Source organism: Nocardia sp. CA-129566 (assembly GCF_050956075.1).
GTDB lineage: Bacteria > Actinomycetota > Actinomycetes > Mycobacteriales > Mycobacteriaceae > Nocardia.
This window is the reverse complement of record NZ_CP192085.1, coordinates 8313092-8370762: the sequence shown is the minus strand read 5'-3', so window position 1 is coordinate 8370762 and position 57671 is coordinate 8313092. Positions and strand designations below refer to the sequence as shown.

General features: G+C 66.8%; 30 protein-coding genes and 1 pseudogene (2 of these 31 running past the window's edge). 16 read left to right on the top strand and 15 right to left on the bottom strand.

Annotation, left to right across the window (positions count from 1 at the left end):
* Positions 1 to 770: the 3' portion of an ESX secretion-associated protein EspG gene (locus tag ACQP0C_RS37265; protein ID WP_433727837.1), read on the top strand. The gene continues 19 nt to the left of window position 1, outside the view; the window shows 770 of its 789 coding nt (coding positions 20–789); its start codon lies beyond the left edge, outside the window; it ends in the stop codon at positions 768 to 770.
* 61 nt (positions 771 to 831) lie between these two features.
* Here ACQP0C_RS37265 and ACQP0C_RS37260 read toward each other — a convergent pair whose 3' ends face one another.
* The 3 genes from ACQP0C_RS37260 to ACQP0C_RS37250 form a co-directional block, all read right to left on the bottom strand.
* Complete coding sequence (locus tag ACQP0C_RS37260) at positions 832 to 2340, bottom strand: hypothetical protein (protein ID WP_433727835.1); 1509 nt, start codon at positions 2338 to 2340, stop codon at positions 832 to 834.
* A gap of 266 nt (positions 2341 to 2606) precedes the next feature.
* Positions 2607 to 3038, bottom strand: a complete 432-nt coding sequence (dtd, locus tag ACQP0C_RS37255) for a D-aminoacyl-tRNA deacylase (RefSeq protein WP_433727833.1) — start codon at positions 3036 to 3038, stop codon at positions 2607 to 2609.
* Between the two features lie 161 nt (positions 3039 to 3199).
* Positions 3200 to 3487: a hypothetical protein gene (locus ACQP0C_RS37250; protein ID WP_433727831.1), complete on the bottom strand. Its 288-nt coding sequence runs from the start codon at positions 3485 to 3487 to the stop codon at positions 3200 to 3202.
* 99 nt (positions 3488 to 3586) lie between these two features.
* Here ACQP0C_RS37250 and ACQP0C_RS37245 point away from each other — a divergent pair, with 99 nt between their 5' ends.
* From ACQP0C_RS37245 to ACQP0C_RS37235, 3 genes are read left to right on the top strand one after another with little or no spacing between them, the layout of a single operon-like run.
* Positions 3587 to 3901, top strand: coding sequence for a hypothetical protein (locus tag ACQP0C_RS37245; RefSeq protein ID WP_433727829.1), 315 nt, complete (start codon positions 3587 to 3589; stop codon positions 3899 to 3901).
* 15 nt (positions 3902 to 3916) lie between these two features.
* Positions 3917 to 4429 (top strand): YbaB/EbfC family nucleoid-associated protein, encoded by a 513-nt coding sequence (locus ACQP0C_RS37240; protein WP_433727827.1) that lies wholly within the window; start codon positions 3917 to 3919, stop codon positions 4427 to 4429.
* A gap of 17 nt (positions 4430 to 4446) precedes the next feature.
* Positions 4447 to 34578, top strand: a complete 30132-nt coding sequence (locus ACQP0C_RS37235; RefSeq protein ID WP_433727825.1) for a hypothetical protein — start codon at positions 4447 to 4449, stop codon at positions 34576 to 34578.
* A 17-nt stretch (positions 34579 to 34595) separates the two neighbouring features.
* On the opposite strand, the gene ACQP0C_RS37230 is transcribed toward ACQP0C_RS37235, so the two are convergent.
* From ACQP0C_RS37230 to ACQP0C_RS37210, 5 genes are all read right to left on the bottom strand, one after another.
* Positions 34596 to 34850 carry a hypothetical protein gene (locus ACQP0C_RS37230; RefSeq protein WP_433727823.1) on the bottom strand — a complete coding sequence of 85 codons (255 nt, stop codon included), beginning with the start codon at positions 34848 to 34850 and terminating at the stop codon, positions 34596 to 34598.
* Between the two features lie 17 nt (positions 34851 to 34867).
* Entirely contained in the window at positions 34868 to 35206 is a 339-nt protein-coding gene (locus ACQP0C_RS37225) for a hypothetical protein (RefSeq protein WP_433727821.1), read from the bottom strand.
* A gap of 423 nt (positions 35207 to 35629) precedes the next feature.
* On the bottom strand, positions 35630 to 36256 hold the full coding sequence (locus ACQP0C_RS37220) for an AAA family ATPase (protein ID WP_433727819.1): 627 nt from the start codon (positions 36254 to 36256) through the stop codon (positions 35630 to 35632).
* Complete coding sequence (locus tag ACQP0C_RS37215; protein WP_433727817.1) at positions 36253 to 36876, bottom strand: 3'-5' exonuclease; 624 nt, start codon at positions 36874 to 36876, stop codon at positions 36253 to 36255. Before ACQP0C_RS37215 ends, ACQP0C_RS37220 begins: the two co-directional genes overlap by 4 nt.
* A complete protein-coding gene (locus ACQP0C_RS37210) occupies positions 36873 to 38033 on the bottom strand; it encodes a radical SAM protein (RefSeq protein ID WP_433727815.1) in 1161 nt (386 codons plus the stop codon). Before ACQP0C_RS37210 ends, ACQP0C_RS37215 begins: the two co-directional genes overlap by 4 nt.
* A 150-nt stretch (positions 38034 to 38183) precedes the next feature.
* On the opposite strand from ACQP0C_RS37210, the gene ACQP0C_RS37205 reads away from it, so the two are divergent.
* From ACQP0C_RS37205 to ACQP0C_RS37195, 3 genes are all read left to right on the top strand, one after another.
* The gene (locus tag ACQP0C_RS37205; RefSeq protein WP_433727813.1) at positions 38184 to 39011 is read left to right on the top strand and encodes a helix-turn-helix domain-containing protein; all 828 of its coding nucleotides are present in this window, start codon (positions 38184 to 38186) and stop codon (positions 39009 to 39011) included.
* A 183-nt stretch (positions 39012 to 39194) separates the two neighbouring features.
* Positions 39195 to 39605 (top strand): hypothetical protein, encoded by a 411-nt coding sequence (locus tag ACQP0C_RS37200; RefSeq protein ID WP_433727811.1) that lies wholly within the window; start codon positions 39195 to 39197, stop codon positions 39603 to 39605.
* Positions 39605 to 40285 carry a 2'-5' RNA ligase family protein gene (locus ACQP0C_RS37195; protein WP_433727809.1) on the top strand — a complete coding sequence of 227 codons (681 nt, stop codon included), beginning with the start codon at positions 39605 to 39607 and terminating at the stop codon, positions 40283 to 40285. The genes ACQP0C_RS37200 and ACQP0C_RS37195 overlap by 1 nt, the downstream gene beginning before the upstream one ends.
* Before the next feature lie 10 nt (positions 40286 to 40295).
* On the opposite strand, the gene ACQP0C_RS37190 is transcribed toward ACQP0C_RS37195, so the two are convergent.
* Together ACQP0C_RS37190 and ACQP0C_RS37185 are read right to left on the bottom strand one after the other, a co-directional pair.
* The gene (locus ACQP0C_RS37190) at positions 40296 to 40574 is read right to left on the bottom strand and encodes a transposase (protein ID WP_433734762.1); all 279 of its coding nucleotides are present in this window, start codon (positions 40572 to 40574) and stop codon (positions 40296 to 40298) included.
* 124 nt (positions 40575 to 40698) lie between these two features.
* Positions 40699 to 40890, bottom strand: a pseudogene (locus ACQP0C_RS37185) (transposase); the annotation flags it as partial.
* A gap of 194 nt (positions 40891 to 41084) precedes the next feature.
* Between ACQP0C_RS37185 and ACQP0C_RS37180 the strand changes: the two are divergent.
* Together ACQP0C_RS37180 and ACQP0C_RS37175 are read left to right on the top strand one after the other, a co-directional pair.
* A complete protein-coding gene (locus tag ACQP0C_RS37180) occupies positions 41085 to 41711 on the top strand; it encodes a hypothetical protein (RefSeq protein ID WP_433727807.1) in 627 nt (208 codons plus the stop codon).
* A gap of 286 nt (positions 41712 to 41997) precedes the next feature.
* Complete coding sequence (locus ACQP0C_RS37175) at positions 41998 to 42168, top strand: hypothetical protein (RefSeq protein ID WP_433727805.1); 171 nt, start codon at positions 41998 to 42000, stop codon at positions 42166 to 42168.
* A 3-nt stretch (positions 42169 to 42171) separates the two neighbouring features.
* On the opposite strand, the gene ACQP0C_RS37170 is transcribed toward ACQP0C_RS37175, so the two are convergent.
* The 3 genes from ACQP0C_RS37170 to ACQP0C_RS37160 are packed head-to-tail and all read right to left on the bottom strand — an operon-like array spanning position 42172 to position 43824.
* Positions 42172 to 43005, bottom strand: a complete 834-nt coding sequence (locus tag ACQP0C_RS37170; RefSeq protein WP_433727802.1) for a helix-turn-helix domain-containing protein — start codon at positions 43003 to 43005, stop codon at positions 42172 to 42174.
* Positions 43002 to 43517, bottom strand: coding sequence for a DUF6879 family protein (locus ACQP0C_RS37165; RefSeq protein WP_433727800.1), 516 nt, complete (start codon positions 43515 to 43517; stop codon positions 43002 to 43004). Before ACQP0C_RS37165 ends, ACQP0C_RS37170 begins: the two co-directional genes overlap by 4 nt.
* A complete protein-coding gene (locus ACQP0C_RS37160; RefSeq protein WP_433727798.1) occupies positions 43498 to 43824 on the bottom strand; it encodes a hypothetical protein in 327 nt (108 codons plus the stop codon). Before ACQP0C_RS37160 ends, ACQP0C_RS37165 begins: the two co-directional genes overlap by 20 nt.
* Positions 43825 to 44044: 220 nt before the next feature.
* Between ACQP0C_RS37160 and ACQP0C_RS37155 the strand changes: the two genes are divergently transcribed.
* From ACQP0C_RS37155 to ACQP0C_RS37145, 3 genes are all read left to right on the top strand, one after another.
* Positions 44045 to 44785, top strand: a complete 741-nt coding sequence (locus ACQP0C_RS37155; RefSeq protein WP_433727796.1) for a nucleotidyltransferase family protein — start codon at positions 44045 to 44047, stop codon at positions 44783 to 44785.
* A gap of 60 nt (positions 44786 to 44845) precedes the next feature.
* Positions 44846 to 45295, top strand: a complete 450-nt coding sequence (locus ACQP0C_RS37150) for a hypothetical protein (RefSeq protein WP_433727794.1) — start codon at positions 44846 to 44848, stop codon at positions 45293 to 45295.
* Between the two features lie 160 nt (positions 45296 to 45455).
* Positions 45456 to 47081 carry a hypothetical protein gene (locus tag ACQP0C_RS37145; protein ID WP_433727792.1) on the top strand — a complete coding sequence of 542 codons (1626 nt, stop codon included), beginning with the start codon at positions 45456 to 45458 and terminating at the stop codon, positions 47079 to 47081.
* On the opposite strand, the gene ACQP0C_RS37140 is transcribed toward ACQP0C_RS37145, so the two are convergent.
* Positions 47072 to 47743, bottom strand: a complete 672-nt coding sequence (locus ACQP0C_RS37140) for a response regulator transcription factor (protein ID WP_433727790.1) — start codon at positions 47741 to 47743, stop codon at positions 47072 to 47074. The two genes, ACQP0C_RS37145 and ACQP0C_RS37140, sit on opposite strands and share 10 nt — an antisense overlap.
* A 56-nt stretch (positions 47744 to 47799) precedes the next feature.
* The gene (locus ACQP0C_RS37135; protein WP_433727788.1) at positions 47800 to 49116 is read right to left on the bottom strand and encodes an MFS transporter; all 1317 of its coding nucleotides are present in this window, start codon (positions 49114 to 49116) and stop codon (positions 47800 to 47802) included.
* A 343-nt stretch (positions 49117 to 49459) separates the two neighbouring features.
* Here ACQP0C_RS37135 and ACQP0C_RS37130 point away from each other — a divergent pair, with 343 nt between their 5' ends.
* The 4 genes from ACQP0C_RS37130 to ACQP0C_RS37115 form a co-directional block, all read left to right on the top strand.
* Complete coding sequence (locus tag ACQP0C_RS37130) at positions 49460 to 50722, top strand: hypothetical protein (RefSeq protein ID WP_433727786.1); 1263 nt, start codon at positions 49460 to 49462, stop codon at positions 50720 to 50722.
* Positions 50723 to 50746: 24 nt separating this feature from the next.
* Positions 50747 to 51067, top strand: a complete 321-nt coding sequence (locus ACQP0C_RS37125; protein ID WP_433680948.1) for a hypothetical protein — start codon at positions 50747 to 50749, stop codon at positions 51065 to 51067.
* A gap of 61 nt (positions 51068 to 51128) precedes the next feature.
* Positions 51129 to 51647, top strand: a complete 519-nt coding sequence (locus ACQP0C_RS37120) for a YbaB/EbfC family nucleoid-associated protein (RefSeq protein WP_433727784.1) — start codon at positions 51129 to 51131, stop codon at positions 51645 to 51647.
* Positions 51648 to 51679: 32 nt separating this feature from the next.
* On the top strand, positions 51680 to 57671 hold the 5' portion of the coding sequence (locus ACQP0C_RS37115) for a hypothetical protein (RefSeq protein ID WP_433727782.1). 3788 nt of this gene lie beyond the right edge of the window; only the first 5992 of its 9780 coding nucleotides appear in the window; the start codon lies at positions 51680 to 51682; the stop codon falls past the right edge of the window.

Below are 57671 nucleotides of genomic sequence, written 5' to 3'. Positions count from 1 at the left end.
TCACCGATCTGGAGTTCAAGGTGCTGTGGGAACGCCAGCTACAGCAGCGGATCCTGCCCGAGCCGCTCACCTATATGAGCCGCACGCCCTTGCGCGACGACTACGAACGCGAGAAGTTCCAGACCTGGGAGCGTTTGCGCGATAGCGTGGACGGCTCGATGCGCGAGGTGCTCGAGGTCATCTCGCGCCCCGAGGTCCTGGTGAAGGTGCTGGGGTGGAACGACGCGGACCAGGAAGATCCGCAGCAGTGGATCCGGGCGCGTGGCGTCCGGTCCGGCGCCCGCGGCTTTCTACTGGCTCAGCAGCCCGGTGAAACCCCCTGGCACAGTGGCGGTTACACGATCACCGAATGCGGTCCGTGGGGCGTGGCCGATGCGGTCGTCGGATTGCTGCCGAAGACGCGACCCGGCCGGATCGGCAGCATTCCGATCCTGACCGATCGGGTCGCCGATCATGAGCGGTTCGATTTCGGCGGCTCCCGGGTCACCGAGACCGCCGGCACGTCGACAGTGAGCCGCAGTGACCAATTCTTCGCCATTCCCGCGACCCGGACCGGTGTGATCACCATCCATCAGGGCCATTCGAAGTTCGGTCCGCGCGGCATCCTGGAGCGAATTCTGGTGTGGCGCGACCTGCCCGACGACGGCCGCTATGTGATCGAGCTCGACCAAGCTCCGGTCGCGGTCGGCATCGGCGACGGGCGGCTGGTGCAGAAGATCGACGACCTGATCGCCGGAATGCTCCAGCGGCTGGAAACCCATTGGGAGTGAACGGATCAATTGCCGAGGCGGCGGCGCGCGGTGGCCGCCGACCTCGCATGTCGGGTATCGCTCAGCTGGCCGACTTGCGGAAGAACAGCACGTTATCGCCGTAGTCGGCGAGCGGAATCGCGAGTGCGGCCTGCCGAATGCCGCTGGCGGGTAGCTGGGTGAGTTTGGCGAACATATCGGTATTGCCGAAGGCGGCCCGGACCTGGGTTTCGGATGCGTAGTCCGCGCCGTAGTCGGCCAGCGCGGCGAAGTCCAGCGGCGCCAGTGGGGTATCGAGCGGCGCCTGGCCGCTCGGGCGACCCAGTGCGGCGTACTGGGTGGCCACACCATTGTCGTACCGGCACAGCTCGTAGGACATCTTTTCGTTCGCGGTCACGCTGATCACCTGCCAGCGGTTGGAAAGATGCTGTGCCAGTGGATGTTTGCCGACCGGTGTCATCTCCCAGTTCAGACTCATGACAACCACCGAACCGCCGTAGGGCTGTTCGATGAGCACCACGTCATCGCCGAGGGATTCCGTGGAGTTCAGTTCGGGATCGAAGGTGTGCCAATGGGTTTCGTGCGCACCGCGCACCGCCGAGCGATCGACCTGGCCTGCGCTATCGGCGGCGTAGGCCGCGATAATGGCCGCGCGGACCTGGGCGACGGCGTCGCGGGAACTGCAGCGCACGCTCAGCGCGCCGAATGTCGCACCGATCTCCACCGGCCGCGAGGGCGGATCGGGTAGTGCGCCCGCGGCCAGCGGCTTCAAGCCGACCAGTGCGAGCTTCCAGTTGATCTCCTCGATGGTCGACAGGTCGCCCGAGGTTTGGTACAGGATCTGCTGCTGGGTCAGGTGTCCCGCGCGCTGCAGTGTCCGGCATTCGAGCTTGGTGAGCGCCGTGAAGGTCTTGTTGGTGAGGTCGATATCCTCGATCCGGGTTTCGCGCAGCCGCGCCGTCATCTCGGGCGAGGTGAAGGCCGCGTACCGCTCGCGGTACATCGCGACGGCCTGCTTGCGCTGTCTGCCGACCATCAGTGTGCGCAGCAGCATATTCAGACTCGCGAGGTACTTACCGGCCTGATCCGGATTCGTCGCGAACAGTGAACTGCGGATCCGCACCGCGTCCTCGCTGGCGGCGACGGCGGCACCCGGGTCGAGACGGCACAGCCACACGCCGCACTTCGACAGCCCGTCCGCGCAGACGGCGGCCACCTGCGGATGGGTGTGGGCCACTTGACGATATGTGTGGCAGGCATTGCGGATGGTGCTCGCGGCCAGCTCTCGGTGGCCGATATGGCGGGTGGCCTGCTCGAATACGCGCAGCGCCTCCTGCACTTCACCCGCGAACTGCGCGGTGACCCGTCCGGCGGCGAGCCAGTGCAGCCGAATGCCGACGGACTCCTGGGAGGGCGCCAATGCCTCGGCCGTGCGGTCACGTCCCTCGCCGTCCTTGGTGGCGACCAGCGCCTTGGCGAGGTCGCAGAGCGACGTGGCCAAACGCAACTCGTTCTCGACCGTTCGGTCGACGGCTGCCCGGCGATCCTCGGCCACCCGACGCTCGAGCGCACTCAGATCCCTCAGATCCATCGCGACCTCAACTCCCGCATTACCTTCCGCGCCACGGTCGTCGAGCGGCCGCATTCTGCTCGACCGAGTTTGCCATAGAAATGGCCGGAACGAGCAGGCAATCCACCGGCGACCGGCGCCGCCGCGATCGACCGGTTGACAGCGGGTGCACTCGGCTTCCGCGCGCTGGGGTCGTTCCGCGCGGACGACATGGTGTGTGGAGATGTGGTCGAGCTGATCAATGCCGCGCGCAGTTTGTCAGGGGTGGTTGCGCTCTGGGGTTGTGCTCAGCCCTCGAGCAGCAACGTCACCGGTCCGTCGTTGACGAGTTCGACGTGCATATGCGCGCCGAATCGGCCGGTGGCGACGGTCGCGCCGAGCTCGCGCAGCGCCTGGGCGAAGGTCTCGACCAGCGGTTCGGCGACGGAGCCCGGCGCGGCCGCGGACCAGGACGGCCGCCGTCCCTTGCCGGTATCGGCATAGAGCGTGAACTGGCTGACCACCAGAATCGGCGCGTCCAGATCGGCCGCCGACCGCTCATCCTCCAGAATCCGCAGCCGCCACAGCTTGTCCGCCAGCGCCTTCGCGGTCGCCTCGGTATCGTCATGCGTCACCCCGACCAGGGCGACCAGTCCCTGCGGGTTCGGCTCGATCCGGCCGACGGACCGACCGTCCACGGTCACCTGAGCGGCGGATACGCGCTGCACCAGTACTCGCATGCCCCGATCCTCGCATCCGGGTCGCCGGCTGCCGCCGGGTGCATCGGATCCGTCAGGGCGGTGGTCGAGCGCTGACACGATTCGAGCGATGGAGCTGAGCGCGGGTCGGCCGGTGGGCAATGGGCACGATCCGGTTGCCGAGGCGGCGGTCGGGGTCGGTGCTAGGGCTCCTCGTCCGGGTCGTTCGACGTCTCGACCGTTTCGGCGGCCTCGGCCTCAGCGATCGGCAGGGCATCCGCGATGTGTGCGGAGTTCAGTTCGTACAACGTGGACGGGTTGATCGCGAGGTCCATCGGGGATGCGAGAATCGGCGTATCTCGCACTGCCAGAAAGGAATCGAGGAGGGCGAGAGTGTCGGGGGTTACGTCGGAAGACATGGACGACAGTTCGTCCTGCAGGATTTCCAGTGCCGGAGCGGGTGTGTAACTGCCACGGCACCTTTCGTTCATTTTCGAGCTACTGACGAGTTGCCTCGCGCTGTCATCGTCGGATCAGAGGATCCGATGGTGATGGTGCGGGTGACCGCAGGAGCTCGAGGAGTTGGCGCGATGTCGGACAAGTTGACTCATGACGCGGAGCTGTTCGAGAAGGCCGCGGAGCGGACCAGCGCGGTCCGGGATCGGGTCAATGGCGTGCTGAGCGCGTTGGACGCGGCGCTCGCCGGACGTGGTGAGCCCTGGGGCAACGATAAGCTCGGCCGACAGTTCGCCGAAGGGCCCGATGGCTACAAGGTGGCGCGCACGAATATGACCGCCAATATCACCACCACCGCAACGAATTTCGACAACTTCTACACCGGTCAGACCAAGACCGCCAAGGAGTTGCGGCGGATGGACCAGTCCAACGGCGACGGTTTTCGGTAATCGGGGGCCGGGGGTATGACGAACGAATTCGCCAAGGCCGAGATGGCCGCGGTGCTCGATGAGGTCCAGCAGCAGTTTCGCGCGATCGCGAAAGTGCAGCAGCGGCGTTCCGAACTGACCGCCAGTGCGACAGTGCGCAAACGTATTACCGTCACCGTGAACGCCGACGGCACCATCATCGAAACCAAATTCGCGTCCGATATAGACGAATTGAGCTACACCGAGATCGCCAAGGCGGTGACGGAGGCCGCGCAGCAGGCCACCGCCGAGGTGATGCGCAAGGCGCAGGAGCTGATGATGCCCCTGCACGACCGTCGCGCGCGACTGCCGAAACTCTCCGATCTGATCGAGGGCATGCCCGATTTGAGCGCCGAAATGCCGAAGGCGCCAAAGGCTTCGCTCGCACCGCCGAATGCCGACGAGCGGCGCGCCGCCGACGATGACAGCGTCCCGATGGAATTCAGCAATGTCGAGGTCGTTTCTCGGCAGCCGGGCGCGGACCGCGGGGTCACCGATTCCAGCTGGTGATCCAGGGGTGAGCGCGGATGGCTGAGCTGCCCGGATATCTCAAATGGTTGGAGTGGGTCGCTGGCTCTGACTGGCCGGCGGGCGATCCGGATGGCATGTGGGGCCTGGCCGACGACTGGCGCGCAGCCGCGGCCGGATTGCGCGATATCCTGCCCGATATCAGGGATGCGAAAGCGGCGTCGCTGAAGGCGTATCAGGACGGCGACGGCATCGAGAAGATTCTCGAGAACTTCGACAGCTATCTCGAGGGGCCGCAGTCACTCGAGAATCTGGCCAAGGACTTCGAGAAGCTGGCCGATTCGGCGACCGGGGTCGGTACCGAGATCGAATACGGCCAGCTGATGCTGATCACCTCATTGGCATTGCTGGCGGCCGAGATCGCGATCGCATGGATCTTTCCACCGACCGCGCCTGCCGAAGAGGCAGCGGCGATCGTGGGCACTCGGGTGGCGATTCGGATGATCGCCAAACGGATCATGGACAAGATCGTCGATATCGTCGCCAAATTCCTCGGGAAGCGATTGGCGGAATTCCTGGTCCGTCACATTGCCATCGATACCGCACTCGGCACGGTCCAGGACTGGGGTATTCAGCAGTATCAGGTGAGTTCCGGACACCGCAAGGAGGTCAACTGGGAACAGGTCGCGGTCACCGGCGTCAGTTCGGCGGTGGGCGCTGGTGTGGCCAGTCCGCTGGGCGAGATGCTCGGCAAGAGACTGGCCGAGGCCGAGATGAAGGCCTGGCTGCGCGGGCTGATCACGGGCTCGGCGGCGGGCACTGTCGGCGCGCTCGCCGGGTTCGGCGGCAGTGTGGCCACGCAATTCGGCATTACCTGGGCCAAAGGTGGTGAACAGGGCGGCTGGGATAAGGCCGTCGAAGGCCTGAAAAGCACCGAGTTCGATCTGCGCATGTTGACGGCGGGCGCCACGAATGGCGCGATGTCCGGTGCGAATCGGGCGCTGGCCGAGCAGTTCTATCAGAGTCGGCATCCGGAGTGGTATCGGCCGAGCGGTTCGCCGGTCAATCCGGATAGCTTGACCCGCATCGGATTTCGGCCCGATGCGGGGCCGGTGGGTGCTGGTGACGGCGGTACCACTGTGGGTGCGGGTGACGGCTCGGGAAGCGGCCGGGTCGGCGAAGGTGCACCGAATGCGGGCCATTCGGGGGAGTCGGTCAATGGGCGGGCCGCCGGTGACGGGACGGCGGATGGTGCGGCCGGGGACGGGTCGACTGCGCATGTCGGCGATGACGGTTCGGGGGCAGCTGGTGCTGATGGGGCGAATAGTCATGGTGCGCGCGATGATGCGGCGCAGGCGCATGGTGCTGACGGCGGAATGTCGAAGGCGGGGGCCGCCGGTGATGGTTCGACCGCGCGTGCGGGTGACGGAGCGACTGCGCACGCTGGTAGCGATGGTTCGACGGCGCGTGCTGGTGATGGTGGTTCGGCGGCGCACGCTGGCGACGGTGGTTCGGCTGCGCGTGCTGGTGACGATGGTTCGACCGCACATGCTGGTGATGGTGGTTCGGCGGCGCACGCTGGCGACGGCGGTTCAGCTGCGCGTGCTGGTGATGATGGTTCGGCCGCACATGCTGGTGATGGTGGTTCGGCGGCGCGTGCTGGTGACGAAGGCTCGACCGCACATGCCGGTGATGGTGGTTCGGCGGCGCACGCTGGCGACGGCGGTTCAGCTGCGCGTGCGGGCGACGATGGTTCGGCGGCGCGCGCTGGAGATGATGGTTCGGCTGCGCGTGCCGGTGACAGCGGCTCTGCGAATACCCACAGTGCGGGCGATGCGACCGCGAATGGGCATGCGTCGGGAGATGGTGCGGTCCGACCTGCAGGTGCGGTGGATCACACTGCGGTGCAGCAGAATTCGTCGGCGGGTGCGTCGAATGGCGATTCGGGCGCACGTGCGGCGTCCGGCGACCACGGTGCCGGGGCGTCACCGGAAGCGAATCAGTCCTCGGCGGCTCGGGCCGATGCCGGAACGCGAGCCGATCTGGCTCCCGCAGGCGCGCACCCCGTTTCGACGGCCGACGGAACACATGTCTCCAGCGACAACGCATCCGCACCGGGTGCTCCCGCAGCAGCGTCGGGCCCAGCCCAGACCGGTGCCACCCCACCCCACCCCGCAACCTCCCCGACCCAATCCGGAGCCGATACCCGCGGCGGCGCAACGACATCCACGCCCCGCACGACCGCCGCCGAAATACGTCAGACCAGCACTACCTCCAGCACGGACGCCCAACGCGGCGAAACGACGCGTCCACAGTCGAGCCCCGAATCGCGCACCGGAGAACGCTCGCCAACGTCCAACCCGGACGCCCGCACCGCCGCCGACGCCCGCACCGGCACAGACCGATTCCGTACCGGCGAAAGCTCCGAAACCCGCTCCGGAACGAGCCGCGCACCAGCCGAAAACCGCGCGGGCACACCCGAATCCGCCCCCAACCTGAACGCCACCGAACCCGTTGCCGGCCCTCGAACAGAAGCCGCACCGCTCCACCCCGAGACCCACACCGACACCGGCGTCACCGCCCGAGCAGACACCGATTCCACAGCCCACCCCGATACCGATCCGGCCACGCGTCCCAGTGGCGAGGGTGCGACGCGGTCCGACAGCGACAGTGCTGCGCGCCCCGAGGGCGAGAGTTCAGTGCGCCCTGAGGGCGAGCCCGCCGCGCGTTCCGACGGTGAGCATGCGGTGCGCCCGGATGGCGAGCCCGCCGTGCGTTCCGACGGTGGCAGCGCCGCACGTTCTGACGGTGAGAGTCCAGTGCGCTCGGACAGCGAGCGGGTTGCGCGGCCCGACGGCGAAGGTGCGGTGCGCCCTGAAAGTGAGAGTCCGTTGGACTCGGAGGGCGAGCGGGTTGTGCGTCCGCATCGTGAGGATTCGGTGCGGTCGGAAAGCGAGCACGCTGCGCGGCTCGACGGTGATGGTCCAGTGCACCCCGAGGGTGAGAGTTCAGCGCGCTTGGAGGGCGAGCACGCGGCTCGGACTGATGGTGATCGGGCGGTGCGGTCCGACGGTGACCGTGCCGTACGCCCCGACGCTGAGGGTGCGGTGCGCCCTGACGGTGAGAGTCCGGTGCGGCCCGACGGCGAGCGTGCGCCTCGCCCGGGTGACGAGAGCGGCGTGCGGTCGGATGGCGAGAGCCCGGTGCGGTCGGATGGCGAGAGTGCGGTGGGTGCGGATCGTGACGGTGCCCGCCGACTCGACGGTGACGGTGTCGTTGGGGCTGACGGCGATACAAACGTGCGCCCGGACGGTGACGGTGTCGTTGGGGCTGGCCGCGATACAAGCGTGCGCCCGGACGGTGACGGTGTCGTTCGGGCTGACGGCGATACAGCGGTGCGCTCGGATGGTGACGGTTCTGTTCGGGCTGTGGAGGAAGGGGCAGCGCGGCACGAACCCGGCGGCGAACGGCGTGTGGCGGATTCCGCAGCGGGCGAGCATGGTCCGGCGCATCGGGCCGATGGCGATGCGGCGGATTCGGCCAAGCCGCATCGTGCGGACGGTGCTGATGCGGGGCAGAGGCGCGCCGAGGATGTCGAGGCCCGGCGTGCGGCGGCTCGCGAGCGCGCCGAATCCGTCGATCCCGCAGTCGCTTTCGTGCCGATCGTAGGGCCGGAAACGCCTCCGCACCGCACGGGCGACGCGTCCGGCGACAGAACCGCGCCGCGCGATAGCGCGGATACTCCGCATCGGCGGTCGAGTGATGATGCCCCGCTGCGTATTCCGGAGCGCAACCGCGGTCGGTGTGCCGAGCTGTCGCTGCGGCTGATCAAGGCGCTCACCGGCAGTTCGTCGATCAGGCTGCCGGAGCGGATTATCGGCATGGACGGTATGTCGGCCGGGGAGGTGCAGGACGCGGCGGGTGGGCAGCTGCGCGGATACGGCGATCACGGCGAGATCGCGCGGGTGTTGGCCACCATGCCGGAGGGTTCCTCGGCACTGGTCGTCGACGACTACAACGCCCCGGTCGACCAGTACCAGGTCGGCGCGCACGCATACGTACTCGTGCACGAGAACGGCGGCATCGTGGTGCGCGATCCGGGTGCGGGCCGGGTCGAGCGATTCCCACCGACCGTGCCGCGTGAAATCCGTGGCACCTACGCCATTGTGTTCGATGCCGAGGGAAAGCCGCTGCATCCGCTCGGCGCTGAACCGGGCGCCCAGCACTCGACCGATCCCGCGGTCCGCATCGGCCGATCCCTCGACGCGCAACCCGATCAGGTGCGGGAACTGCTGCGGCAGACCGAGATCGGCCGCCAGCTCATGGCCGAGTTCGATACCGGGCCGGTACGCGACAGATTCGAGTCCGACGCCGCCGACGGCCGCGCCGGTGAGTTCCGTCGCCGCGAGCTGAGCGCCATCGCCTACACCTCCGGCGCCGATCATGTGCAGCAGGCCCTCACCCTGGCACACGAATCCGTGCATGCCGAACGCTATGTCTCGGGCCGAACGGGCGATCTCCGGTCGATGACGCGCGAGGAATTCGTCCGGACCATGGTCGACGAGGAAGCGGCGGCGACCGGGCGACGATTCCAAATGGCGCAGGAGTTCCGGGATCTCGGCCACGACATCAAGGTGCACCCGCTCGAGCAGACCTACATCGACGCTCGCGATCGCGCCGCGGCCGACCTGGCGGCGAGCGATTCGACGCTGAGCCCGGCCGAGATCCGGCAGGCGGCACACGAGGTCGGCGTCGATGCCCTGCGCCAGCAGATCGCGACCCACGAGTGGCGAAACGGCAAGAACTACACCGATTTCTACGGCAGCACCTGGGACACCGCGCATGCGGCCATGGCCGAAACGCCACCGGGCACCCGCATGCACGAAATCGACTCGCCCGAACGGGTCGCGGAAATGCGCGCCGCGGCCATCGATCGCGAGGCGGCGCTGCGGCATCTCGGTGAGGTCTCGGAAGATCTGACCAAGCGAGCGGCGGCCCTCGGGATCGATCCGACGCTCGGTCGAGAGCCACTGCAGCGCCAGATCGCCGACCGGCTGCAGCGGATCACGAATGAGCTTGCCGGACAGGATGTCCCGCCGCAGCGTCAGGCGCGGCTGCGCACCGAAGCACACGACCTGCGCAGGCTCGCCGATCTCGCGGACCAGCGCCAGCACGCCCAGGCGACCTACGGTCACCGCGCCGATCAACTGGCCGCGACGGCCTTCGCGGAAGTGTTGGGCGAGCACCTGCGCAACACCGATGCCCGCATGCTCAACGAACACATCGTTCATATTCCCGGCGAGCCCGACCGGCTGATCATCGCCTCCGGTACCAATGACCATCAGCGGGTGCTGGCAGAGGCGCGGCGCAACCCCGAGATCCGGGACCTGCTGGCGCGACCGGATGTCGTGCGCGAGCATCTGAATGTCGATACCGACCGGACCGGCCGCATTCGGGTCGAGGCGATCGACGAGCCATCGCCGCGCCAGTTCGATCGCGTCAGCGACCTCACCCCCCTCGACCGGGCGGGCGAGGCCGAGCGCGAGCACATCGCGCGAATCCGGGAGCAGCTGGCGGACACCGAAATCGGCCGCTGGGCCGACGAGGTGCTCACCAGGCACGATGTCAAGATCGTGCACGAATCCGGTGCCGACGACCGCTACTACCCGAGTCGCCGGATTCTCGCGCTCGATGTCGGCGCCTCCGATGCGAAGCAGATGGTCGCGCTCGTGCACGGTGCCATCCATGCCGAATTGGCTCATGCCCGTGAGACGCCGGGCGGTGCGCAGGAGCGCATGCGACTGCCGCGCGAGGAATACGTCGCGCGGATGCTCAATGAGGAAACCAGGGCGCACGCCTTGGAAATCATTGCGGCAAAACAACTCCGGGCGGCCGGACACGATATCGCCGAGACTTCGCTCGAACGCACCTACACCAATGCCTTCGACGAGGCTCGCGCCCGCGCACACGACGAGCGTCCGGAGACCCCCGCCGCCGAATTGGATCGGATCGCCAACGAGGCTGGCCTGGACGCGATCCGGCCCGAAGTGGCCGCCCATCGTCTCGAACATTCGAACGAAACCCACGCCGAGTTCTACGGCAACGCATGGGATGACGCGCACGGTATTCGCTCGTTCGACGATATCGTCCGGGCGGCCATCGATTCCGGCGAGCGCGAGGTCACGGTGCTCAGCCAGGGCAGTACCGTCGATTCCGCCAGGAAGGTCGAGCTGGTCCGGTTCAACAATGGCACCGAGCTGATCCGCAAGACCGTTCTGAATCCGCGTCACGCCGTCGCCGAACGGCTGGCCTCGCTGCTCGGGCGCACCATCGGTGCGAATGTGCCGGAGGTGTTCCACGACAAAGCCAAGTCCAATGTCGTCTACATGGAGAAGCTCGCGGGACGCGTTGCGGCCGAACGGCATCCGCAGTTCATCGACGTGCACGAACTCGGCTATGCCGATACGGTCGCCGGTCGTGCGCTCGGTCTGCTGGACGCGCTGATCCGAATTCCGGACCGCGATGGCAATGGCTGGATGATCGGCCCGCAGCGCGAAGTGCTCGGCATCGATCACAGTCGCGGATTCGAAGACAGCGCGGCGGCACGAGATGCGTTGAGCCCGTTTGCCGAACACTTTATGCGCCGCAATGGCGACACCATCGAATTCATCGACCACCACCTGCCGCGCGCAGTGGTGGACGCGATCACCGAACGCGTCGCCGCACTGCGACCGGAGTTCGAGAAGCACGGTCGCGGCGCGTGGCACGACACGGTCATGTCCCGGCTCGCCGAAATCCGCGCGCACGCAAGTGAACTGCCGCCACAACACGGCGCGGGCGATATCGCGTTGCGTCCGGAGGATCCGAGCGGGCACGAGGCGGAAATCGATGACCGCCCGAATGCCTACACCAACCGGTACGGCGGTGATAACCAGCACGGCATCCACGGCCGAGTCGACGCCGATGGTGTCCTGCGCGCGACGGTCCGGGTCGGCGACGGCACCCCGACCGGGCGCGAGATGTTCCGGGACATGATGCGGGAGCTCGGTCATCAGGTGAGCGAGATCCGTGCCGAATGGAATGCCGACGACCGGGTCCGGGACAATCTCGACACCTTCAATGCCGGTATGCAGGAGCTGTTCCTCACCCCGGAAGAGGCGGCGCGCCAGACCTTTACCGGCAAGCTGGCCGTCGAACTCGGCTTCACCGAGGTCACCTTCGACAACGAGGCGATGCGCGGCCGACCGGGCGAATACGAGAAGGTCGTCGCGCACTTCAGCAGGCCGGAGACCCCCGAATCGGTGCACCGGCCCGAGGCGTCGGGCGACGGCACGAACTCGCCGGAGTTCCGGCCAGGAACCAATGACCCCGCCGACTCGACGGGTGCCTGGCAATCTCGACCCCGTGATCTGACCGGTGGTCCGGTGTGGCAAGTGTTGGAGCGCACCGAGGTGGGCCGGGAGGCGGCGGCCACGCTGCGTGCGGCGGGTGCGGGCGTGCGATTCGGCGAGGCGGGCGAATCCGGCATCCGGGATTCGTTCAACGGCCGCACCATGGATATCTCCGTCGACACCCGCGACCGCGGCCAACCCGAGCAGGCGCAGGCCCTGGTCCGCGCCGCGGTGCTCGCCGATGCCGCGATCTCGGGTCGGGTGCCGGTGGATCCGGCCGGTATTCGCGCCAGCGATCGCTCGGATTATGTCGCGGCACAGCTGCGCACCGAGGCCGAGGTACTGGGCAGGCAGGCCGAATTCGGTCGTGAGCTGCGCGCGGCCGGATATCCGGAGTCGAGCTCGATGCACGATCTCGCGGATGCGGCATACACCAGGGAGCTGCACAAGCAGTATCTGGATGCCTACGACGCCGCCGTGCGGGCCGCGGATCCGGCGCTGGGAGCCGAAGAACTGCGCCGACTCGGCCGCGAAGCGGGCATCGATGCGCTGCTGTCCGGCGATATGTTCGACTCGCCGATATATCCGAGCGAGGGCGCGAGCCTGCGCGATATCCACGGCGGCACCTGGGACGCCCATCAGCATCCGGATGGGGCACCGGAGCATGTGCCGTCGTCGCCGACGCAGGCACGGGAACTGCAGCGCCTTGTCCGCGAACACGCCGCGCTCACCAGGGAACTGCGCGCGTCCGCGCGCGAATGGGACCGTGCCGTCCGACGATTCGGCGGCTTCGATCCCGATACCAACAGAGCCGATCGCGAGCTCATGGAACGCGGTCGAGAGGCGGTGGCGGAGAGCAGGATCCGACCTCACGATCCCGATTCGGGCTGGACCCATCGCCACAACGCGCTCGCCGAGGCGACCCGGCGGCACGCCGAGCTCGAGGCGCGGCACAATCGACTCGTCGATGAGATCGCCGCACGCGTCGGTCGCGATGTCCTCACTGCGGAAGTTCGTGCGGGCGACGGCAATTGGCTGCACGATCGGGTCGCCGTGCTGCCGGGCGAGCCTCCGCGCGTGCTCGTGGTCGACGCTCGCGGCGATCACGGCGCGATATCCCGCGCGGCGGGCGACCCCGGCAGCGATCTGCACCGCGCGGTCCACTCTGGCGAGGCCGTCGCGGAACGACTGCGGGTCAGCGTCGACGATTCCGGGGCCGTGCGGGTGCGCCGGGAATCGGTCGATCTGCGTGCCGCGTGGGTCGAGGACGGCGCCGCGGCGGTCCGGCGGGAGGTTGCCGAGAGCATGGTCGCGCCGCGACCGCCGGACGAACCCACCGGAGCGTCGCCATATCTCGACCAATCGATGGCCGAACTCACGCAGGCGGCGCTGAAGCGGATGCAGCGCATCCTCGGCGGCAACGACCTCGGGCGTTGGGCGATGGAAGTCCTTGCACGGCACGAGGTTCAGATCCGCTTCAGTCTCGATTTCGATTCCGCACTGTACGACGGCAAGCAGCACCGTGGTCTCGATACCGGCTACGACCCGGCCTCGAATACCCTGCTGCTGGCCCTCGCCCCGACATCCCATGCGCACGCCGAGGCGGCGATCCGGACGGCCTTCCTTGCCGAACAGCTGGGCGCGCCGCACGGTCCGCTCGAGCGGCTCACCCTGGGCCGCGACGAGTACGTCAACTTGATGCTGGACCGGCAGGCCGTGGCGCACGCCAGAGCATTCGAATTCGACCGGTGGCGGCTATTCGGCGCCGAAGGCGTCGTGCCCCTGGACACTTTGCTGTCCAAGGCCTACAAAGACGCGTTCAAACAGGCGCAGCAACAAGCCGAGCGGGCCTACCGCGACAATCGCGCGATCGCAAGCACCATGATCGATGCCGCCGCCCATCAGGCCGCCGCACGCGAGGTCCGCAACCGACTTGTCGAATTGGGTCCGCACCTCGACGGCGGTGACCTGGCCGCGTTCTATCGCGCGCAGTGGGACAGTGCGCACGGGATCGCACCTCAGCACGGCGAAGCGCCACCGGTGCGGCACACCGATACCCCGGCCATTCGGGACCAGCGCGCCCGTCAGTACGCGGCTGAGATCGAATCCCTTCGCCTGCTGCGTGATTCGGGCCGGTTCGTTCCGGTCGGTCCCGCCGAACGCGCCTACACCGACGCCTACGACCGGGCCTATCGGCGTGCTGAGCGTGCCGCGGCCCGCTCCAACGACCCCACCGCGATCCGGCCGGAGCGGGCGGGCTACGAAGCCGGGCGCGACGCACTGCGCAAATACCTCGACAAGACCGGACTGGAGGAGGCCGAGGTCGCGTTCGATGTCGCGCGCCACGCCGACGACAATGTCGACAACTATCGTCCCTGGGATACCGACGTCGCCGACCCGGCGACCGGACACCACGCCGATACGGATGCGCCAACGCGCCAGCTCTCCGACAAAGAGTCGGCCGACCTGGTGCGCCGCGCGCTCGATCACGAACTCGCCAAGGATCCAGGTGGTACGCGCCTGACCCCTCGAGTCGCCGAGTTCCCGGGCCACGAGCCGGTGGGGCGTCGACGACTGGTGGTCGTCGCGGCGGAGGGCCAGCACATGGATGCGCTGCGTGAGCTGGCCGCGACGCGGCCGGAGTACTCCACCGTGTTGTGGGACGGTACGCAGCGGATCGAATATCTGCAGGTAGGGCCCGGTTCCGATGGTCTGCACGACGTCAGTTCCATACCGGATGCGGTGGCCGAGGGGCCATATCGTCGCCCGACCGAAGACGAGGCCGCGGCCGAGATGCTCGCGCATTACCTGCGTTTCCGCGCCGCCGGGCAAACCGCTCTCGGTTTCGACGCCTGGGTGCGGCAACTCGGCCCGGACTGCTTCAACACCCGCGACAACGCGTCCGCGGCTCTCGAAGGCCGACTGCGGCTCGACTTCATGGCCCGCGGCTATGCGATGGCCGAGGCCGACCCGTCGGTGGCGGAGCCACATCCCGCCGAGGTGACCCGCCGACTCATGACCCGTCAGGTACCGATGCCGGTAGGTACCGACCCGACCGGCGAGGTGCGTGCCCGGCGCTGGCCGCAGTTCACACAGGTTGCGGTCAACACGCGCACGTGGGGTTTCCCGATCACACTGCAATCGGACGGCAATGGTGGTTGGCGGGTCGCGGCGCCGGGCGGGGAGGGCCACGCCGCGGATGTGCTGGCCCGGCAGTTCCAGGGCATGTCGGATACCGATTCGGCGCGGCTGGCCGACCGGATCAGCAAGATCCTGCTCGACGGTAAAGCGGATCTGAACGAGCACGGTGCCCCGAAGGGTCTGCTGCGCAGGATCACCGACCGGCTGTCCTTCGGATCCCGCTCGGACCAGGGCGATTCCGGTAGCCGACCGGTCGATCGGCCACGGCCAGCAGATGATTCGTTCGACGCGCCGGAGTTCCCGCACGGTGATCCGGACGAGGGTGCGCAGGATCGGGAGGCCACGCAGCACCGCCGGGACGAGCTGAATCGGCTGGCGGCCGAGAACGCGCAGGCCGTGCGTGAACGCGACGAGGCAAGGCTGGCCGGGGATTCCGAGCGGATCACGGCGGCCGAGGCCCGCGTCGAGCGGCTCGATGCCGAGTTGGCGGCGGCACAGCATCGCGATGCGCTCTTGCGCGCGGGTGCGATTCCGGTGACCGATCGGGTCGGTGTGGTGCCGGGCGAACCCGCGCGGATCTACTTGGTCGGCCGGGGCCATGACGACCCGTTCCGGGTGCTGGACGCGGCGGCGGCCGACCATCCGCAGTTGGCCGAATTGCGGCGGACACCGGGCACCGTCGTGCGCGAACTGCGGATCGGACCCAATGGCGAGACACGGGTGCTGCGCATCGATGGGGAAGTGGCGCAACGGGAATCGACCGAATCGCGGCCGGGTGCGCAGGTCGCGCGTCGGCCCGATGCGCAAGTCGAACAGCAGCCCGTCGCCGAGGCCGGTGGCGGCGGGAAGAAGCCGCCGTCCCAGCCGCCGGTGTCGCTCGGATCGCCGGACGATCCGGGCGCCGATCCGGCACGGAACTCGAACTCCGACAATGGATCCGTCGACCCGGATGCGCCCCGCCGCGTGGTCATCGATGCCAACGGCGATGCGGTACCGCTGCGGCTCACACCGGAAGGCGACCACTGGCGCGTCGAAGCACCCGAGGAAAGCGGCCCACCGGCGCGATCGTCGGAGTCCGAACCGCCGGAACGGAAGTCGCCGCTGCGTCGGGCCTGGGAACGCATTCGGGAGAAGCTGCGGGTGCGCGGCTACGTCGGCGACTATCCCAAGTATCCGTCGGGATCGGGTGAGGACCGCAAGGGGCAGACGGCGCTGAAGGATGCCGTCGAGCATGCGCCGGAGCTGTTCGAACACCACCCCGCCCAGCCGAGTCCGCATCCGCCGCAGACATCGGGGCACGACGTCGTGGCTCGCCCCGCGCCGGAGCATTCGGACCAAGCCCTCAATTTCGCCCGGATCGCGAAGGAGGGCTGGACCGCGTGGCGCAACCGTGAGCATCTTCCGATCCTGAACAAGCTCTCCGGCCGAATCCGAGACGTGGCAGGCGATTTCGTGGCTCCGCGCACTCCCGACGGCGAGGAATACCGGTTCTGGGTCAGCGATGCCGACCCGGATCTGGTGCGTCAGACCGTCACCGAACTGCTCGAGGTCGAAGCGATCGCACCGGAGGAGGCCAAGGCCGTTCTCGAGGAGGCGCTCGCCGTCGCCGATCCGGAACAGCGGCAACGCATCATCGACGATCTGGAGAACTTCGACCTCATCTCCCACGACGAGGCCAGGGCGCTGGAGGCGCAACCGCCACCCGCACCACCGGATCCGGGTGCCGAACTCGACGGCCCGCCGCCATCGGACGAATCGCTGACCGATACCGCGCACCGGCTCGGCATCGATCTGCCCGATGAGAGCCCGGAAACCATCCAGCGGGTGCTCGCCGAGCAGGAATTCCGGGCCATGCGCGAGGCGGCCGCGATCGCCGGACTCGCCGAGGCGGCGGACCGCTTCAACGAGGAGGTCACGCGTCCCTACGTTCGGGAGGATCTGGGCGGTTCGGGGCCCGAGTTGGACGGCCCGAGGCCTCCGGCGGGCGAACTCGACGATCCCGACGCCCGCGCTCGAATCGACGAGGACGACGACTACTTCGATGAGGACGACGAGGCGGCCGAGCAGCCGAAAGCGCGCTGGGGCGTGCAAGATGCCGAGGGCCGTCCGGTGCCGCTGGCCGACCGGGTCAGCATTTTCGACGACAACCCGATGGGCCGCTTCCTCAAGGAGCTGATCAGCGCCTTCGACGGGCACCCCGGCCTACAGAATTACATGCCCGTCGGCAATGGCTCCGACCCGCTGCGCGAATGGGGCGATATCGGGTCGGGCCAAGAACTGGGCCGCGACCAGGGCCCCCGGGTGTTCTTCGAACACGCGCTGCGCCGCGACCAACTGCGCGATGAGGTATCGACCTGGGCGCAGATGTTCGGTCTCGACCTGAACGATGTGAACACCAGGAACGTCGATCCCACGCTGCGCCGACTCTGGGCCGAGCACGATGCGCGCGTCGCCAGGGTCGCCGAATTCGCCACGGCCGCCGAACCGCATCTGCACGCCGAATCGCAGGAGCCCGTCGGCGAGGTCCACGGTGATCAGGTCGCCCGGGTTCCGGTCGGTGATGGCGCGCCGGACCGGCTCGTGGTCATCGACGGACCATTGGACCGGGCGGACGCACTGGCCAAGGCGCTCGCCGATGATCCGGCGCTGGCCGAAGCGCTGAATCGCGGCGAGGTCGAACTGGACTACCGAGCCGCCCGTGAGGACCGGCTGGGACAGATCCACCTCGACCCGGTGGAAACGCCCGAGGTGTATCACCATCGGGAGACCATCGATGGCCGGGAGCTGGTCGTGACGATGGTGCGCGATAACGACGGTCACTGGCGTGCGGTCCAGGCGCCGGTCGACGCGCCGACCGCCCACGATCCGGCCGATGCCGCCACGCCGCCGCGCACGCGACTCGAGATCGTCCGCGAACTCGTCAATGTGGCAAGGGAACTCCGTCTCATACCGGAGGATCTGCACCCGGATCAGGTAGCGCAGACGATCGCGGAACTGAAGCTGGCCAATGCGCTGCGGGCCGGGCAGGTCGAGGCGCTGGCCGATTTCGCGCGCACGATGGATCAGATCTCCAACTTCAACGATATCGGCGATGCGCGCGGCCAACTCGCGCACCGACTCGATATCCCCGAGGCCGAGCTGACACCGGAACGTGCCGGGGCCGCACTAGCCGATGAGTCGTGGCGAAATGCCCGGCGCGATCAGCAATTCAAGGATCTGGTCGACTATGCCAAGCGGCTGCGCGAAATCGACCTCGACGCGGTCAATGCCGCGCGGGATCGGTTGGCTTCCCGTCTCGGACTGGTGGATTCGAAGCCGATACAGCCGCCGAAGGTCAAGGTGGCCGATGACGGCGAGATCATTCGCTCGTTGGACGCGAACGGTTTGGATCCGGCCAAGCTGCGCAAGGTGATCGCCGGGCTGGAGGCCGCCGGTAAGCACGATCGGGTGGTCGATGCGCTCACCGAATACCTGCGAGAGCTGATCGATATCGATCCGTACTCCGATGTGCCGCGCGGTGATCTCAGCGCCGATCCGCGCGCCGCTGGGGAACCGCCGATCCATGAGCTGGGCGCTGTCCGGGCATTGCGCGAAATCATCGCCGAGGCAATGCAATCCGGGAATGTCCTCGATCTCGGACGGGTGCTCGCCGAACATCCGGGCCGCGACGGCAACCACCACCTGCCGGGCCAGGAGAGCTCCAACCGGCACGGGCGACCGGAGCCCAGTCGCGATTGGGCTCGGCTGGTCGGTGTCGATATCGCGGATGCGGACGACGCGACCTTCCGCAAGGTCTACGAGGCATATCGCGACGGCAAGATCGAGAAGCACGAAGGGCTGAGCCCCGCCGATCTGACCAAGGAAATCGCCAGCATCCGTGCCGAGATCCGCGCGCGGGCCGAGCGGATTCGGGAGCTGGCCGCGCTGTACGACGAGTACTCGTCGGCGCCTGAGGAGTTGGCGTCGGGTGGTTCGGATCCGGGGGTCGGTACAACGTCGAAGTTGGGTGGGCCGGATGGTGGGCCTGCCGCGACGCCGCCGGGTGGTTCCGAGTCCGGATCGGGTGGTTCGCCGAAGGTTGGTGGATCGGATGATGGTGGGTCCGGTGCGCCGCCGCCGTCGGGTGGTTCCGAGCCCGGGGTCGGTGGATCGCCAAAGGTGGGCGGACCTGGCGATGGTGGGTCTGCTGGCCCGCCCCCGGTTGGTCGCGAGCCCGGATCTGGTGGATCGGATGAAGATGGATCCGCTGCGACGTCGCTGCAGTCGGATGGTTCGGCGGGATCGGGTGGATCGCCGAGGGTTGGTGGATCGGATGACGGTGGGTCTGCTGGCACGCCACGGCCGGGTGGTTCCGATCCCGGATCGGGCCAGACGCCGAAATCGGGTGGGCCAGAGGGCGGTAGGGCCGCACGTCATACCCCAAGTGGTGAAGACCCTGCCTCGCAACCGGATTCGGCCGAGATCCCGGACACTCGGTCGGAGTGGAAGCGGCGGATGGATGCCGAGCAGGCCGAGTGGAATGCGCGGATGCACGCGGAACTCGATGCGTGGGTCGCCCAGATGCGTGGCGGCGAGGAGGTGCCGCCGAGCAATGCGACCGATCCGCGCTCCAGGATCGATGAGGCGCTGCGGCGCGAATCCGAGGCCGCCGAGGAAAGTTTCCGGCGTCGCGCCGAGGAGCGCGAGGCTGAGCATCAGGAGCTGATGGATCACCTCGATGAGTTGGCTCGTCGGCTGGAGGAGGGATCCGGCGAACCCGACTCGCGCGAAGAGGCTGTGCCGGAACACAATTCGGGGCGGATCGATGCGGCACTGGAGCGTGAAACTGCGGCAGCGGAAGAAGCGTTCCGGCTTCGCGATGAGGAAGGTGAGGCCAAGCATCAGGAGCTGATGGATCACCTCGACGAGTTGGCACGTCGACTCGAGGAGCGGTTCGCCGATCTGGAAGAGATCGCCCCGGATCCGCATTCGGCGGAACCGGAGTCTCGGATCGATGCGGCGTTGGCACGTGAGTCGGCGGCGGCGGAGGAAAGTTTCCGGCGTCGGGACGAGGAGGGCGAGGCCGAGCATCAGGAGCTGATGGATCGCCTCGACGAGTTGGAGCGTCGGCTCGAGGACCTTCGCCAGTCGGATGAGGGTCCGGAAGAGGATGGACCCGAGCCCGCCGCACCGTCATCCGGACCGCCGCACGACCCGTCGAGCAGCCCGGAGGCCGGTGCGAAAGCGGTTCCGGTTTCGGACGAGGGCGATGGTTCGCGGCCGCGTGATCCGTCGGTGAGCCGGGAGTCGCGCGTGAAGCCGGTTTCGGGTGAGGGTTCGCGACCGGGCGATCCGTCGGTGAGCCGGGAGTTGGGTGCGAGGCCGGTTGCGGTTTCGGGTGAGGGTGAGGGTTCGCGGCCGGGCGATCCGGCGGAGGGTCGGGAGTTGGGTGCGAGGCCGGTTGCGGTTTCGGGTGAGGGTGAGGGTTCGCGGCCGGGCGATCCGGCGGAGGGTCGGGAGTTGGGTGCGAGGCCGGTTCCGGTTTCGGGTGAGGGTGAGGGTTCGCGGCCGCGTGATCCGGCGGAGGGCTCGGAGTCGGGCGTGAGGCCGGTTGCGGTTTCGGGTGAGGGTTCGCGGCCGCGTGATCCGGCGCACAGCCCGGAGTCGGGCACGAAACCGATCCCGGGCTCGGACGAAGGCGACGGTTCGCGGCCGAACGACCCGAATGTGGATGGGGCAGCGGAGAAGTCGACGCCACGTGCGCCGGAACATCCGCCGCTGCAGGAGCAATCGCGTCCGATCATCGACGAATGGTCCAAGCGCAGCCCCAGAAAGATTGCCAAGGTCCTCGCGCGGCGGCATGGGATCGAGGTGGAGGGCTTCCGCCGCAAGGGCGTCGATCCGGAGGTGGTGCGGGAAATCGCGCGCGCCGTGGACGAGATGCTGACCAAGCATCCGCAGATGAAGCTCGCGGGCATTCGTATCGAACCCCGTAGCGCGAGCCACCCCGAGGGCGGTGTCGCCTACACGAGCACCAGTCCCCGCGTCGGCCCGGATGCGCCGCTGTCCGAACGCCTCCGGCAGGTGACCCCGTCGATCATCGTCCTCGAGGAGTCCGCGCGCGGACAGTCGTGGGGCAACGACCCGGACACGCTGGCGTCGAAGACCAGCCGCGACGGAATGCGGATCATCGGCGCGGACCGCCCCACATACGGCGTGGTCGTGCACGAACTCGGCCATGTACTGGATTACGCCGGGCAGGGCCGCGCACAGCAGCGCGCGCTGGACGCGCTGCGCGACCACTACCTCGCCACCCGAGCCAACCCCACCGAGGCCGATTTCCGTGCCTGGGTCGACCAACTCACCCGCTACAGTTTCGACGGCGACAACCTGGACCCCGGCGAAGCCCTCGCCGACGCCTTCCGCGAGGTCGAGCGCTACGGCGACAACGCATCCGAACCCGCCCAAGTCCTCCACCGCCTCTTGGTCGACGAGGCCCGAGCGGGCGCATCGAGTTCGGTCAAATATGTCAACCGAGCCCTCCCGGTCCCGGTCGAATTGTGGCCCGTCGGCTCCGATATCGGACAGCACCACCACAATTCGCAACGATCGTCGGACCCGCAGTCCACTCCGGCCCACCCGGAACAGCCCGGTCCCGGCGACCCACCCGAACAGCCTGGTCGCGGCGACCACCCGGAACAGCCCGGTCCAGCCGACCAACCGGAGACCGCGAACTCGCGTCCGGAACAGTCGGGTGTCGGCGACCAATCGGATTCCGCGAACTCGCGTCCGGAACAGTCGGGTGTCGGCGACCAATCGGATTCCGCGAACTCGCGTCCGGAACAGTCCGGTGTCGGCGACCAATCGGATTCCGCGAACTCGCGTCCGGCGCGCCCGGAACAGTCCGGTGTCGGCAACCAACCCGAGACCGCGAACTCGCGCACCGACAAGCCAGTTGCACAACAGCCGCCCGCTTCCGACCCACAGCTCGTCCCGGCCGCCCCAGCACCCGGCGACCGTCCGGAAGCGGCGACACCGCACTCCGATAACGCGCCAGTGGCCGAAGCCGGTGGCGGCTCCAAGAAGCCCCCCGCCGAACCTCCCGCCCCACCGTCATCCAACCCGGACGAACCCCCACCATCCGATCGAAACGAGCCGGATGCCTCCGAGTCGAACGCCCCCTCGGCCTCCGACCCGATCGAGCCGGAGCCCGTCGGGCGCAATGAGCAGGAAGCGCCCGAGCGCGAAGCTGAGCAGTACAAGCCGGAATCGGCCGAGCAGAGCGCACCGGAAGCCGCCCGCCGGAGCGAGCCGGATGCCTCCGGGCCGAATCAACCCCTGGTGTCCGGCCGGGACGAGCCAGAGGCTGGCAATCGGAGCGAGCGAGAAGCGCCCGAGCAAGAAGCTGAGCAGAACGAGCCGGAATCGATCGAGCAGAGCGGACCGGAAGCCGCCCGCCGGAGCGCGCCGGAGGCATCCGAGCCAGAAGCCGAGCAAAACCAGGCGGAAGCAGCCGGACCGGGTCGGCACGAGGCGGTTGGGCGGAATCAGCCCGAGGCAGCCGGGCAGAACAAACCGAAGGCGGCTGAGCGCAGCGCATCCGAGTCCGATGAATCCGGGGCTTCTGGTCGGGATGAGCCGGAGGTGTCCGGTCGGAACCAGCGGGAGTTGTCCGAGCCGGAAGCGGCTGAGCGGAACGAGCTGGAAGGGCCTGAGCAGGACGGGCCGGAATCGAGTGGACAGAGCGAGCCGGAGGCGTCGAGTCGGAATGAGCCTGAGGCAGCCGGGCAGCGCGAGCCTGAGACGGCCGATCGGAGCGAGGCGGGAGAAGCGGGTAAGAGCGAGCCGGAAGCGGCTGGGCGCAAGGAGGTTCCGGGCGGGGACGAGGAGCGGGCGACGGGGGATGGAAGTCGGGCGGCCGGGGATGCGCATGATGAGGCCGTGCGGGCGCATGCGGATGCGGTTGCGCGGCGGGATGCGCTCGCGGCTCGGGTGCGCGAGCTCGCGGATCAATTGCCGCCGCAGGAGGATCCGGATGCGTGGACGCCGCGGCGGATTCGGGCGACCATTGCCGAATTCGCGGGCAGGCGTTTGATTTCGGATGCGGATCGCGCCGTCATCGGTGAAATCGCGCGGCTCGCACCCGAGTTCGTGCGGGTGGATGCCGAGGTGGGTGAGCTCGCGGCGCGGATCGGGTTGATCGACGAGTACGACCGGTTGCTGCAGGAGCGGCAGGATCTGGTGCGCGAACGAGAGTTCGTGCGGGCCAAGGCCAATGAGCGTGCCGCCAATATGGGGCTCGACGATTCGACCGAATGGGTGCGGCGGGATCCGGATTCGCGCGACGAGGCGATCCAGGGGCTGCACACCCGCGCGCGCACCGATGTCGTCGAGGTGGAGGGTGGCCTCGAGGAGGCGAACCGTCAGGTACGCAGTCCGGTCGAAGGCGATGAGCAGGGGCGTCGCGAGGAGGCGCTGCGCAAGCTGATCGCGGCGACCGAGGATTTCGAATCCCTCGACGACCAGATCCGCGGGATCGACCAGCGGCTGTCCGAACTCGAGGACCAGGGCGTCGCCCGGCACCGGCCACCTTCGGAGGAGGGCGCCGCCGAAATCGACCGGATGGCACGCGAACGCGCCGAGGAACTGCGCCAGATCAAACCCCGCCGCGGCATGCGCGACGACCTCGCCGTCCGCCTCGGCGTCATCGACGAATCGGGACATCCGGATGAGGCGGCGCTGCAGCCGGATCGGCTGCCCGACACCATCGCCGAACTGCGCGATCGGGCCGCGGAAACCACGCTGTACGGGGACGAATACCGCGCCCGGATGCGCGAGATCGACGCCTTGGCCGACGCCGCTGACGATGTGCACCAGGCGCACAATCGCATCGGCCGCCTGCAGGACGAAATGGCAAGGGCCGCGGGCGTATGGCGTCAGCAGGTCGAGGCCGAGGGCGGCCGCATGGTAACCGACCGGGTCGGCATCGTGGAGGGTGAGCGGCCGCGCATCATCGTGTTCGGTCCGCGCAGCGACCCCGCGTCGCCGCGCGCGGATCATGATCACGCGCTCGCCGATGCGCTGCGCCGTGACCCCGCTGTCGCGCAGGCGATGGTGCGTCCCGAGACCCGCGTCGAATACCGTCAGGTGCTCGCCGATCGCGAGGGCAATACCCGCACGGTGCATCTGGCGCCGCCGGATATCCGCCGCCTGAGCACCGGCTGGCACAACGGCAGGCGCATGGACATGACGTCCTGGGTCGATGCCGAAGGTGTTGTGCACCACGTCGATCCGACCCGACCGGACTGGGTGGGCAATCGCGACGGCGGCACGGTGCCCAAGAAGTTCACCCCGAAGGATCCACCGGACGGGGTGAGCGGCTGGGCGATGGAGGATGTCGTCAACGACATCACCTTGCCCACCGATGACGTCCCGCCGGGCGAGATCGCGGAAAGCACGCTGCCCGTGAATATGCCGCAGGCACCGGAGCGCTACGACACCTCCGGTGTGCCGCCGGGAACGGGCATATTCGAACAGCATTGGGGCGGTGACGCTTACAACATCACCCGGTTGATCCTGATGGCCGCGCAGACGCCGAAGCATCCCGCGGTGCAGGCGTGGATTCAGCGCCATCCGGAGATCGGTGAGTGGGTGCAGGCGCGGCCGTGGCTGCAGAAGATTCCGCCGTTCGGCACCGTCTTCCGCAACTACGAGTGGTTCGCGGGGCCGGAACGCAATATTCAGCCGATGCACCGGCCCTGGGATCCGGCCGAACACGGCAACCCGGCCGATCGGGTGGAGATTTCCGAAGGGCTGCAACGCGAATGGGATCGTGACGCCGCCAACTGGCGTCGAGTGCAGGACTGGGCCGATGCCGAATACGACCGGTTCCTCGCCGATGACAGCGATATCGACCGGATCGTCGACGGCCTGGATGCCCATCGGCGCGCCCAACAGCAGGCCGCGGCGCGCGATGTGGTCGGCGCCGTAGCGGACCGGCTGGTCACCGGTGATCGGGGCATCGATCCGACGCGCGATGTCGAGGCGCAGCTGCGGCGCATCGATGCCGAAACCGACCGCGTCGCAGCCGATGTCGCCGAGCGCTTCGCTACCGACGACCCGGTCGCGGTGCGCGACACCATCGCTGACATTCGTGAACTGTTGAGTGCCGGTGCCGATCCGGATGCCATTGCCGCGATCCTGGCCCAGCACATGCGCCACGACGTACCGGATTTCACCCGTGCCGAAATCGCGCAGATCAAGAACCACCTGATGGTGGACGAACATCTGGTGCGCGACTACACCGATCCCAATGGCGCCTATGTCCGTCGCCCGATGGATCGCCTCGCCGACGTCGCCGAGGCATGGCACCGCCTGATGGCGGGCGAACCGCTGCCCGCCGATCTCGTCCTGCTCCAGGACGCCCGCGCCGAATCGAACTTCCTGCGCGCCAATCCCGGCGCCACCTGGCGGGCCGCCAATACCCACGCCATCGGCCTCGGCTTCCACTGGGACGCGAACCGTCCGCCGCTCACCGACTGGCGCGCCGAGATCCCCTATGCGGTGAACACCCTGGCCCCGGACCCGGCCTGGTCGCCGCCCGCCGATCGCGGGCCGGAACTGCCGCCGGATGAGCCGCCGTTGGGTGCTGTTGCGCCGAAGCCGGATACCCCGGGCTCCGGTGGCGACGCGCGTCGCCCCGAATCCCCCGGTTCGGACGCCGACCCGGGGGCGGATCCACGCCCGGACGGACAGGCCGAATCGCCTCGCAACCCAGCGTCGGAGGGCGATCCCCAGCCGGAAGGCGCTGCGCCGGAGCGGATTCCCGATGCAGCGGTGCGGCAGGCCGAGATCGAACGCATCGCTGACGAATGGGCGAAAGCCTTCGTCGCCCGCGAAGAAGCACGAGCGGCACGTGACGAGACGGCATCGGCCACCAGTGCGGAACCGACCGATGAACAGCATTCGGCGACAGCGCGATTCGATGCAGCCGATGCCGAACTGACCCGCCTGAACGAAGAGTTGAGCCGTGCGGTCGCCGACGACATGGCGCATTCCGCAGCGGAAGGTGCCTCGGATCCGTCGACGCCGCACAACGCAGAGAACCCGTCGACACCGCCTACCAACGAACCAGGCGATCCGGTGCAACGTATCGAGGAGGCCCGCCAGCGCGCCGAGGCCGGGTTCGACGAATTGCAGCGTCGGATCGACGAGTGGCACGAGGAGGCGTTGCGGGACAACGAGCGCCGCCATGAGCAAGCCCTTCAGGCGTTGCAAGAGCCGGAACCGTCCGTCTGGCAGGCCACCGCGTCCGCAGCGGATGCGCCGATGCCGCATGCCGACGAGCCGAGCGACCCGCTGCAGCGCATCGAGCAGGCGCGACAGCGGGCGGAGGCCGGGTTCGATGAGTTGCAGCGTCGGATCGACGAGTGGCACGAGGAGGCGCTGCGGGCGAACGAACGCCGCTATCAGCAGGCGCTGGAGTCGCTGAGTGAGCCGGACCCGCGAGGCACTGAGAGTGCGGCGCGTACCGACGCGGACGGCGAGCAGCATCCGCCGCCTGCCGACGATCCGCTGCAGCGTATCGAAGAGGCGTGGCAGCGTGCCGAGGCTGGATTCGATGCGTTGGAGCAGCGGATCGATGCCTGGCATGAGGAGGCCTTGCGGGCAAATGAGCGTCGCTACCAGGAGGCTCTCGATTCGCTGACCGACCCGGGACCGCTAGGCACCGAGAGCAGGGACCCTTCCGACGCGGGCGGCGAGGAGCAGGTACCGCGTGCGGGTGAGCCCGGCGATCCGCTGCAACGTCTCGAGGAGACTTGGCGGCGTGCCGAGGCCGGGTTCGATGCGTTGGAGGATCGGATCGATGCCTGGCATGAGGAGGCGTTGCGGGAGAACGAGCGTCGTCATCAGGAAGCTCTCCAAGCGCTGAGCGAGCAGGGGCCGCCGCGCGGTGAAGGCCGGGCCGGCGCGGGCGGCGAAGAGCATGCCCCGCGTGCGGGCGTGCCCAGCGATCCGGTACGTCGTATCGAGGAGACTGGGCGGCGTGCGGAGGCCGGGTTCGATGCGTTGGAGGATCGGATCGAGGCTTGGCATGAGGAGGCGTTGCGGGAGAACGAGCGTCGTCACCAGGAAGCTCTCCAAGCGCTGAACGAGTCGGAACCGCCTGTGTGGCAGGGTGCGGCGCGGCCGACTGCTGAGGTGATCTCGGATTCCGGTGCGGCGCACGATGACCCGATGCGCGTCAGCGCTGATGACCAGGCCGGCGAGCCTGGGGACGTGCGAGTGTGGCCGCTCGATGCACCCGAAGAGGAGCACCGGCCGCAGCCGTCCGAGGCGGGTGATGGGGGATCGCAGCATCCGCCGCAGGAGCCGCCGAGTCCGGCGCAACCGGAGCCCAATGAGCCGGGCTCACACGGGTGGCCGCAGGACGGCCCGTCGTGGATACACGAACCTGTCACGCGGGAATTGCGTGATGCGCTGCCCGGCTTGGTCGCTCGGATCGTGGATACCACCGCCGCCCGCCAGGGGATGGAACCCGGCATTGCCGAGGGAGCCCGGCGGCTCGGACTGAATCCGGATGGGTTGAAGCCGCACGAAATACAAAGTGCCGTCAACGATTTGGTCGTGGCAGCGGAGGCCCGCGTCGCGGCGCTGCGGGACCGAGAAAACGTTCCGAGCGCCGAAATGGTGCAGCACTTCGACGATCTTCGTGCGGCCGAACGGGATGCCACCGCGATCAGGGCTGCCGCCAGCACATACCAGGATCAACTGCGCCGCTACATCGAGGCGATCACCGACGAGACCGTGGCCCGACAGGGCGCGGCCGTACTCGCGTCCCGGGACGTACTGACCGGCGAGCGCTGCCATATGGTCGCCGAGGGCGTCGGAATCGCGCCCGACGGTCAGCGGGTAGTCGGCGCGTCGCCATCGTCGGCACCCGAGCAGGTCATGCCCGCCGAGGTGCGCCGCCAGTTGGCCGATCAGGGCATTCATGTCGATTACCGCCACGTCGTGGTGGACGAATCGGGCGTCATCACCGTCACCCCGATCCGCCCGCCGGAGGAAGGCACCGCAGCGGTCGACCCGTCCACTCCGCCGGAGACCCCGGGCTCGGGCTCCGCTCGCCGGGAGACGCCAGGCGCGGGATCCGCTAGGCCGGACTCGCCGGGTTCGGGGTCTGCTGGGCCGGAGTCACCGGGATCCGCTAGGCCGGACTCGCCGGGCTCGGGCTCTGCTAGGCCGGACTCGCCGGGCTCGGGCTCTGCTAGGCCGGGCTCGGGCTCGGGCTCTGCTAGGCCCGATTCGCCGGGCTCGGGCTCTGCTAGGCCGGAGACGCCGGGCTCGGGCTCTGCCAGGCCCGATTCGCCGGGCACGGGGTCCGCTAGGCCAGAGACGCCCGGCTCTGGCTCCGCCGAACCGGAAGCGAACGGCTCCCCTTCACCTGCGGAACACCGTGCGGTACAGGCGGATCCATCCGAAGCACCGCACACCGATGCAAACGGATCGGAATTCGCACCCAGCACGGTGCATGCGGACGGTCTCACACCCGAGGCCCGTGCCGAACTCGAGCGGCTGCGCGCCGAACGCGCCGCGGCCGTGGCCCAGCGGGAGGAATTGCGCGATCTGCGCCGTATCCGGGCCGAAGGGCTGCCCGTCGATGTCGAGCAGGGGCTGCGGCCCGGTCAGCCCTTGGAGCAGACGCTCGAGGAGTTGCGCAACCAGACCATGCTGGTTCAGGAGCAGCAGGCGCGGCACGCGCGCATCGATGCACTCGAGCGCGCGGCCAACGATTTCAACCGTGCCGATGCCGAGGTGACACGCCTCGATGAGGCCATTGCCGCCATCGAACTGTCCGGCGCCCCGGAGGGTGTGCACGCCGAGCTGGTGCGCGAACGCGCGGCACTGGCGGCCGAGCGCGAATTCTGGCGGGCCAAGCGCAATGACCGGGCCGAGCGCTTCGATCTGCGCGATCCCGATCGCGCACTGAACCAGGACAACCTGGAACCGACCATGCGGCGGCTGAGCGGCGATATCGTCGGCACCAGGGACATTGCTGGTACCGGTGATGAAACCAGCAGGTCGGAACCGGAATTGGTGGGCTCGGTCGAACGCACGCAGCGTGAGAACGCCATGTTCAAGCTGCAGGATGCCGCCGAACGGTTCAACGAGGCCGATTCCGCGCTCGCTGACCTGGATCGGCGCATCGCCGCCCTGGAAGGTGCGAATGTCGGTGCGCACCAGCCGCTTTCGGCGGAGGTTCGGGCCGAACTCGACCGATTGGGAGCCGAACGCGCCGCCGAAGTGCTCGCCGGTAAGCCATGGCGCGGGATGCGTGACGATCTGGCCGACCGGCTGGGCGTGAACCGAGACGCGTTGGGCCCCGGCGAGATCGACGCGACCCTGCGCGATGCGGCGAACCGGCTCGAGCCGACCGAGGAGAACACCAGGCAGCTGCGCCTGCTGCGCGAGGCCGCCGATCGAGTCAACCAGGCGGACAATAGGATCGCGCGCATCCAGGACCGGATGGCCGAGCTGGTCGGCGCCTGCCGCGACGCCTTCGACGAAGCGGGTGCCCGTCAGATCACCGATCGAGTGGGTCTGGTCGAGGGTGAACAGCCGCGGATCATCGTGGTGGCACCGCGCGGCACACTGGAACATCCGCGCGCGGGCCACGATGCGGCGCTCGCCGATGCGATTCGACGCAATTCCGCAGTGGCACAGGCGATGACCCGCCCCGAGACTACGGTCGAATATCACGAGATCGTCGCCGAACGCGAGCAGCCGGTACGGCTGCGCGATCTCGCGCCGCCACGCCGCGACTACCTCACCGCGGGCTGGCGCGAAGGTTCGCCCGGCATGCATCTGACCCGGTGGCAGGACGGTGAGGGCAACTGGCATCCGGTCAACCCGACTCGTCCGGATTGGACCACGAATCGGCAAGGTCCCCGGGTACCAAAGGCTTTCGAGCCGCGGGTGCTGCCCGAGGGAGTGAGTGGCTGGGCGGTCGATCCGTTCCAGTCGTCCATCGTCGATCCGTTCCTGGATCCGCCGCCCGGTGCGATCGATGAGGAACTGCTGCCGCGGATACCCGGTATGGATCCGCTCGATCCGGGTGTGCCCACCTTCGAGCCGCCGATGGCGGGCGTGTTCTACAACACCATGCGCATCATCCTCGAATCGGCGAAGCTGTCCGGCTTCACCTGGTTCAGCGATAAGGACCATCCGGGTCGGATCAGCCCGGGATTCAAGGGGCATCCCTACTTCCGGCCGCGCGCCGCCGATGTGCAGCCGATGGCGCGCGAATGGGATGTGCAGGATCGGGTGCCCGATCGTGGTGAGCTGTCCGAGGAGTTCAAACAGCGCCAGCGTGATCAGGAGGCGGCGTGGGCGCGGGTGCAGGACTGGGCCGATACCGAATATCGACGGTTCCGCGCCGATGACAGTGATATCGACACCATCGTCGGTCGCCTCGCGACACATCCGGATGCGGAAGGTGCGGCGCGCACCGTGCGTGCCGCGGAGATCGTCGATCAGATCGCCCGCAGGCTCGACAGCTCCGATGATCTCGAGCCGATCGTCGACGCGCTGACCGGACAGTTGCGCGACGAACAGCCAGGCGACGCGACACGATTGGTCGACGACGTCCGCGCTCGGCTCGACGGTAGCGATGCCGACCGTGCCGAATTGACCCGCCTGGTGGCGGACCGACTCGACGACTCGACCCCGGCCTTCACCCGCGCCGAAATCGAGCAGATCAAGAACCACCTCATGCGTGACCCGCATCTGGTGCACGACCCGGAGGACGGCATCCTGCGCCGTCGCCCCCTCGACGCCGTCGCCGATGTCGCCGAGGCCTGGAACCGTCTCATCGCGGGAAACCCACTCCCACAAGACATCCTGCTCCTACAGGACGCCCTAGCCGAATCGAACTACCTGCACCGCAACCCGATCGCCGCCTGGCACGACGCCAACCAGCACGCCATCCGCATCGGCTTCGACTGGAACGCCAACCGCCCACCCCGCACCGACTGGCGCACCAAGATCCCCTACGCCCCGCCCCGCGTAGACCACCAGCCCCACCTCCCTCCACGCCCCCATTCATCGGAGCTGCCGAACACCCCCGCAACCAACCAACTCCCGCAACACCCCCATTCCGATCCGACCTCCGAATCGACCCCACCCGAACCACATTCGCCCGGCGAGCACCCCGAGCACCCACCCACCACCCAACCCCTCCCACCGCGCGACCCCGCGGACCCCGACCAGGGATCGACCACGGGCCCCGAACAAAAGCAGACGGAGCCCACGCCGGATCACGATCCACTTCCGCCCACAGGGGACATGCCCTCGGCTGACGAAGAAGCGGAGTCCGCTGAGTCGGGCAGTGCCGATGGTCGGCTGGCGACAGATCGCGCGCCCGGACGTGGTCAGGATCCGTTGGAGCCCCCGGCGGGCCGTGATTCTGCGAGCAATGAGCAACTGCCCGCAGGTGGTGCTGATGGCCAGTTGGCGACAGACGGTGCCGAACGTGGCCAGGATCCGTTGGAGCCCATGCTGGGCCGTGATTCGGCGAGCAATGAGCAGCCGCCCGCAGGCGATGCTGATAGCCAGTTGACGTCCGACCCTGTGCCCGAACGTGGTCAGGATCCGTTGGGGCGCACTGCCGGTCGTGACCAACTGGGCGATGGAGAGTCGTCTGATGGGGACACGCGTCGCGGTCGTGGCAGTGCCGGAGAGTCGTCCGATAGTGCATCCGGTCGCGATCCTGTCGGAGCTGCAGAGTCCTCCGACGATGCGGCGCAACCTGATCAGGCGGCCGGTGGACAGCCGCCTGCGGGAGATGCGTCCACGGTTCGCGGAGGTGCCGAGTCGGCTGAGCCCAGCGGCACTGCTGGTCGGCCGACGCCGCACCCTGGGACTTCGCGTGGTCAGGATCCGTCGGAGAGCACGTCGGGTCGTGATCGTGTAGGTGATGGGGAGTCGTCCGAGGGCACGGCAGGGCGTGGCCGTGTTGGTGATGAGGGGGCATCCGAAGGCACGTCGGGTCGTGATCGTGCGGGTGACGGGGAGTCGTCCGATAGCGCGTCGGGTCGCGATCCTGTCGGCACTGGGGAGTCCTCCGACGATGCGGCGCAACCGGGTCGGGCGGCCGATGGGCAGCTGTCTGCGGGGGATGCGTCTTCGGTTCGCGGAGGTGCGGAGTCGGCTGAGCCCAGTGGCACTGCTGGTCGGCCGACGCCGCACTCTGGGACTTCGCGTGGTCAGGATCCCTCGGATAGCAGGGTGGGTCGTGAGCGTGTAGGCGATGGGGAGTCGTCCGAGGGCACGGTGGGCCGTGATCGTGCAGGTGATGAGGGGTCGTCCGAGGGCACGGTGGGCCGTGATCGTGCAGGTGATGGGGAGTCGTCCGAGGGCACGGTGGGCCGTCATCGTGCGGGCGATGAGGAGTCGGAAAGCACGGCAGGTCGTGATCGTGCGGACGAGGGGGCGTCCGAGGGCACGGCAGGTCGTGGCCGTGTGGGTGACGAGGGGGCGTCCGGAGAGACGGCGGGGCGTGATCGTGCTGGGGAGGGGGAGTCGTCCGACGGGGGTGCGCGTCGAGGGCGCGATGGTGGGGACGGCGAGAGTGCGGGTGGGGGGCGCTCGGATCGGGGTGGTGCGCAGGCCCCGCCACGTGGGCAGGGGCCTTCCGGTGGACAGGAGCCTCCGGGTGGGCAGGGGCGTTCGGGGGATTCGGGACCGCAGTCGCAGCTGCCGGGTTCGAGGTTGCGCTCCCATATTCCGCATCCGCCAAGGCAATACGACGAATACGAACTGCCTGATCCGCCGCGTCGATCCCCATTCGATCCGACGTGGCCGCTACCGAAGCACCCACCGGAACCCCAGCCGCCGCATCCCCCGACGCCGCCGAACCCCCCGACGCCGCCGAACCCCCCGACGCCGCCGAACCCGCCGAACCCGCCGAAGCCTCCGAACCCGCCGAACCCGCCGAAGCCTCCGGTGCCGCCGAAGCCGGAGCCGCCCGTACCTCCGATCCCACCAAAGCCGGAGCCGCCCGTACCTCCGGTCCCGCCGACCCCGACGCCGCCGACGCCTCCGGTCCCGCCGACGCCTCCAGTTCCACCCACGCCGCCGGTCCCGCCGAAACCTCCAGTGCCGCCGACGCCTCCGGTTCCGCCCTGGCCTCCGGTTCCGCCGGAGCCGCCGACTCCAAAGCCGCCGGTTCCGCCGGTCCCGCCGACACCTCCGGTCCCGCCGACGCCTCCGGTTCCGCCCTGGCCTCCGGTTCCGCCGGTGCCCCCCCATGTGCCGGTTCCGCCCACGCCCCCGGCTCCTCCGGAACTGCCGGTGCCGCCGCACGTGCCGCCGACGCCCCCGCTCCCACCGAACCTGCCGTTCCCGCCATCGGTTCCGGAACCTCCGACGGCACCGGAACTTCCGAAACCGCCTGTGCTTCCGCATTCGCCGCTGCCGCCGACGCCTCCGGCGCCGCCGGCGCCGCCGGCGCTTCCGACAACACCTCCGGTGCTTCCGGACCCACCGACCGCGCCGCCCCTGCCTGCACACCCGACCCCACCGACCTTCTCGTTGCAGGATCCGTCGACCATGCCAGGTCCGTACGATCCGGCGCACCCGCACTCGCCGATACCACTGTCTGCGCATCCCGTGGCGCCCCCGAACCACCCGGGCGCGGTCGTGCCCCCGTGGGTAGGCGCGCCATCCGATCCGCCCGGTACCGGCTGGCCGGATTCAATGCAGCGACCGGGTCCCGATCCCACGCAGCACTCGACCCACTTCGGCCCGAGCCAGCAACAGACCCATTTCGGTTCGCCGCAACAACAGGCACACCCCGGTGCCCCGCAACACGCGGCTCCGCCTCCGACCCCACCGGCTTTCCCATTGCAGGATCCGTCGACCATGCCGAGTCCGTACGATCCGGCCTACCCGCAGTCGCCGATGCCACCGCATCCCATGGCGCCCCCGAGCCACCCGGGCGCGGTCATGCCCCCATGGGTAGCTGCACCATCCGATCCGCCGGGTGGCTGGTCGGACTCGCCGCACCAACCGGCGCACCCTGATATGACACAGCGACCGGCGGACCCCGATTCAACACAGCAACAGGGCCACTCCGGTGCCACGCAGCAGGCACACGCACGTTCCACCCAACATGCGGACCCATCTCAGACCCCGCCGATGATGCCCCCACCGGCCAATACGCCACCACCGACAAGTCGAAATCGCCCAACCGCAAATGGCATCCGGCATCGCGGAGTCCAAAATGGCAACAACGCCAGCCTTTTCGTACAACCGTTCTCCGGATTCGGTGTGCCCGCACACTTCGATCCGGAGACCGGTGCGCTGCGGGCGGTCGGCGGAGGGATCGGTCCGCAGGTCGGGGTGTACGGCGATCTTGGTGACGTATCGGTGGTGTTCTATCGAGGCGGCTCCGGTCTCGCGCTGCGGGTCGGTTCGGACACGATCGATCTCGACGGCCCGTTCGTCGCCATTGAATGGGAGCCGGTCGAGAACCGGCAGACCCGCTTCGCCGTTGCCGTCTCCGGCACCATGGTCTGCCAGTTGCGATACCGCTCGCTACCAGCCGAATTGGACCTCGGCCGCCTGATCCATGATGTCTGCGCCGACCCCGCCCGCCGCACCCAGATCTTCGCCCGCTGACCGCCGGATGCGCTCACTCACCGCGTTCCTCGTGAATGCTCTTGCAGGACACGGACTTCGGACCAGTACTCATGCCGTACCGCATCCCACAACCGCGAAAGTTTCGGGAACCGCTCGCGCATCTGAACCAGGTCCGGAGCAGTGGCCGAATCAGCGGTCGACATCACCGTTATTGCTTCAAATATGTTGCTTACCAGCATTATTCGAATGCGCTGGTCGTCGAGCCGCCAGATCGCCTGCCAGCCGTCCATCTCGGTCCGATGTTCGCTCATCCCGGACTCCCAGATCGCTACACGTGGTCGCTGTCAACACCTGTACTTGGGACCGGTAGGCCCAGCTCAGAAAGTTTGTCCAGCACCTCATGCAAAGTTTGCACCGTCGGCCCGCCCTCCGCGCATACCTCGCGCTCCAGCGCTGGGAACTCGAGCCCCCGCACCGCAGCCCGCTCACGCGGCGTCAACGATTGCGGCGCGATCCGACCCGAATCGACCAGCGTGTAATACGCCGCAGCTTTCCACACGCACCGCCCGATCCGACAGGCGCGATGCTCGCGCATCTGCTCATGCGCCAACTCGACATCGGCCTTCCCGCAAACCCTCGGCGGCGTCACGATCGTGCCCTCGGTCATCACGCCCTACCCGTGTTTCGGTGGGGGCTGGATGCGCGACCCGCGCCCATGTGGTTGCGGGACAAACGGTTTCGAGGTCGAACTCGTCGCAAACCCGCGCTGGTCGATCGTTGACCTGTGCCAGGTCGTAGACAACGATCGCGGCCACATCGAGCCCGGCTGCGATACCGAGGGCATATCCGATCGGGTCGGGGATGTCCTGCGGGGGCCGCACCGTGTACGCATACTGGTAGCCCAGCAACCGAGCGTGCCGCTGCACGGCTTCCGCATGCCGAGACGCGTCCGAACCCGACACCTCGCCTCGCACGAATCCGATCGCCTTCGGACCACTCGCGTCGTGTGATGTGTTTCGTTCTGTGGCTTGTATTTCCGTCATGGTTGCGAACTTTCAGTCGTTATGGCGGTTGGTTCCGGGCCCTGAAATCAAGCGGTTGCGCTGATCTCGCGTGTCGTGCCGTCGCCGAGCCGCTCGGCGACGAAATCGCAGGCAAGGGCGAGGGCGGTGTCGTGGCCGTCGGCGGTCAGGGGTAGCGATGGCAATGTGAGTTCACGCAGTACGGACTCGACGTGGTGGTCCGCGAGTATGCGGAACTGTTGGTTGTCATCTCTGAACTTGTTGGTTCCCAAGGGGATATGCGGGTCGAGCTGAGTACGGAAGATCAGGTCGTAGCGGTCACTGTGGAAGCGGGCCAGCGCTTCCAAGTAGGCCCACTCGTCGGGATCGGCCGACTCGTCGCGATACTCCAAAGCGGCGCGGTAGTAACCGAGAGCGTCGGGGACTGCGCGGTCGATCAGGACGACATCCCCGTGCAGCCATGCCTCGAGTTCGTTGCTGATCCCCCGCGTAACGATCCACAACGTGGATACCCACGTGTGATTCCATAGGATGGGCAGCCCCATCCGCTGTGCTTGCTCGCCAAGGTCTGCCACTGTGGCGACCTGTAGACCGGACCTGCGGAGGTCGTGAGCCAGTCGCGCGAGGAAGGTGCTCTTGCCGGTGGAATGGGTGCCGACTACTGCGATGGTGACCGGCTGCTCGATTGTGCTCACCACAATCCCCCTTCCGGGTCCGGAGTCGGCAGAAACTCGGACATGCCAGCCGCCTCGACCACGCCGGGCCAATCCAACCCGCCGTCCTCGATCAAGGCGCACAACAATTGCCAAGCCGCCCAAGCGTCGTATCCGGCGCGGTGGTAGCGCTGTCCGACCATTTCGGTGGTGTCCAACCGCCCCTGTTCGATGAGCTTGTCGAGCGCATACGATTTCAAGCCCTTCCACACCGACTTCGCCAGCCGCAGGGTGTCCAGGATGAGTGGCGGATTCCAATTGGGAAGGTGCGCCGCGAGGACCCGTCGTTCGACGGCGGCATTGTGTGCGACGAGCACCCGCCCGCACAGCCGCGCATCGATCTCTTCGGCGACTTCGTGCCACGGCGGGCAGTCGGCGAGTTCGGCGTTGGTAATGCCGTGCACCTTGCGAGTTACCAGCGGTGTCACCGGCTGATGCGGCTTGATCAACCACGACCGCAACGCCTCGGCCTTCACTGGCCCGTCGACCGGCAGCATGGCGATCTCGATGATCTCCGGCGGATTCTGGCCATTGCCCTCCACATCGACTACGACAAGCTGACGTTCACGCAGAGCATTCGGGAATGGCTGTGAATTCGTCATCGGGTCTCCCTCAGAGTTGGCCAGCCGAGATCGGCGCGACCGTGGCGCTGGACGTAGTGCGGTTTATCGATGTCGTGGACCTGATAGCCGTGGCCGTGCTGCATGAAGTAGCGGCGTTGCTCATCGAGCCCGGCCACGACGACGGCGCGGTCGTTGACCTCTACGAGGGTGCCGCCCATTTCGTCGGCCAATTCGGCGACATGCCGTTCATCGGGCCGTTGCCACACCTGTGCGCACCGTCGCACCTGGGCTGATGGGCAGATGTCGCATAGCTCTCGGATACCGTAGTGACCGTTGTAGTCGGCAACCTCGTGCGCGTAGGCAACGGCACAGCTCGTCTTCCGAAACAATGGTGAACCCGGCCGAGTGGTCTTGGTGGCGTGGAGTATTCGCCGCTCCAGCGCCTCGGGGAATACCTTGCGCCGCGCACTCTCCGGGAAGGGTTCGGGCAGACCGTTTGCGCGGTAGTAGTCGCGGATCTGGTCTCTGAAGAACAGGCCAGTGAATACCGTGGCGTGGGCGTGACGGCTCAACTCGAGCCCTCGCCGCAGGTGGAGCGCCGAGTCGTTCAGGCCCGGCACGATAGGCCGCCAGTACAGCACCACCCGATACCTGTCCGCGTGTTCGAAGGCGGTCTCGACCGAGCGGGCCGCGATGCGGGAGTCCACTGGTTCGATGCGCCGGTCATCGATGCCCGAATGCGTCACCAGCACAGTAACTTTCAGGTTCGTGATCGAGTTCAGTACCACGCAGTCCTCCGGATCTATCCGCCACCGGGTGATCACGAGAACATGGTTGGTCAGCCCCTGCCCATCCAGTAATTTCAGCATCTCGAAGGTGTGCGGCTTTACCTTCGGCAACATCGGATCAGTTGCTCGGTTCAGCAACTGAATCGGCGTGACATGCGGCCGGAACCAACAGTGCCCGGTCAGCAGGTCGGCTGCCTCCGCATCGCTCATCAACGCCCGCGGCACCTTCATCTCGAAGTTGTCGACCAGGTGCCGCACGCAGTATCCGCAATCCAGCGGACACCCGACGATCCAGTTCAAACTCAGCCCGGACTTGCGGTACTCGATCACGTCCAACAATTCCGCCCGCATCGTCGCGCGCTGCGCCGCGGTCAACAGCGGAATGCCCACTCCGGCAGTGGTTGTCATAGCTTCGGTCTCCCCTCGGATCGGGCCAGGTTTTGCGCCCGCTTCAAGGGAACTGCCGGATCCCGGGACTCGGAAGGTGGCAAGTCCTGGAAATCGGACTTGCCATACCTATGCCGTCGGCAAGAATGAACGCATGCGCAGGGGGCACCGATGAACGACCCGGAGACCGAAACCGAACGGCAACCGGCAACCATTGCCGACCGCTTAGCCCACGAAATCAAGCGGCTCAGACTCAACGCGGGCGTGAGCCAACGCGCACTAGCCGCCGAGATCGGCTACTCGCGACAGTATGTCTCCATGACCGAATGGCAGGGTGCCAATCTCCCGTCGCAAGACCTGGTCGCCGCCATCGACAATGCACTCGGCGCAAACGGCACTCTGATCGCCCTCCGCGCCCGAGCCAAAACCGAGCAACAAACGACACGGAGACAACCCAGTTTCACCTGGTTGGGTGCCCGTCCTCGCGCGTTGCCTGTGAATACGAGAATCGAGCAGGCCGGACACGATGTGGAGGTGTCGGATCATCCGCTGTCCGACAGCGACATGGCGAACAGCGATGATGTTCAATCGGAGTCGGTTAGTTTGCCGCCCTTCGCAAACAACGGAATAGTTGAAGATGTAGTCGATATACTCAGTCGTGTCCACAAATTGAGCAGATCAATAAACCCCGAGATTATCCGAGACCTGCAGACCAATACGCAACTGGCGATAGAGCAGCACGAGACGATTGACCACTCCATTCTCGGTCCGTCTCTCGTAAAAGAACGTTCATGGATAGAGGCGCTCCTTGACGAGTGCAGTCTTCCATCGCAACGCCAACCGCTATTCGAAGCGGGGGCAAAGAATTCAGGACTGCTCGGATATATTGCGGTCGGTCGCGGTAATTTCCCCTTGGCTCGCGCCTATTGCCGTGAAGCATTCCAACTCGGCGCCCTCGCGCAGAACAACCACCTCTGTGCGTGGGCGCGTGGGTTGTAGAGTTTCTGCGAATACTATGCCGGTCGGTACAATGACGCGTTGTCTTATGCGCGAGACGGTCTTGTGCGCGCACAATCCGGACCGCAGAGTGTACGCTTGATGATAAATGGCGCAGCAAGGGCAATGGGGAAACTCGGGGATACCGAGGGTGTTCAACGCGCCGTTGATGAATCTTATCGGCTCATGGCACACAACAAGGCGCCGACTGGAGTCCCCACGAGCATCGCGCTCGAGTGTTACGGCCCAGCGCAGGTGGCCGGTAACGCCGCTACCGCATATCTCTCGTTGGCAATGCCGAACAAGGTTGAGCAGTATGTGGAGCTCGCCCTACCGGAAATGAGCAGTGCCGATTCTCCGTGGGGTCGTTCTCTGGTGATGATCGATCTGGCGCGTTCGCAAATCCTCTCCGCGGAAGCTGACTTGGACTATGCTGCAGCAATCATGATCGACGCACTCAATATTTCAGCAGGAAAGCCGATGGTATCGCTGCAGCAACGAGCCGCGGAGTTTGTTCATCAGGCTATTGACCGATGGGGAAATTTGTCACAACTGCATGCCATTCACGACGCTCTCGAGGATCTGGCGGGGCGTTGATGATCGGTATCGATGGCGAGGATACCCGGAGCGGTCGACAGCATGTGCGAACACTTAGGAGCCATTGGACACGCCCCATAGGCCCACGCGGCTACTACTGGTTCCTAACATTCGAAAAGTCACCGGAACTGCGCTCACTTGCAAAAAGATGCCAGGGATCGATCGACTTCCCGTTTTACGACCTGACGCCTCCGGGTAGCCTTCATCTCACGCTCGACAGGATTTCTTATTTTGGCGAAATTTCGCCGGATCAACTCAGTTCGATCGAAAATTCCGCAGTACTTGCCTGCCATAGCGTGATGCCCTTCAATATCACAATTGACCGTCTGAGCGGCGTTCGTAGTGCCGTAGCATTCGATGTCTCGCCGGCTCAACGGATAGACATCCTTCGTGATGTGCTACGCTCCGCGACCCTGTCCGCCTACCCTGACGCACGATTGAACAGCTCGAAACCGCATCCTCCGCATATCACGATAGCCTATGCAAATTCTGACGGAGTATCGGCAGCAGATGCAATGGCAGCAGTCGATAGAATGAATGAAACCATCCGTGGAGTAGATGTGAAAGTTGCGGAAGCGCTGATGGTCTTGCTCGAGCGAAGGCAACGCTCATACTCGTGGCAAGTTCTATCAAAAATTTCATTCGCCGAGAACGGCAACCCTGAAATCTCAGCCGACTGACAGCCAGAATTCAGCGGTTTGCGTGTGCCAGATCGCGGTCGACAACGATTTCACCGTAATGCAGTTTGGCGGGCTTGCGGCGGCGCGGACCGCGCCGCGACCGCACGGCGGGCACTGCTTTCACCAGTGGTTTGAGCGCTTCGGCATCGTTGGTGTTGGCCGCCGAGATGCCCACAGACAGTGGGATTCCGGCACGGTCGGACAGCACGTGGATCTTCGAGCCGGCTTTGCCGCGGTCGGCCAGGCTCGGACCGGTCATTGATCCCCTTTTTCGCTCGCACCGACGCAGCGTCGATCACCGCCCGCGACCAGTCGATCACGCCTCGGCTGCCCAGCTCGTCGAGCACCGCACGATGTAGACGACGCCACAGGCCGGCCTCAGTCCACACAGTGAACCGGCGATGCGCCGTCGGCACCGTGACTCCGAACGAGGCGGGGAGCATCCGCCACGCGCAGCCGCTGGTCAGCACGAACGCCACTGCGGTGAACACCGCCCGCTCGTCAGTGGGCGCGGTGCCCCCGCCCTGCGGGCGCGAGGTGAACTCGGGCAGCCAGGCTCGACCAGAGCCCACAACCTGTCCGGTACACGACGTTTCGACACTCATCGGTCACGAGTTGAACATCATCCGGCACTGCTTGAACTGATGCTGTTCGGGTCGTCAGCCCGAACCGGTGACAACCTTTCTCGCGGCGCGCTTTCTCGCGATGCGACCGCCTCTGTCAAGGCCGGGGTCGCCGGTCGATGTTGTCGGCCCCTCGAGATACGGTAACCGGCCACCACACTCGAGGAGTCTGAATCATGACCGTTCATCCCGACGTGGAGACCTTGCTTCGGATTGTTCCTGCAGAACACCGGGGCGAAGAGCATATCGACTGGACGGCAGCGGAAGCCGTGTTGGGCACGAAACTGCCGAGCGACTACATGTCGCTCATGAACACCTATGGTGTGGGGGACATCGGCGAGTTAGTCATCCTCCCTCCACTGCCAGTCGATGTTCCCAATCTGAACGACTGCCATATCGGAAGCGGCAGTGCGCGCTGGCTGTGGGAGTTGGACGGCGGTGTGCCAGGCGTATCCGCCGGCCCAGATGCCGTACTTTCCTGGGGAACTGGCTGCAACGCCAACGAGATGGCTTGGCTCATGACGGATGCAGACCCGGACAAATGGCCAGTCGTGGCATGGCGTCGCCAGATAGCTTTCCGGGATTCCCACTGGAAGATCTTCGACTGCGGCATGGTCAAGTTCCTCACTCGGATGATGCTCGCAGAATTCGACGAATGCCCACTTGGCGACGCGTCCCTTTGGGGACGCCCTGGAGTCTTCGTCAGCTGGCGCGAGCAGCGCCGCCGACTCGTCGCCGGACTGGACCCCTTGACCGGGGAGCCGGACCCCTATGCCGAGATGTTCCCAATCTCCGATGAATGACTTCCAGCATTCACCCGGACCAGCTCACTACCGAGCTGTACACCGATGCCGTGGCCGCAAGCCGCCACACAGGATGACCACGATCGAACGAGCCCAACAGGCCAGGACAACTGAATTGCTGGAAAGCGAACCGCCGTTCACGAACTCGAGGAACGGATTAAGTATCGGCGTTCAGTGATCGTGGCCGACGACTGATTCCGCAGTCGAAAGCACGGTATTCGGCTCCAGCCCATCCAAGATTGCATCCGGCGAATGCTGGGCAAGTTCGTCACGGCTGATCCGATGCGTGACGGCGATAACTCAGAACTACTACGCCGCGCGGGCGATCCATCTCGAGAATGCGAAGTGCATCTCGTCCGGCGCGATGTACCCGTTGACTCACGACTACCTGCGTGTGCAACTCGATCACGCTACGGCCCGGGCATTCGGTGAGAAGGGGTGGCCGGAGGGCGAGTGACTGTCAGTCGCCGCGCAGGTCAGCCATAGCTTCAGCGATCATGGCTCGCGCATCCTGTCCATGTACGGCTTGATCCTTGAGCCGGTGGAAAGCCTTGCCGTACAACGCTATCTCGCTGGGCTGGGTGATCGTCAGCTCAGCCGAGATGGTCTCGACCTGCACCATGCGGCTGTCGAACATGATGAAGTTGTTCACGGGCGTTCGATAGTCGGCCTTCGTTGGCAGGATGCCGAGTACGACGCGAGGCAGAGACATCGCCGTGAGCAATCGGTCCAGCTGTTCGAGCATCACGTCCGCGGTGGCCACGCGGGTGTGGAGTACCTGTTCACCAAGGATGAAGTAGAAGCGGTGATTGCCTCGGTACAGGACTTGCTGACGTTCGAGGCGTGCGCCGAGGCTGGATTCGATGTCGCTTTCCGGCTCGTCGTAGAAGTCGAGCACCATACGGAGAATCGCCTCAGCGTAGGGCGGAGTCTGCAATAGGCCGGGCACGACGACGGGCTCGTACCATCGCATGAGGTTGGTCTTGGCCTCGGCGGCAACGGATTGTTTCTGCCTGTGCGGCAGGCGCATCCGACGCCATTCGAGATATGAGGCTTCGACATTGCGCAGGTTGGCGATGAGGTCGGGTAAGTGTTCATCAGCGCGGGCGTGGGTGCACCAAGCCCGAAGGTCTGCGTCGGTCGGCGTCTGCTTCCCGTACTCGATTCGTGAAACCTTGGAACTGTGCCAACCGGCAAGCTCGGAGAGTTGCCTGCCGGTCAGCCCAGCGTCCTTGCGGAGGTTACGCAGGCGCTCGCCGAACGCCTCGCGCGCTTCCTTCGCGGTGGTGGTCACTTGACGTAGTCAGCGTGAGGGACGGCTTTGTCCCACACCCGATTCCATGCTGCTCGCGCGTGCTCGACCATCACCGGGTCGTGGCTGATGGCCCATCCGGCGTATCGCCCTGACGGCTCGAAGACGGTGAATGCGAGCGCCCGGTCATCGAGGAGCCAGTAGTCGTCCGTAGTGAGTTCGGACGGGTCGATCAGTTGCCGTGGCAGATACCGGATGTCCTCGCCCGCAGCGATGTTGCGATGGGCGACCTCCATGCTCCACCGCACATAGTCGGTGTGTGGCTCGGTGACGACACGGGCACGCCGCACAACCCGGCCGGTGCTGGTGACTTCGTGAATGAGGCTGTCCCACTCATCGCACCAGGCATAGTCATCGGGCTCTCCCGCAAGGAACTTGCGGAACGGCTCGGCTTCCTCGGGGGTGCTATACGAGTCTTGCAGTTCCAGATGGTAGGCGCTGTGCTCGCAGGCTCGGAGAAGGTTGTCGATTTCCTCACCTTGCAGTAGTTGCATCGGGTCGAATCTCCTGTGCTATCGGAACTTCTACGCTGGCCTCGTGATCCGGGATGTTCATCTGTGCGAGGGCTTCGGGGTCCGTAATCGGTTTGCCGCTGAGTATGAAGGTCCCGTGGCCGGTGTCGTGCAGGAGAGAGCCGAGGCACGTTCCCGGTTCGAGAAATCCGAGTAGCGGGTGTGGGATCTCCACTTGGTTCGGGTGCCCGTCCACCTTCCAGCCTTGAACGGCATAACCGTGATCCGTAGCCCACAACGTCGGACTACCACCGTGGTTCGTGTTCTTCCCGAGGAACCTCAAGAGCATGGGTCTGCCTCTCGTTGAATCGTTGCACCTGTTTGCGCACACCCATAAATCGTCAGATTCCAGGTGCAACCAGTCAACAAAAACCTGCTGCTCGCGCAAACTCTAACAAACTCGTTCAGCTTTGCGCGGTCAGGTTCTTAGGTTCGTCTGCAACGGGCCGGGTGAGGTGTCCACGTCCTTCACCCGGCTCAGAGCCAATCGAAAGGACTTGGTGTGCAAGATGATCAAAGTGACGCAGGCCCTGATCCTTGCAGGTGGTCAAGCGACTCGGATGAGGCCGTATACCGATGACGCGCCCAAGGCCATGGTGCCGGTCGCGGGTGCTCCGATTGTCGGCTATCAATTGGCCTGGCTGGCAGCACACGACGTCGAATCCGTCACCGTCAGTGGCGGATACAAGTACGAGATGATCGCCGATTACGTCGGCGACGGTTCCCGCTTCGGCCTGCGGGTCGCCTACGCGATCGAGGACGAACCCCTCGGCCGCGGCGGCGGCCTGAAATACGCTGCCCGCCAACTGGCCGACCCGCAGGCGCCGTTCTTTGTCCTCAACGGTGATGTGATCACTACCTTCTCACTTGGCGACCTCGCAAACTTCCACACCGGGCATGACGGCGCGGTGACCATCGCACTCTCGCCATACCGGTCGAATTGGGGTGTCGCCGATCTCGGAGGCGACCTGATTCGCGGATTCACCCAGTCGCCGGAGTTGCCCTACTGGATCAACGCCGGAATCTATGTGTTCAACCATGACGTGGTCGAGTTGCTACCGGACAAGGGCGACCACGAGGATTCGACGTTTCCGGAGTTGGCAGCACGCGGGCGGCTCGTCGGTTACCGCCTCTCCGGCTACTGGCGTGGCATCGACACCGTGAAAGACGTGATCGAGGCATCGAAAGAAATCCGAGCACACGACCGGCTACTGCCCGAAGAGTTGCGCACTACCGATCCGAACAGCTGAAACTGCAGTCGCGCCAGCGGGTGCAGAACCCAGTCCGATAGCGAAAACCAAGGGGGGCTTGTGATCAACGCTAACGCGGTGATCGGCACCCATCACTTTCTGTTCATCACGTTCGACTCGCTGCGCAGCGATGTGGCCCGCGCCGCCGTGCACGCGGGCCGCACACCCCACCTGGGCAAGGTGCTACCGGGTGGGCTGTGGGAAGAACGCCGCACCCATGGAAGTTTCACACTCCCTGCACACATGGCGTTCTTCTCCGGCTTCCTGCCCGTGCCGTCCGGACCGAACCGGTCGGGCCGACTATTGGCCTGCCACGCCAACCGAGGAACAACGATCACCGATCGCACCTTTGTGTTCGACGCCTCGAACATCGTGGCCGGTCTCGCCAACCTCGACTATCGGACGGTGTGCATCGGTGGTGTCGAAGCGTTCGGCGAAGACGGACACCATGGGCACGGCATCGCACATCCGTCTGTGTGGAATGTGCCCTACGCCGAGGCGCTCTGGTAGGGCTGGATCTGCTTTCATAGCGCTTCCTTCAGAGACGGTTAAGCCCCGGGCTTTCGTGAATCGGGTGTCGCGGCGCTGTGCCAGGATAGGAACGGTAATAGCTCGGGCACTGTGCGTGCGTTCCTATGCGCGGTGCGCAGATGAGGGAGATTGCGGCATCGTGACCACACCTGACGGCGAAGCCCCCGGCAACGAGCCGAACGAAGAGCCGACCCTGAATCCCGAGCAGCGCGCGGCCGTACCGGACGGCGACGCGGAATTCATGGCCGAGTTCATGACGGCCTTCGAAGCCACCGATAACGACTCCACTGAAGACGCCCCGGTCGAGGACGCCCCCGACGACGAGGACGCCCCCGATATCGGCTTCACCCTCGACGAACCCCCGGTCGACGTGGCCGAACAGGCCAAACAGCTCATCCACCGCATCGCCCGCGCACTCGCCGCGGGTGGCCCGCAGGGCTGGCGCCGCCTCGACGCCGTCTTCGTCATGACGACCACCGCCGAATTCGCGCTGGTCACCTTCGCCGATGACGAGCAGCGCGAGGCCCGCGCCCAGCCAGCCGCCGAGGTGCTCACACTGGTCAGGGAGCAGCGGCACCTATCGGCCCAACTGAGCGACGGTCCCTGGTGGCGGCTGCTGATCAACTTGGCGAGCACCGGCGAGATCGAGGTCGACTACGACTACGGTGACGAGCCCTTCCCGGACGACCACCTGTTCCCACCCGAGGTCTACGCCGCGGATCTGCGGGCGTATCCGCGCCAGAAGCTGCCGGTGTGGCTGGCGGCCTATGTCGGCCACGCCGACCGGCAGTCGCGCCCGGCGCTCATCGCGGCCGCCCAAGCGCGCGCGGACCGGGAGGCCGGCGTGCGACCGGTGTTGTCGGAGCGGGACTTTCCGGCCTTTCCGGTGATGTCGGCCCGCTGGGCGGTTATCGCGGCCGCCTTCGTCGCCGCCGGATCCCAGTGGGGGCCACGGGTTTTGCCCGCGCTCGGCTGGTTCGAAGGGGCCAAGCGCAGCGGGTCGACGCTGTATGCGCTGCCGGGCGGTCGTGCCGTGCTGTCCGGTGGCGTGTGGAACGCGCCCGAACTCGATGCCGTCTACAACGACGGTGCGCCGATGCCGCGGCTGTACGCCGGTGCCCCGGAGTGGATCGCCAATCCGGTGCTGAATCCCCGTGCGGCCAGCGGGTTGTTGTCGTTCTGCTATTGGTGGGACGGCGGCAGGTGGTATCGCGGCGACTCGCCGTCCGCGGTTGCGCTCAGCGATGCGGTGCCCGGCATCTGGACTTCCGATACGGTGGCCGGTGTGGTCGCCGGATTGGTGGCCGACGAGCCGACCGATGGGCAGCGCGCGGCGGTGGCCAATCTGGTGTCGGCCGCGGAAATCGGTGTCGTCACCCGCGATACGCTCGTCGAGGTCTTCGGCGACGATGGCGCCTTCGATATCGACAGCGCCCTCTATCAACTCACGCTGGCCGGGGTGACGATTACACTGCCGCAGCCGATTTCGCGCGACGCGGCGATGGCTCAGGTTCGCCAGTACATCCTGGACCAGAACATGGATACCACCGGCTATCCGCTGGGGAATCTGCGCGCGGACCGGATCAGTGTGGGCTGGATGGTGTACGTGCCGACCGAACCCGGTGAGATCTCGATCGGCCGGGCGATCTTCTATGTCGCCGATGACGGTGTGCTGGAACAGTCTTCGTCATCGGTCGCACCGTCGGTCTATGCCGCCGAGTTCGAACAGCGCTTCCAGCAGCGGCACGGATCCGTTCAGGCCTGAGGGTCCTCGGTGCTCCAGCGATAGCCGAAGCCGCGGATGGTGGTGATGAGACCGGGGCGATCGAGTTTCGCGCGCAGCCCCGCCATGTGCACATCCAACGCCCGCGATACCGAGGCCGACGAATCGCCCCAGATGCGGTCCATCAGCTCTTGGCGGCTCACGGCGGTATCCGGTCGCTCCGCGAGGATCCGGACCAGCTGGAATTCCTTGTGGGTGAGCATGATCGGCACGCCGGCCACCTCGACCTGCCGAGCCATCAGGTCGACCCGCACATCCTGGGAAACGACCGCCTCGACGGGCGAGGTGTGGATGACCACGCGCCGGGTGACCGTCTCCAGTCGCGCGACCAGCTCCGCGATGCGCGGCGGTTTCACCAGATAGTCGTCGGCACCGGAGCGCAGCGCGAGCACGATGGTGCGCTCCCCGGCCCGGGCGGTGAGGATCAGCACCGGCACCGAACTGACCTCCCGCAGTCGCCGCAAAACCTCCAAACCGTCCATATCGGGCAGTCCGAGATCGAGGATCACCGCGTCGTAGTCGCGATGGGTGCGTAGTAGGTCCGCGCCGCGGCGCTTGCGGTCGACGACGTAGCCGCGGGCGGTGAGCGCGGCTTGTAGCGCGTCGCCCACCCCGTCATCGTCTTCCACCAGCACAAGCCGCACGCGCCGATCCTTGCAAAGCGAAGGTTCGACGCGCAGGCGTTTGCGCATTGCCATCCTCAATGGACGGTGACCTCGGCGCCGGTCTTCGCCTCGGCCTCGATCGCGGAGTTCTTCGAGGTCTCACGCATGAAGTAGTAGATCGTCAGCGAGATCGCGATACAGACCGCGACGTACCAGAAATACAGCGATTCGTGATGGGCCTTCTTCAATGCCAGTGCGATGGTTTCCGCGGTGCCGCCGAAGATCGCGACGGTCAGCGCGTAGGGCAGGCCGACGCCGAGCGCCCGGATCCGGGTCGGGAAGAGTTCGGCCTTCACAATGGCGTTGATCGAGGTGTAGCCGGTGATGATCACCAGGGCCAGCATCATCAGTCCGAACGCGCCGATCGGATTGCGGGTGTGCGCGAGCACGGTCATGATCGGCACGGTCAGCAATGTGCCGGCAATGCCGAAGAAGATCAGCAGCTTGCGCCGCCCGATGCGGTCGGAGAGCGCTCCGGCCAGCGGCTGCAGCACCACGAACACCAGCAGTGCGATGAAGTTGATCCAGGCAGCGGTGGGCTTGGAGATATGCGCGGTATTGATCATGAATTTCTGCATGTAGGTCGTGTAGGTGTAGAACGCGACGGTGCCGCCGAGAGTGAGCCCGCAAACGATCAGACATTCCCGCGGATACTGTGCGAGCACGCGCAGCGAGCCGCGGGCCTGGCGCTCGGATTCGGCTTGGAACTGCTCGGATTCGTCCATACTGCGCCGCAGCCACATGATCAGCAGGGCACCGCCCGCGCCGATCAGGAAGGGAATGCGCCAGCCCCAGTTGTTCATCTGCGCGTCGCTGAGAATGTGCTGCAGCACGATCTGCACACCGAGCGCGACCAACTGACCCGCGACCAGCGTGACGTACTGGAAGCTCGAATAGAACCCGCGTCTACCCGGTGATGCCACCTCGGACAGATATGTTGCGCTGGTGGCGTATTCGCCACCGAGGGACAGCCCCTGCAACAGCCGCGCCAGCACCAGCAGCACCGGGGCGGCCAGGCCGATCGTCTGATATCCGGGCGTGCACGCGATCAGCAGCGAACCCGCGGCCATTACCGTCACCGAGAGCGTCAGTGCCGCACGGCGTCCGAAGCGGTCGGCGTAGCGGCCCAGCATCCAGCCGCCGATCGGACGCATCAGGAAGCCGACCGCGAAGACGGCCGCCGAGTTGAGTAGCTGTGCGGTGGAATCGCCCTTGGGGAAGAAGCTGTGCGCGAAGTACACGCTGAACGCGGCGTAGACATACCAGTCGTACCACTCGGCGAGATTGCCGAGCGAGCCACGCAGCACGTTGGCGATGACCCTGCGCTCGCCCGCGAGTTGTGTCGTAGTCATTGTGAATCTCCTTCTGGCGCCGCACTTACCGGCGTAGTAATGGCGACTGTGAGCGCAGTCACAGCGCATTGCCAGCGGTCCGGCGATGTTCTAACGGTCCCTTAGGAAAAAACTTCGGTCGGATTTCGACGCCTGATAATTCGACCGCCGAGGCGGCAGATGCCCTGGTCGGAGGCCGGTTCGGATTCTTAACAATCCCTTTAGCTAGTCGTCGGCGGTATCGGGATACGACCGCCGATCCGCGTGCCACTATCGGAAATAAGGCCGATGGCGACTACTGCCGATCGCCCGAAACAACACCGGGTGATCCTGAATCGGTTGCGATGTAACAGGAACGAGAGCAGTGAAGCAAGCAGCGCGTAGCGATTCCGTGGCGGGTGGTGATCGGGCGACGGTCACCGACCCGGCCGAGACCTTGATCTCGTACATCGCGGACGAGTTGGCCGAACTGGGCCCACCCGGCTGGCGGCGGCTGGACGCGGTCTTCGCATTGACCGTGACCGTCGAGACGGCGCGCGTCGAGTTCGCCGGTGCACACCGGGTGACCCGCATCGAGGTGCCGGAGCCGGTGCTTGCACTCGTGCGCCGCTACCGCGCCGAGGTCGCCGAGTCCGGTGCCGAGCCTTGGTGGCGACTGCTGTTGCGGGCCAACGCATCCGGTGATATCGAGGTCGACTACGACTACGGCGACGAACCGTTCCCCGCCGATCAGCTCTTCCGTCCCGAGGCCTATCGGGCCGATGTGGCGGCCTATCCGCGTCCGCGCCTGCCGGTCTGGCTCGCGGCCTACATGGGCCACGCCGACCGGCAGTGCCGCCGCCCGCGCCGGGCCGCGGCGGCGGTTGTAGCCGACCGCGCCCGCGGGGTGACGGCCCGACCGGTGGACGAGGAACTGCCGCGGTTTCCGCAGCTGTGGGCCAGGTGGGCGACGATTTCGGCGGCGCACGTCGCCGTTTCGTCCGACCGTGGTCCGCGCATGGTGGCCACGAACGGCTGGTTCGAAAGCGCGGGCACGGGCAGCAGCGGCTCCACGCTGTACACCGTGCCGGGCGGCCGTGCCGTGCTGTCGGGCGGCGTATGGGACGCACCTGCCCTGAATGCGGCATACAACGGCGGCGTCGACTTGCCGAAACTCTATGCGGGAGCCCCGGATTGGGTGACCAACGCGGTGCTGAGCCCACGCGCGGCGGTCGGCTTGCTCTCGTTCTGCTTCTGGTGGGACGGCCACCGCTGGTACTGCGGGGAATCGCCATCGGTGCAGCAGTGCGGTGTTGCGATGCCGGAGATCTGGAATACGCACACCGCGATCGAGGCGGTGGCCCGGCTGCTCTCGGCGGACCCTGGCACCCGGCTGCGAACCACGGTGGCGCGCTTGCTGACCGCCGCCGAACGCGGCGAGATCACCAGGGAATTGGTGGCCGACGCCTTCGGCGACGATGGCGATATCGAAGCCGCCATGCGGCAGTTGACGGCGGCCGGAGCGGTGGTGTCGCGGTCGAATCATGTCCGTGCCGTCGGTCGTGGTCCGGAGCCGGTCGCCAACGGTTCACCGGCTCTTCATATTCTGGACGACAGACGTCCATGCGATGATCGAATTGCGCTATAGCACAACGTCGGAGGAGGGTTCGAGATGAGTGAAGGCTTCCGGGCGACCCCGTCCGGGTTGAACAAGCCGTCGGCGGACCTGGCCGAAGTCGCCGCCAAGATCCAGGCGATCGTCTCGCGGCTGGATGCGGTGAACTCGCAGAACTGGGGCAGTTGGGGGACCAACGGTCGCGGCCCGAATTTCGCCACCGGAGAAAATGGCTACGAGTCGTCGCACGACAATCTGATCGGCGTATTGAACGCGCAAATCGAGACGCTGCAGAACTATTCGCAGGGTGTGACCGACACCGGCGTGGCGCTGACCGATACCGACCACGCGGGCCACGACGACTTCGAGAACATCTGACGCCGAGGGCGCGAAGTCCGAACTGGGGTAGTCGGGGTACCGGGGTGAGCAGGAGGATTCGATGGCGGACGACATTTCGATCGGGCAATTCACCGATCTCATGGAGATGATGCGGATGGGCGTCGAATCCATTGCGCGGGCGCAGGAGAAGCAGGCTCTGCTCACCGCGACGGGTTATGCGGCGGGCAAACGAGTCGCCGTGGTGGTCAATGCCAATAACGTGGTCATCCAGACTCGCTTCAGCGATGACGTAACGGATTTGAGCTACGCCGAGCTGGCCGCCGCCATTACCGCCGCCGGGCAGGACGCTTCGGCTCAGATCCAACGGCGCACGCGCGAGATGGTCGATGAACTTCGCGCCCAGACCGCGCGACTACCGAAACTATCCGAGTTCGTCCCCGGACTGCCCGATGTGCGCGAGATGCTGCCCGCGCGGCCCGAAGTGTCGACCGCGCCGCCTTCCGCACGCCGCGACGCCGCCGAGGATGCCGACCCGCCCATGGTCTTCACCGATGTCACACCGTGGGACCACACACGTTCCCCCGAACAACAGTCCGGTGTGTCCGAGTCGGGCTGGTGAGGTCGCGCTTCGGCGCGGCGAGGGGGCGCTAGATGTTCATCGATATCACTCCGCTGTGGAGCTGGATCCCGGGCTGGATTCTCAGTGCGCTGAATTTCGGCATGACGTATCCGAACGGCCAGGTGACCCCGATGCACGATCTCAGCGAGGTCTGGAAATGGGCCGCCGGGGAGATGCGCAAGCTCGAGGACGAGTTGAAGGCCGCCACCGACGCCGCACTGAAACATTACGAGGGCGGCGAGGGCTCCGCCGAGATGAAGAAGGAGTTCGACAAGCAGTTCACCGGAGACAACTCGGTGTCGAATGTGGCTGCGGGACTGCGAAATCTCGGTGACTACACCCACGACGGCATGAAGGGCCTCTACCAGGACCAGATGTGGTCGGCGCTATTCGCCGGAATGACGGCCTATTCGGCCATCGCGTTGATCGTGGAGCTGTGGCCCTTCGGTCTGGGGGCCGCATCGGTGGAGCTGGCGATCTCGAGGGAAGCCCTCGCGTTGGCCGAGCGGGAGGCGGCCGAACTCGCGGCGGAGGAGGCGGGGAAGGCGGGTCTGCGGAATCTGCTGAAGCCCTATTTGAAGGAGATCGGCCTGCAGCTGGATAAGTGGGCCGGTGATTCGCTTGCCCGCAAGGCCGCGGTCGGCGGTGTGCGCCTGGCCGGGGCTGGGGCCAAGGCCGGTTTACACGGTGCCATGGCCGATCTCGGAATCCAGGTCATCTCCGATCCCGGCGGCCCGATCGATTGGGGACAGGTCGGGACCAGCGCGCTGACCTGGGGTGCGGGTGGGATGGCCGGACGGGCCGCCGGCCTCGGCGTATCCAAGGGGCTGGGCAAGGCGATGCAGTCCGATCTCGGACAGCGGATGGCGGCCAGTGCCAATCCGGTGGCCAGGGCGGCGGTATCGCCGAGAACCATGGGTCTGGCGACCGGTTTGGTCAGCGGTGCCGCCGGTGCCGTCGGGATGTACGGGGCCATGGCCGCCGTCGACCCCAACGCGAAGTTCAGTCCGCAGATGCTCGCGGCCGGTTTCGGCATGGGTGCGCTGGGCGGTGCGCGGATGGGCCAGGCGGAAGCAAGTGGCGTGGGCACGACATCCCATGCGGCCGACGGTCATACGGCCAAGCCCGCCATGGTGACCCCGGAGACCAGTGCGGAAGGTAAGAAACTCTACCGGCAGGTTGTCCAGACGGCCCATCCCGACCGATACCCGCCCGGAGCACAGCGTGACGCCGCCGAGGCCATCACCAAGGATGCCACCAACATCAAAGGGCAGGCCAAGGTCGGCGAGCTGCATGACCAGTACAGCGACAAACACGTTGACGAGTTGCGGAAACTGCATCAGCAGAGTGTCGAATTGGCGAGCAGCACCACGACCAACAGCCATGGTGGCGGTGCCGGCGCGCCACCCGTCGAGAATGTGACCAGGACGGCAGGTTCGGGAGCGCAGTCAACGGGGCCGGGTTCCCAAACGACTGCGGAAAGTGCTGCCCGACCAGCTGATTCGGGTGCGCGTGTGGCCGGATCCGGCGACGGCAGTGCCCGTCCGCCTTCGACGCCGGAAAGGCCTGCTGGACAGGGACAGTCGGCCCGGGGTGGCGTGCAGCGTGCCGCGACCGAGTCGTTCGAGAAGTCCCGCGCCGGTATCGCCGCCTCCGAGAATGCCAGCGCCGAGCCGAATCTCGCAGCCGGACAACAGGATAAGCCCGCGCCGTCGAATCAGATCAACAGCGAGGCGCAGCACGGCGTCGAATCCGGGGCTCGTGTTCCGGAGCAGCGGGCACCCGAAGCATCCGACGACGGTGCGCGCGCTCGGCCCGCGGAACATAGCGGTGGCGAGTCCGAACCACGCGTATCGGACCAGCGTCGCCCCAACGTGCCGGTAGACGATTCGCCCGCACGACTCGCACCGGAGCAGAGCGCTCCGGACGCGCGGGCTGCTGAGCAGGGTGCTCCGGACATGCGAGGTGCTGCTGCTCCGGACGTGCGGGGTGCGGATCAGGATGCTCCGGAAGCACGGGCGACGGATCAGGATGCTCCAGCGGTTTCGCAGCGCCGTTGTGCTGATGCGGCCCTCGATGATCCGCCTCCGCGCCCGCCGGACGATCCGTCGCCGCGCCAGGTCGATCCGCAGCCCGGTCGCGTCGATAGCGAATCAGCCGTCGTCCCAGCCGAATCCGACGGCAGCCATGCCTACGTCGACGATCGTTCCGCGACATCTGAACCGGCTCGGGCGCATCCGACACCGGTCGGCGAGGACTCGTTCCGAGTTCCCGAACAGCGCACGCCACCGGAACCGCAGGCGGTCAACAGCTGTGTCCCGGAAGCCTTCCGGCAGCTCGAGCAGGCGCAGGGTCGCCCGGTGGCCAACGGGCCAGCGCCGCAGCAGCGGAGTCTGGCGGGGGTGCCACTGTACGAAATACAGCGCGCGATACCGCGCGGCGAATTCGAGGGTTTCGCTCCGGACCGGTCCTCGTCCGGCCACGCCCAGATCGTCGATGCGACGGTGCGGGCGGGCAAGGGCGCGAGCGCGCTGGTCGCGGAGGAGCGCGCCGTGGTCAACGCGGGCGGTGCGCAGGGACATGTCTACACGCTGACCTACAAGGGGGACAACCACTTCGACGTCAATGGCAAGTCCGCGGTCCATGTCGAGACCGATGTGCAGGGCCGGGAGTGGTTCGTCCTGGCGGATGAGAACGGCAGACCGCTGCCGGGTCACGAGCCGCAATCGCTGGCGGAGCTGGCGGGCGGCGCGACCCGAGCCGATGCGGTGGCCGCGGAGGCCGTCATCTTCCGCGCTGGTGAGGTGATCAGCGGTCTCGGTAACCCGAATGCGCCCCGGTTGTCCGGGGAACTGATGATGGGCGCCACTCCCGAGCCCCGGGCCGAGGTCCGAACGCTGCACGCCGAATATCGCCATGCGGCCACCGAGGAAGCGCGCGCACGTGCCGAGTCGACGCGGCTGCGCGAGCAGGCCCAGCAGGCGCGCGAGGCCGGTCTGCACGATCGGGCCAGGGAACTCGACGAGCGGGTGCGACGGCTGGATGTGCGCGTGGATGCGGCGGGGACACAGGCGGAGCTATTGCGCGCCAGGGTGGTCGAGTCCGAGCAGGCCAAGCTCACCGAACAACAGGAGGCGGTGCGGACCCAGACCCGGGAACTGGAAGGGCAATTGACCGATGCCGTCGGTGACCAGGAGCAGGTACGGCAATTCAGCACCGACCTCGCGCTGATCGACCGCATCGAGGCCGCCACCCAGGAGCGGGGCCGGGTCGACAACGCCCAGCAGGAACTGCGGAACCAGCTGGAGCCGATAAGGGAGCAGTTGGAGACCGGCCGGACCGCCGTGCGGGAGCTGCAGGCGCAGGTCCGGGCGGCCGAGGCACCGGGCACGGCCTTGACCCCGGTGGAGCGCGGCGAACTGGTCCGCGCGACCGGACCCGCGCTGGCCCGCGCCCAAATCACGATCGATTGGCTGCAGGGCGTCTATTCCGAGCTGGAGCAGCGGCACGACGATCTGGCCCATCGGCACGACGCGCTGACCGGCGAGATCGAAGCGGCAACGCAGGCACGCGATCGGGTGGCCGCCGCGTTCGACGTGCCGGATCCACACCAGCTGCATCCGTCCTATCGCGGGGTACCCGCGCCCGGCACCGAACTGGTGCACTCGCTGCGCGATGCCGTGGACCGGTTGGGGCGGGCCCAGGATGAGGCGGCCCTGCTGGCCGACAGTCAGCTGGGACTGCGGGCACTCGACGAGATGGGGCTGCTGCCGATTTCCGAGCGCGTCGGCGTCGCGCCAGCCGCCGAGCCGTCCGGGGCCTTCCCGGACCAGCGCATTGTGGTGGTCGGAACCGATACCTCGCCCGCTGGCTACCGGCAGGCATTGCAGGCGACCTTGCGGCCGGGCACGGATCTGGAACTGGTGCTGCGCCTTGCCGAGTCGGACAAACTGCCGCTGCAGGTGGAGTTCGTGCGCGTCGAGGTGGCCGAGCAGGGCGCGACGGGGCAGGCACTCGCGTCGAACACACCGTCGGCACTGGAGAAGTCGGGCGCGTGGCCGGATCCGAGGAAGCATGCGCGGCCCTGGGAGAAGACGAAGTGGACCGAGCCGCAGCCACCGTTCCTGTTCAAGGTGTCGATGGTTCCGGTATTCGACAAAATCATGGCGCCCTTCCACCATTTCGTGCCCGGGGAGGTGCCCGCCTTCCTCTTCCCAGAGAACCTGCCGTTCTCGAAGACGATCTACAACGTGCCCGAGGGCGTCCACACCTTCCAGTCCGATGTGGGCATGGACCTGTTCCACGCGCGGATCCTGAGCCTGGGGATTCTCGATCGGATCCCGAATCATCCGTGGGTTCGCCAGTTCGTGCAGAATCGCCCGTGGATCGGCAAGGCGATATTGGGTGTCACCAAGTGGCTGCCCGCCAATACCGCACACGGTCAGTCGGTCCACGTGCCGCTATCGGTGGATTTCGTGAACAAGCATCCGCGGGTCGCCTTCGCATTGGGCAGTGTCGAGCAGTGGCTTCCCAGTATCCGCAACGGCCGGTGGATTCAGCTGGTGCCGATGATCCGGGGAACGCGCACGCACGCGTGGTTCGACGACGCGCGGCCCGATCCCGCTCCGCTGCACCGCGCTGACCTGGCGAAGCCATTGTTCAGCCCGGAGGCGCAGCATCTCGACGGCAGCGTCACCCGTCCCTATACCGGCGAGAGCGTTGACATCCCCGAATCGCTTGCGCAGCGCTGGCGGGCGAATGAGCATGCGCGCGAACGGATTCAGGAGTGGACCCAGGGCGAGTACGACCGATTCGAACTCGACCGGGTCGCGGGCGACAAGCTGGTCCATCGGATCGCGGACCAGGCCGCCGCACATCCCGACCGGTATTCCGGCGGTGATCCGAAACGGTGGGTACGCGGTAACAGCAATGAGTGGGTCCGGGATCCGGCTGGTTCGCTCTTGCCGAGACATGCCGACGGTTCGACGTGGTTGCGTGATGCGGAGGGCAATGTCCGGCCGCGCGCGGAGATCGTCGCGAATCTGCAGCGGGCCCGCGATTATCTGATGCGCAATTCGGAGCTGAACCGGATTCCCGACGTGCCCGAACTGTGGAACCGGATGATCGATGGAAAACCATTGCGGGAGGACGTGATCGGCCTCGAAGCCGCATTGGCCGAGGCGAACCATCTGGCCACCCATCCCGAGGCGACCGGGCACCAGGCGCATCAGGCGGCGAAGAAGGCGGGATACGACTGGGACGCCAACCGGCCGCAGCTGACCGGCGATCGCGCCGAGCGCAGCCTGTGGGGGAAGCTGACCGGTCGCCGCGCTACCACCGTCGGCTTCACGGTCGAACTGGATCCGAACGCACCCGATGCCGCGCGCACCCGTCGCTTCGGCACCACCGCGTACTACGGCAGACAGGGTTTCGAGCAGGTCAACGGCCAGATCCGGGACATCATGCACGGCTGGCCCGAGGCCAAGATCGCCGAGGCACAGGCCGAGGTGACCCGGCTGGCTCGAGAGGCGACCCGGGACTATCGCGGCGACCACGGACTGGCCAAGGGCGGTGTGCACATCTCGGCGCGGGTGACCGGCGACCCCGGCCAGCAGCGGTTGAGCGTCACCGTCGAGCACGTGGGCGGTGGTCGCCCCAAGGACCCGACCGGCTACCGACTCGACCAGTCCGACCGCGAACTGCCGCGCGGAAATCGCGGAACCGCCGCTCCGGTCGGTGAATTCCGCGGCGATGCCCGCCCGGCGGATGTGGATCCACTCACGCGCGATGAGCTGGTCAACGCGATTCGCGACAACCTCGCGCTGATCACGCCGGAGGACGTGGCGTGGAACCGTGATGGTGAGCATTTCGTGCTGCCCGACGGTCGCGAGATCCATCTGAGCGTGGGCGAGACGCGTGACGGTGCGGTTGCCGAATTCCGTGAGCGCCCCGATGGTTCCGGTTATGACGTGATCGCGTCGCCGCGGGCCCGGTCGCAGGATCTGGCGCGGGCGGGAGCACACG

What these genes read in the sequence shown, in the direction of transcription:
- ACQP0C_RS37260 (WP_433727835.1), bottom strand. Translation starts at nt 2,340, where the DNA reads ATGGATCTGAGGGATCTGAGTGCGCTCGAGCGTCGGGTGGCCGAGGAT.
- dtd (WP_433727833.1), bottom strand. Translation starts at nt 3,038, where the DNA reads ATGCGAGTACTGGTGCAGCGCGTATCCGCCGCTCAGGTGACCGTGGAC.
- ACQP0C_RS37250 (WP_433727831.1), bottom strand. Translation starts at nt 3,487, where the DNA reads ATGAACGAAAGGTGCCGTGGCAGTTACACACCCGCTCCGGCACTGGAA.
- ACQP0C_RS37245 (WP_433727829.1), top strand. Translation starts at nt 3,587, where the DNA reads ATGTCGGACAAGTTGACTCATGACGCGGAGCTGTTCGAGAAGGCCGCG.
- ACQP0C_RS37240 (WP_433727827.1), top strand. Translation starts at nt 3,917, where the DNA reads ATGACGAACGAATTCGCCAAGGCCGAGATGGCCGCGGTGCTCGATGAG.
- ACQP0C_RS37235 (WP_433727825.1), top strand. Translation starts at nt 4,447, where the DNA reads ATGGCTGAGCTGCCCGGATATCTCAAATGGTTGGAGTGGGTCGCTGGC.
- ACQP0C_RS37230 (WP_433727823.1), bottom strand. Translation starts at nt 34,850, where the DNA reads ATGAGCGAACATCGGACCGAGATGGACGGCTGGCAGGCGATCTGGCGG.
- ACQP0C_RS37225 (WP_433727821.1), bottom strand. Translation starts at nt 35,206, where the DNA reads ATGACCGAGGGCACGATCGTGACGCCGCCGAGGGTTTGCGGGAAGGCC.
- ACQP0C_RS37215 (WP_433727817.1), bottom strand. Translation starts at nt 36,876, where the DNA reads ATGACGAATTCACAGCCATTCCCGAATGCTCTGCGTGAACGTCAGCTT.
- ACQP0C_RS37210 (WP_433727815.1), bottom strand. Translation starts at nt 38,033, where the DNA reads ATGACAACCACTGCCGGAGTGGGCATTCCGCTGTTGACCGCGGCGCAG.
- ACQP0C_RS37205 (WP_433727813.1), top strand. Translation starts at nt 38,184, where the DNA reads ATGAACGACCCGGAGACCGAAACCGAACGGCAACCGGCAACCATTGCC.
- ACQP0C_RS37200 (WP_433727811.1), top strand. Translation starts at nt 39,195, where the DNA reads ATGGCACACAACAAGGCGCCGACTGGAGTCCCCACGAGCATCGCGCTC.
- ACQP0C_RS37195 (WP_433727809.1), top strand. Translation starts at nt 39,605, where the DNA reads ATGATCGGTATCGATGGCGAGGATACCCGGAGCGGTCGACAGCATGTG.
- ACQP0C_RS37180 (WP_433727807.1), top strand. Translation starts at nt 41,085, where the DNA reads ATGACCGTTCATCCCGACGTGGAGACCTTGCTTCGGATTGTTCCTGCA.
- ACQP0C_RS37165 (WP_433727800.1), bottom strand. Translation starts at nt 43,517, where the DNA reads ATGCAACTACTGCAAGGTGAGGAAATCGACAACCTTCTCCGAGCCTGC.
- ACQP0C_RS37160 (WP_433727798.1), bottom strand. Translation starts at nt 43,824, where the DNA reads ATGCTCTTGAGGTTCCTCGGGAAGAACACGAACCACGGTGGTAGTCCG.
- ACQP0C_RS37155 (WP_433727796.1), top strand. Translation starts at nt 44,045, where the DNA reads ATGATCAAAGTGACGCAGGCCCTGATCCTTGCAGGTGGTCAAGCGACT.
- ACQP0C_RS37135 (WP_433727788.1), bottom strand. Translation starts at nt 49,116, where the DNA reads ATGACTACGACACAACTCGCGGGCGAGCGCAGGGTCATCGCCAACGTG.
- ACQP0C_RS37125 (WP_433680948.1), top strand. Translation starts at nt 50,747, where the DNA reads ATGAGTGAAGGCTTCCGGGCGACCCCGTCCGGGTTGAACAAGCCGTCG.
- ACQP0C_RS37120 (WP_433727784.1), top strand. Translation starts at nt 51,129, where the DNA reads ATGGCGGACGACATTTCGATCGGGCAATTCACCGATCTCATGGAGATG.